The sequence below is a fragment of the Pantoea allii genome (genome assembly GCF_002307475.1).
Taxonomy (GTDB): domain Bacteria; phylum Pseudomonadota; class Gammaproteobacteria; order Enterobacterales; family Enterobacteriaceae; genus Pantoea; species Pantoea allii.
This window is the reverse complement of record NZ_NTMH01000035.1, coordinates 56966-113338: the sequence shown is the minus strand read 5'-3', so window position 1 is coordinate 113338 and position 56373 is coordinate 56966. Positions and strand designations below refer to the sequence as shown.

The window sequence follows — 56373 nt, the reverse complement described above, 5'->3', positions numbered from 1 at the left end:
CTATCGAATCCCTGGCATTGCTGCCACCTGAACAGGTCGCTGCACTGCGCGCTGCCTACCTGTTTCTACGCAGGCTGGAAAACCTGCTGCAAAGCCTGACAGATGAGCAAACGCAAACGCTGCCGGAAGAGGCATTACCGCGTGCCCGTCTGGCGTGGGCGATGCAGTGTGATGACTGGTCCATGCTGAGCGCACAGCTGGACACTCACATGGCCGCCGTGCGGGCCATTTTCGATGAGCTGATCGGGGAAGATACACCGGATGTTGGCGATCGGCCCGAACTGGCCGATTTCAATATGCTCTGGCAGGACAGCCTGGAGGACAGTGAGCTGGCGCCGCTGGTGCCGCAGCTGGATACCGCGCAGTGCCAGGCACTCAATCAGGCGCTGGAGGCGTTTCGCCAGGATATCAGCCGCCGTACCATCGGCCCGCGTGGTCGCCAGGCGCTGGATCAGCTCATGCCACGGCTGCTGAGTGAAGTGTGTTCGCGCAACGATGCCCCGGTGACCTTCAGCCGACTGGCACCGCTGCTGCTGAGCGTTCTGACCCGCAGCACCTATCTTGAACTGCTGACCGAGTACCCCGGTGCGTTACGTCACCTGATTCGCCTTTGTGCGGCCTCGCCGATGGTGGCAAGCCAGCTGGCGCGTTATCCCCTGCTACTGGATGAGCTTCTTGATCCCGCCACGCTGTATCAACCCACCGCCACCGATGCCTATCGTGATGAGCTACGTCAGTATCTGATGCGCATTCCCGCTGATGATGAAGAACAGCAGCTTGAAGCATTACGCCAGTTTAAACAGGCACAGCTGTTACGCATCGCGGCGGCAGACATTGCAGGCACGCTGCCGGTGATGAAAGTGAGCGATCACTTAACCTGGCTGGCCGAAGCCATCATTGAATCGGTGGTGCAACAGGCATGGAATATGATGGTACAGCGCTATGGCCGACCGTCACACCTTGTGCATGAACACGAACGGGGCTTCACGGTATTGGGCTACGGCAAGCTGGGTGGATGGGAACTGGGCTACAGCTCGGATCTCGATCTGGTTTTCCTGCATGACTGCCCGCTGGAAGCGGTTACGCAGGGAGAACGCAGCATCGACGGCCGTCAGTTTTATCTGCGGCTGGCGCAGCGCATCATGCATCTGTTCAGCACCCGCACCTCGTCCGGTATTTTGTACGAAGTAGATGCGCGACTGCGTCCGTCGGGGGCGGCTGGCATGTTGGTCAGCACCTTTGAAGCCTTCGACGACTACCAGCGCAATGAAGCCTGGACATGGGAGCATCAGGCGCTGGTTCGGGCCCGCGTGGTGTTCGGTGAACCCGCCTTGAGCGAGCGCTTTAGCGCTATTCGCCGTGCCATTCTCTGCCTGCCTCGCGACGCAACGGCGTTGCAAACCGACGTCAGAGAGATGCGTGACAAAATGCGCGCGCATCTGAGTAATAAGCATAAAGGCCGCTGGGAAATCAAAACCGACGAAGGCGGCATTACGGATATTGAGTTTATCGCGCAGTATCTGGTTCTGCGTTACGCGGCCGCGCAGCCCGCCTTAACGCGCTGGTCGGACAATGTGCGGATTTTTGAACTGATGGCCACCCATCAGAAAATGTCAGATGAGGAAGCGGCTGCGCTTACCCATGCTTATGTCACGCTGCGCGATGCGCTGCACCATCTGGCGCTTCAGGAGCAGCCGGGGCACGTTGAACCCGACGCATTCGCGCAGGAAAAACAGGCGGTGAACGGCAGCTGGCAGCGCTGGCTACAGTCACCACAATCTCTCACGGCGTGAGGCTGATAGCACCTGTCGCAACTGTGTTATCATCCGCGCACTATTTTGAATGCAGTCTGGAGTGTCTGGAATGAAAGTTACTCTGCCCGCGTTCGGCCAGGCCTCGGTGCTGGTCGTCGGCGATGTCATGTTGGATCGTTACTGGTACGGCCCCACCAGCCGTATTTCTCCTGAAGCCCCGGTTCCGGTGGTGAAAGTAGAAACCGTTGAAGAACGCCCAGGCGGCGCCGCTAACGTGGCAATGAACATTGCTGCGCTGGGTGCCGGTTCCCGCCTGATCGGACTCACCGGTGAAGACGATGCGGCTCAGGTACTGAGTAAAACGCTGAAAGATGTTCGTGTTGACTGCGATTTTGTCACGTTAAAAAGCCATCCCACTATTACCAAACTGCGTGTGCTTTCGCGCAATCAGCAGCTTATCCGCCTGGACTTTGAAGAAGGGTTTGAGCAGGTTGATGCCGCCCCGATGCACGAAAAAATGCGTCAGTCGCTGTCCCGCAGCGGTGCGGTGGTGCTGTCGGATTACGGCAAAGGCGCGCTGGACAGCGTTCAGCAAATGATCACGCTGGCACGCGAAGCGAATGTGCCCGTGCTGATCGACCCAAAAGGCACGGATTTTGCGCGCTACCGCGGTGCGACGCTGCTGACGCCCAACCTGTCTGAGTTTGAAGCCGTGGTCGGCAAGTGCAAAACAGAAAACGAGATTGTTGAGCGAGGTATGCAGCTCATCGCCGACTGCGACCTTTCCGCCCTGCTGGTCACCCGTTCTGAAAACGGTATGACGCTGCTCCAGCCCGGCAAGGCTCCGCTGCACCTGCCTACGCTGGCGCAGGAAGTTTTTGACGTTACCGGTGCCGGGGATACCGTGATTGGCGTGCTGGCCGCAGCATTAGCGGCCGGTGACTCGCTGGAAGAAGCCTGTTTCCTGGCTAACGCTGCCGCAGGCGTGGTAGTGGGCAAGCTCGGCACCTCGACCGTCAGTATCGTCGAACTGGAAAATGCGATTCGCGCGCGTCCTGAACGCGGCTTTGGCATCATGACCGAAGCTGAACTCAAAGACGCCGTTGCGATGGCACGTCAGCGCGGCGAAAAAGTGGTAATGACCAACGGTGTCTTCGACATCCTGCACGCCGGGCATGTTTCGTACCTTGCTAATGCGCGCAAACTGGGCGATCGCCTGATTGTCGCGGTAAACAGCGATGCGTCCACTAAGCGCCTGAAAGGCGACAGCCGTCCGGTGAACCCGCAGGAAAACCGCATGATTGTGCTGGGTGCGCTGGAAGCGGTGGATTGGGTGGTGCTGTTTGAAGAAGACACGCCTCAGCGTCTGATCGCCAGCGTGCTGCCCGATCTGTTAGTGAAGGGCGGAGATTACAAACCTGAAGATATCGCGGGCAGTAAAGAAGTCTGGGCAAATGGCGGTGACGTACGCGTGCTCAATTTTGAAGATGGTATCTCGACCACCAACATCATCAAAACCATTCGCGGCGACTGAATGATGATGGCGGGAGCCTGCGCGCCCGCCATCCCTTTATTTAGCGGTCTTGTCAGCAGGGTTGGCTGCCGGAACGATTGCCGGTGCCGGGCCGGGTGTGCTGGTGGCAGTGGGCGCGGCAGAAGCCGAACTCTTGCTTTCCAGCTGAGACAGACGTTGCTCCAGCGCCGCCAGTTTTTCCCGCGTACGCAGTAACACCTGAGTCTGTACATCAAACTCTTCACGGTTGACCAGATCCATGCGGGTCATTTGTGCCTGCAGCGTCTGCCGGATTTTCTTCTCGACATCATCGCCAAATTCACGAACTCCCTTCGGCAGCGCGTCATGAACCTGACGGGCCATTTGTTCAATTTTTTTCGTGTCGATCATGATGGTTTCCTGATTACGGGTTGCTATGGCAGCATTTTACCAACGCTATGGTGACTTAAGTGTAATGCCTGAATTGAAAAGGTTAAACCTGAAATCCTTAGCGCAAAAAATGCTAAAGCAATAATGGCTTTCTGCATTGCCGCCCCGAATGGGAAGCGTTATAGTTAAAACGCTTATTCTCAGGGCGGGGCGAAATTCCCCACCGGCGGTAAATCAGCCCAGGCTGACAGCCCGCGAGCGCTTCACTCTCATGGTGAAGGTCAGCAGATCCGGTGAAATTCCGGGGCCGACGGTTAAAGTCCGGATGGGAGAGGGTAACGACATTTGTCAGGCATTATGTCTGTTTTGCGTCATTGCTACGTCTTTAAGGCGTCACTCCTAAGCTTGCCCTGATTCTGGTAACCCAATACATTTATAAGGTTTTATTACCATGAATCAGACTCTACTTTCTGAATTTGGCACGCCGAAACAGCGTGTAGAACGTGCTATCGCAGCGCTACGCGAAGGTCGCGGTGTGATGGTGCTCGACGATGAAGATCGTGAAAACGAAGGCGATATGATTTTCGCCGCTGAAACCATGACCGTCGAGCAGATGGCGCTCACCATTCGCCACGGCAGCGGCATCGTTTGTCTTTGCCTGACCGAAGAACGCCGCCAGCAGCTGGCGTTGCCGATGATGGTGGAAAACAATACCAGCGCCTACGGCACGGGTTTTACCGTCACCATCGAAGCGGCGAAAGGCGTTACCACAGGTGTTTCCGCCCAGGATCGTCTCACTACTATTCGCACCGCGATTGCCGATAACGCTAAGCCAGAAGACTTAAACCGTCCTGGCCACGTTTTCCCGCTCCGTGCACACGATGGCGGCGTTCTGGCCCGTGGCGGTCATACGGAAGCGACCATTGATCTCGTTACGCTGGCGGGCTTTAAACCTGCAGGCGTGTTGTGTGAACTGACGAATGACGACGGCTCGATGGCCCATGCGCCTGAAGTCATCGTCTTCGCGAAACAACATGCTATGCCGGTGGTTACCATCGAAGACCTGGTCGCCTATCGTCGCGAGCATGAAACGCGTCAGGCCAGCTAAGCGTTTTCTCATCAGGCCAGATATTCTGGCCTGATTGTTTCACCTGGCACCGCCCGTTTTCCCCTCTGTTTTACCCCTCCATATTGTTCAAAATTCCTGAAAGACAACATCATGCTTATCCGCGTGATAACGTCTGCAAACAGCGTATCGTAGTGTTCATTGAGTGAACATATTAAGGATCGCTATGAACCAGGTACGTATGCCGGCACTGTTTTTGGGACACGGCAGCCCGATGAACGCACTTGAAGAAAACCGCTACACCGAAGCCTGGCGTCAAGCCGGTGCCACGCTGCCACGACCACGGGCGATCCTGGCCATTTCGGCTCACTGGTACACCCAGGGAACGGCGGTCACCGCGATGGAGAAGCCGCGCACCATCCATGATTTTGGCGGTTTTCCGCAGGCGCTTTTTGATACCCGCTATCCCGCGCCGGGTTCGCCTGAGCTGGCAAACGAAATCGCTGAGATTTTATCGCCTGTGCCGGTTTATCAGGACCATGCATGGGGATTCGATCACGGCTCGTGGGGCGTACTCATTAAAATGTATCCTGAGGCGGATATTCCGGTAGTCCAGCTTAGTATCGACAGCGGCAAGCCTGCGGCCTGGCATTTTGAGATGGGCAAAAAGCTGTCTGAACTGCGCGATCGCGGTGTCATGATCGTCGCCAGCGGCAATGTCGTGCACAACCTGCGTAAGGTTCTGTGGGGCGGCGGAAACGCTTATGACTGGGCGACCGGATTCAACGACTATGTGCGCGATAATCTGGCGGTTCAGGCCGAGGCGGATGCACATCCGCTGGTGAACTTTATGCAGCATCCGGATGCGACGTTATCCAACCCGACGCCGGAACACTTCCTGCCGCTGCTGTATGTGCTGGGATCTCGCCATGCAGACGAGGCCGTCACCGTCCCTGTCGAAGGCATGGAAATGGGCGCTATCAGTATGTTGTCGGTGCAGGTCGGCTAGTGTGAAAACAGGCCAGCGTGCTGGCCTGGATAAGAACAGTTAATCGATGAACGCGTGCGGATAAAAACGCGAAAGATCCTGGGTGATCAGGTCGCGATCTTCACGCAGGCCAATGCCTGCAGGCTGATCGTCTATCAACCAGCTGCCAATCAGGGTGTAGCTGTCACCAAATTTCGGCAGAGGGTGAAACTGCTGGACGATCATGCCTTCTTCGCCGTAAGGACCGTCCACACGGGCGATCTCTTTGCCGTTTTCCACAATACGAATATTGGCACCTTCGCGCGAGAACAGCGGTTTGACGACGTACTTGTCCATCGGTGGCACATCGTCTTCGGCAAACCAGGCGGGCAACAGGTTGGGGTGATTCGGGAACATCTCCCACAGCAGAGGCAGCAACGCTTTGTTTGACAGGATGCTTTTCCAGGCAGGTTCCAGCCAGCGTACGCCCGCATCGGCCAGTTTGGTAGAAAACATCTCGCGCAGCATAAATTCCCACGGATAAAGCTTGAACAGATTGCTGATGACCTGATCCTGGGCATCCGTAAACTGGCCTTTCTCCCCCAGCCCTATCTCATCGATGTAGAGAAACTCGCTCGGTAGTCCGGCTTCCGTGGCACAGTCCTGCAAGTATTGCACTGTGCCGCGATCTTCATCGGTATCACGGCAGCAGGCGAAATGCAGCCAGTTAAACCCCTGTTGCTGATGAAGCACCGTAAAGCGGTCGATGAGTTTCTCTTGCAGGCTGTTGAACTGATCGCTGCCTTGCGGCAGCTGTCCAGCGTTGAGCTGATCTTCCAGCCACAGCCACTGAAAAAACGCCGCTTCATACAGCGACGTGGGCGTGTCGGCATTGTTTTCCAGCAGTTTGGCATCGCTTTTGCCGTCCCAGGCAAGGTCAAGGCGCGAGTAAAGCGAAGGCTGACGCTGTTGCCATGAGTCGCGCACGAAGTCCCAGGTGTGCTTAGGGATGCGGAATTTGGTGAGCAGCGCTTCGCTGTTCACCACTTTTTCCACCACCTGCAGGCACATCTGATGAAGCTCGGCGGTGACGTCCTCAAGATAATCAATCTGCGCCAGCGTGAACTGATAGTAAGCATCTTCACACCAGTAAGGCTCACCGTGCATGGTGTGAAAACGAAAACCAAACTCCGTGGCTTTTTCCCGCCAGCCCGGGCGCTCTGAAATCGCGATGCGTTGCATAAACGGGGTTAGCCTCCCAGCGAACGATTAGAGGTGCCGGTGGCACTGCTACGCTGCATACTGTTTTGCTTCGCGACCGTTTCACCAAAGCCACCGCGCGTGATGGTTGAGGTCGTGGTCGGCTTAGGCGCCATGGCGGTTTTAGGAACCGTCATGGTTTTACCGGAAGTGGCGTTACCGTAGTTACGGCCGGAAGCATCGACAAACTGACCATTAGCCGGGCTGTTTGGCGTTTTAGGTGAGAACAGCGGCTGCTGCGCAAAACCTGCTCCGCCGCCCATCATGCGGCCCATCATATAGCCCGCCATCAATGGCATCCAGAAGCTGCCGCTTTGCTGCGACTCGGCGTTAGTGCTGCCCACGCCCGCCTGAGCAGGTGCCTGCTGACACTGGTTTTCACCAAATTCCGCCACACAGTCTTCACGCGTTGCGTATTTCGGTGCGGTGCGTTCAGCTTCTTTTTTCGCATTGTTAAACGCGGTGGTGCATTGCGCATTCTGGCCAGGGTTGGCTTTTGCGCAATCATCAGCGTTCTGATAAAGCGAGACGGTTTCGTCGTTTTGTTCACAACCTGCCAGCATAAATACCGCTGATACAGCGATAGCAACAGGCGTTAAGTGTCTTGCTTGCCAGCTCTTACGAAAGGCGGCATAGCGGATCGTTTTAGTCCGTTTCATTATAAATATCCTGTGCCCAAAGGTAGCGCATAGAATAGGGGATGAGTGGCGAGAAATGAAGCTAACGGCCAGGCAGGACGGGGATCTTTACTTAGTTATACGTTTTTAAGAGAAGCGGGCCGCAAAGCAGCCCGCAACCTGATTAGTGACCGAATGGATTACGGCTGCTCTTATGGGCCGCAGGGCGCACTGGCGCCGTGGCGGTTTCTGAAGAGGACGCGATATGATCGTCACCCAACACCTGCTGAACGTTTTGCGGCTGAACGGTTTCAGGTGACGTGGAGATCTCTTTGCCTAACTGGCTGTTGAGAATACCCAGACTCTGCTCGTTTAGCGTACCCAGCGCATAGCTGATGTTCAGCTGGTTAATCAGATAGCTGTAACGGGCATCTGACAACTGCTGTTTCGCGTTATACAGGGTTGAGGTGGCGTTCAGCACATCAACGATGGTACGCGTACCGACCTGATAACCGGCTTCCATTGCGTCTAATGAGCTTTGCGCAGAAACCACGGCTTGTTTGTAGGCCGCAATGCTGCTCGCTGACGCATTCACGTTGTTGTAAGAAGACCGCACCGTCTGGACAGCGGAACGGTGCGCCGCTTCCAACTGCTCGCTGGCGCTGACAAAGCTGTATTGCGCCTGTTTCACCTGCGAGGTCACGCTGCCGCCGCTGTAAAGCGGAAGCGTAAAGCTCAGGCCGACTTTACTGTTTCCGGTAATCGAGTCGGTTGAGTTTGCACTCTGTTCAGCGCGGCTTCCGCCGTACTTGCTGTTAGACAGGCCGGTTGAGGCAGTCAGATCGAGCGTTGGCAGGTGGCCTGACTCTGCAGAACGAATCTGCTCACGGGCTAAATCCTGATTCAGGCGAGCAGAAAGCAGATTAAGGTTACGGCTTTCTGCCTGCTTGAGCAGCGAGTTAACGTCATCAGGTTTGGTGGTTTTAAAGCGATCGATATTCAGCGAGGCCAGTGCCAGATAGTCCATGCCGGTGATCTGACGCAGGGACTCCACCGAGTTATCCAGGTTATTCCGCGCTGTCACTTCATTCGCCAGCACGCTGTCATACTGTGCGCGGGCGTTCTGCACGTCGGTAATCGCAACCAGGCCCACGTTGAAGCGCTGAGTGGTTTGATCCAGTTCGCGGTAGATGGACATCTTCTGCGCTTCGACGTAAGAAAGCGTATCAATGGCTTTCAACACGTTGAAATAGGCTGTAGCGGTATTCAGAATCAAATCCTGCTGAGCAACCTGATACGTGACGTCCTGAATACCGGCGGTTTTTTCCTGCAGAGTCAGCGCGCGCCATTTTGACATGTCAAAAATGGTTTGCGTCAATTGCAGTGTGCCACTGGTCGTGTTGGAATGAATACCGCTACTATCACGATAGCCATTTGCATAGCTATAGTCTGCACCCAAACCCAGCTGTGGTAATAAAGGGCTGCGCGCTTCGTTGATTTTCTCAAACGCAGCATCGCGAGTGGCAGCGGAACTCCGCAGATCCGGGTTGCTTAAACGCGCTTGTTGGTAAACCTGAAGCAGGTTTTCCGCCTGGCTGGCGACGCTGAAACCGCCCAGGCTCAGCCCAATAAATAATGGGAGCAGTTTTTTCATTTGCATTCCTTTTGTTGCAGCAAATCGCAATGATAGTGCCGCCGGTAAGCCAAAAATTATCGCAGATTCTAGCAGAGGGCAACTGTGAGATAAGGTGGCTGAACGTGCCATATTTGTGTGTTTCAGGTAAATAACTCAGTAATGACTGTTTGAATGGTGCCTGGGCTTGTGTTTTATCTGTGTCATCCCAATCTGCAAAAGGAACCCAATGATGAAGGACAATAAAACATCACCTGTGACTTTCACAAAAAATGATGTAGAAATTATTGCACGAGAAACAGCCTACGACGGTTTTTTTTCCATCGTTCGCTACCGCTTTCGTCACCGTCTGTTTAAGGGCGGGATGAGCGGGGAAGTGACCCGTGAAGTTTTTGAGCGCGGTCATGCTGCCGTACTGCTACCTTATGATCCCATCCGTGATGAAGTGGTGCTGATTGAACAGATCCGCATCCCGGCCTTTGACTGCAGCCCAACGCCGTGGCTACTGGAAATGATTGCGGGCATTATTGAGCAAGGTGAAACCCCGGAACAGGTAGGACGCCGTGAAGCCTTAGAAGAAGCCGGTCTGGACGTTGGCCGGGTGAAGCCCGTGTTGAACTATCTTGCCAGCCCCGGCGGCACCAGCGAACGTTTATCGGTGATGGTCGGTGAAGTGGATGCCAGTCTGGCAACAGGATGCCATGGTCTGGAGGAAGAGAATGAGGATATTCTCGTGCATGTGGTCAGCCGTGAACAGGCCTACCACTGGGTGGAACAGGGGATTATTGATAACGCGGCATCTGTCATCGCCTTGCAATGGCTGGCACTGCACCATAAAGAACTTCGAGAAGAGTGGACGCAAAAATGAAACAGCGCTATACCCCTGATTTCCCCGAGATGATGCGGCTGTGCGAGACCAATTTCGCCCAGTTACGCCGTCTGCTACCACGCGATGACGAGGCAGGCGCATCGGTGATCTATCAGGTAAGTGGCGCCCGCTATCAGTTAACGATTGAAGAATCCACCCGTTACACCACGCTGGTCGAAATTCGTCAGACGGTCCCGGCGGTGAGTTACTGGAGCCTGCCGTCGATGTCTGTCAGGCTGTATCATGACGCCATGGTCGCTGAAGTGTGTTCAACACAGCAGATCTATCGGTTTAAAGCGCGTTATGATTACCCGAATAAAAAGATGAATCAGCGTGATGAAAAACATCAAATCAATCAGTTCCTCGCTGACTGGTTACGCTACTGTCTGACGCATGGCGCGATGGCAGTACCGGTTTGCTGATACGTATAATGCATTGAATGGCGTAGAGACGAAGGAAACGCTTTGGATAGCCTGCTAACTCTTCCTGCGACAACGGGGTCCGAGTTTCGGATTCTGCAAGTGACGGACACACACTTGTTCGCAGGAAAACATGAATCGCTGCTGGGAGTGAATACCTGGTCGAGTTATGACGCGGTGCTGGATGCGATCATCGCGCAGCAGTGCGATTATGATCTCATTGTGGCCACCGGCGATCTCTCTCAGGATCACTCGGTCGAAGCCTATCAGCATTTTGTTGAGGGCATTTCGCGCTTGCCTAAACCCTGCGTCTGGCTGCCGGGTAATCATGATTTTCAGCCCGCGATGGTAGATACGCTGGCCAAGGCCGGGATTAACACCCATAAACATGTACTGATGGGGGAACACTGGCAGGTGGTACTGCTGGACAGCCAGGTCTTCGGCGTGCCGCATGGCATGTTAAGTGACTATCAACTTGACTGGCTCCATAACGCGCTCGCGCGCTTTCCCCTGCGTCATACGCTGGTGCTGCTGCACCATCATCCTCTCGCTTCAGGCTGCACCTGGCTTGATCAGCACAGCCTGCGCAATCCGCATCAGCTTGATGCCGTGCTACAGCACTATCCGCTGGCAAAGACGTTGGTATGCGGCCATATCCATCAGGAAATGGATGTGGACTGGCACGGCCGACGCGTTCTGGCAACGCCTTCCACCTGCGTGCAGTTCAAACCGCACTGCACCAGCTTCACTATTGATACCGTTGCGCCGGGCTGGCGCTGGTTTACGCTGCACGATGACGGTCAGCTAGAGACGGAAGTTAACCGGCTCACCACTCAGGCGTTTTGTCCCGATCTTGACGCTGAAGGATATTGACGGATGAAGGCACTGCTTTACCTGCACGGCTTTAACAGTTCACCGCTTTCAGCAAAAGCCACGTTGTTTAAACAGTGGCTGAGCCACAACCATCCTGATATTGAGATGATTGTGCCGCAGCTTCCCACGTTTCCGGCCGATGCCGCCGCGATGCTGGAAGATATTGTGCTGAGCAACAGCGGGCGCGATATGGGGCTGGTAGGCTCCTCCCTGGGCGGTTATTACGCGACCTGGCTGTCACAGTGCTTTATGTTGCCTGCGGTGGTCGTCAATCCCGCCGTGCGGCCATTTGAGTTGCTGGTGGATTTTTTAGGGGAAAATCAGAATCCCTACACCGGCCAGCAATATGTGTTAGAGTCTCGCCACATTTACGATCTGAAAGTGATGCAGATTGAACCGCTGGAAGCACCTGATTTATTGTGGTTGCTGCAACAAACCGGCGATGAAGTGCTCGATTACCGCCAGGCGCTCGACTACTACAGCGCGTGCCGTCATACGGTGGAAGAGGGCGGAAATCATGCATTTACTGGATTCGAGCGCCATTTCCCGCAAATTCTGGACTTTCTGGGCCTGAATCACTCTTGAGTAACGCGGAAATCGCAACCATTTTCTTCTTCTAATCAGACAGTTACCATGAGTCAATCAAGCTATAATGCGGGTGACATTGAGGTCCTGACTGGCCTTGAGCCGGTTCGCCGTCGCCCGGGAATGTATACCGATACGACGCGGCCTAACCACTTAGGTCAGGAAGTGATTGATAACAGTGTCGATGAGGCACTGGCGGGCCATGCCAGGCGCGTAGAAGTGATTTTACATGCCGATCAGTCGCTGGAAGTCATCGACGATGGACGTGGCATGCCGGTGGATATCCACCCGGAAGAAGGCGTCCCGGCCGTGGAGCTTATTCTGTGCCGGCTGCATGCAGGCGGCAAATTCTCGAATAAAAACTACCAGTTTTCCGGTGGCCTGCATGGCGTCGGCATTTCGGTGGTTAACGCCCTGTCCAAACGTGTTGAAGTCAACGTGCGCCGTAATGGCGAGATCTACTTTATCGCCTTCGAAAATGGCGACAAAGTGCAGGATCTTACCGTAACCGGCACCGTTGCCAAGCGTAACACCGGCACCAGCGTCCATTTCTGGCCGGATGAGCACTTCTTTGACAGCCCGCGTTTCTCGGTGTCCCGCTTATCCCATCTGCTTAAAGCCAAAGCCGTGCTGTGTCCGGGCGTGGAAATTGTCTTTAAAGACAAGCTAAACAATACCGAACAGCGCTGGTGCTATGACGATGGCCTGACCGATTACCTGTGTGAAGCCGTTAATGGCCTGCCGACGTTGCCGGAAAAACCCTTTGTCGGCACCTTTGCCGGTGATATTGAAGCGGTTGACTGGGCGTTACTGTGGCTGCCGGAAGGCGGTGAGCTGCTGACGGAAAGCTATGTAAACCTGATTCCCACCATGCAGGGCGGTACCCATGTGAATGGGCTGCGTCAGGGCTTGCTGGATGCCATGCGTGAATTTTGCGAGTACCGCAATATTCTGCCGCGCGGCGTTAAACTGTCTGCGGAAGATATTTGGGATCGCTGCGCCTATGTGCTGTCAGTGAAAATGCAGGACCCACAGTTTGCAGGGCAGACAAAAGAGCGTTTGTCCTCGCGCCAGTGCGCGGCCTTTGTGTCTGCCGTAGTAAAAGATGCTTTCAGCCTGTGGCTGAACCAGAACGTGCAGGCAGCGGAACAGCTGGCGGAGCTGGCGATTTCCAGCGCCCAGCGCCGTATGCGTGCGGCCAAGAAAGTGGTGCGTAAAAAACTGACCAGCGGCCCGGCCCTGCCAGGAAAACTGGCGGACTGTACCGCGCAGGATCTGAATAAAACCGAGCTGTTCCTGGTGGAAGGGGATTCGGCAGGCGGATCGGCGAAGCAGGCGCGCGATCGTGAGTATCAGGCGATCATGCCACTTAAAGGTAAGATCCTGAATACCTGGGAAGTCTCATCTGATGAAGTGCTGGCCTCGCAGGAGGTGCATGATATTTCGGTGGCGATCGGTATCGATCCCGACAGTGAAGACCTGTCTCAGCTGCGCTACGGTAAAGTCTGTATTCTTGCGGATGCCGACTCGGATGGACTGCACATTGCTACATTGCTCTGCGCTCTGTTTGTGAAGCACTTCCGCACGCTGGTAAAAAATGGCCACGTCTATGTGGCGATGCCGCCACTTTATCGTATCGATCTGGGCAAAGAAGTGTATTACGCGCTGGATGAAGACGAGAAAGAGGGCGTGCTGGAGCAACTGAAGCGCAAGAAGGGCAAGCCAAACGTGCAGCGTTTTAAAGGGCTGGGTGAAATGAACCCGCTGCAGCTGCGCGAAACCACGCTCGATCCCAATACGCGACGTCTGGTACAGCTCACCATCAGTGACGATGATATTGACCAGACCTTGCGGGTCATGGATATGCTGCTGGCGAAAAAGCGTTCCGAAGACCGCCGCAACTGGTTACAGGAAAAAGGCGATAAAGCGGACATTGAAGTGTAGTTCGCCGCCAGATGCAAAAAGCCCCGGCCATCGCCGGGGCTTTTTCATGTAAGCGCCGCAAAAAATTATTTACCCGGCTCAAGCACCAGAATTTTCACGTCAGTCACATAGTCTTTAATCGCAGTACGATGGGCTTCCATATGCGGCATCTGCTGATGTTGATCAAGATGGCGTAGCGTTTCCCACTGCTCCAGCATAAAAACCGAATCGGGTGAATTGTGCTTCCACGGCACCTGCGCCTGATGATCGACCAGAGGGCTGTACTGGTGACAGCCTTCTTCTTCCAGCACGGTAGGAATCACCTGGTGAAACGCATCCAGCACTTTCTGACGACAGCCTGGTTTTACACAAATTTCAGCAACGACGGTTAACATTCACTTTTCCTCTTTCTGGATGAAACGCTATTTAAGCAAAAATCTCGCTGAGGTGCGTGCGATAACGTGCAATATCGCGTGGGACATCAGGCTGTTTCATCACGTCGTTACAGATAAAGGTCGGCAATGCTTCCATACCCAGGAACTGATTCGCCTTGTGGAAATGCAGATAGAGTCCGTCTACACCAACGCCTTCAAAGAACTGCTCGGGGTCGGTAAAAGCCTCGAGGGGCGCGTTCCAGGTGAGGGACAGCATATATTTTTTGCCCTGAATCAGTCCGCCTGAACCGTATTTTTTGGCGTCGTCAGCACGTGTGCGTCCATCGCTGGCGTAAAGCTTACCGTGGCCTTCGGTGAAAACCTCATCAATATAACGTTTCACGGTCCAGGGCTCGCCCATCCACCAGCCCGGCATTTGGTAAATGACCACGTCACTGTCGACATATTTTTGCACTTCTTCGGCCACGACATAATCGCTGTCGGCAACGGTAATCGTCACTTCATGGCCCAGATCACGCAGTTGGCTGGCGGCCACATCGGTCAGTGTATGATTCAGCTCGCCTTTAGAATGGGCGAAGGTTTTACCGCCATCGATAATTAAAATTTTACTCATTCAGCTTCTCTCCCCTATACGTCAATGGGGATAGCTTAGGGGGAGACGTGCCGGAGAAAAATGCGAGAATGATCACAACACTTTTGCGAATAGCGCAATAACCAGCGGGGTTATGTCACCATAACGGCGCAAACCCATCTTCGAAAAAATATAATGATGAAAAAAACACTCGTAATCACGTTACTGCTGGCGGCGACCGGCGCTCAGGCTGAGTCTCGTCTGGACACCATCCTCAGCAGTAAAACCCTCAAAGTCTGCACCACCGGGGACTACAAGCCTTACAGCTTTCTGAAACCTGATGGCAGCTATGAGGGGCTGGATATCAGTATGGCCCAGTCGCTGGCGGCATCACTTGGGGCGAAGGTGCAGTGGGTTCCCACGACCTGGAAAACCCTGACGCAGGACTTTCTGGCTAAGCAGTGCGATATCGCACTGGGTGGTGTATCGGTCACGCTGAAGCGCCAGCAGACCGCCTGGTTTGCGCAGCCGTTAGGCGTGGACGGTAAAATTCCGCTGGTGCGTTGTGCGGATAAAACGAAGTACCAGACGGTCGACCAGATGAACCAGTCCAGCGTGCGTCTGGTTGAGCCAGCAGGGGGCACGAACGAGGCGTTTGTTCACAGCCACTTACCTCAGGCCTCGTTAACGCTGTTTCACGATAACGTGACCATCTTCCAGCAGCTGGTGGACAACAAAGCCGATGTGATGATCACCGATGCCTCCGAGGCGCTGTACCAGCAAAAACGCTTTCCGACGTTATGTGCGCTCAACCCGGATAAACCGCTCCAGTATGGCGAAAAGGCCTATATGATTCCGCGTGATGATATGAGCTGGAAGCAGTATGTCGATCAGTGGCTGCATCTGAGCACTGCGACCGGGGAATATGCGCAGATCGCCCAGCAGTGGATGGGTGTGATGAAGTAAGGAGAAAGCAGGGGGTTCCCCTGATGTGTTAACGCCGGGCTTCAAAACTGCAGATAGCCGTCCGAAACGGCGCACATGCGTCACTGTGCCCACCGCCACGGGAGCGGAACAGACAATTCGCAGCGCTGAGCAGAGCGAGGAAGCCAGAATTTGCCCGCAGGACGCGGGCAAAAAGCGGAGCCGGTACAGGAAGTACCGTCTCCGCTGGTTCGTCAGGCTGACGAACGCCGCGAAGGCACCGCGTTAGCGGCGCGAGGACGTCAGATCCGATACCGTGGCGGTGGGAACCGCACGGAACACCAACCACACATTTTTACCCTTCAGTACTCAATACAGCGACGCTTTTCCCAGTCCGCCAAACAAATTCATTTTGTAGCGGATCACCGCTTTAGCGGCTTCAATCGCTTCGGGATAGATAACGTTAGGGTCCCACCAGGTTTCACGGGTTAAGACTTCGCGGACTTTCTGGAAGTAGGCATATTTCATATCGCTGGAGATATTGATTTTACCCACGCCCAGCGTAACCGCTTCAGCCACTTCCGCATCCGGATTTGCCGAACCGCCGTGCAGCACCAGCGGAATGGACACGCGTTGCGAGATATCCCGCAGGATATGCATTTGCAGTTCCGGTTTCATATCTTTGGGATAAATACCGTGCGCCGTGCCTATTGCCACCGCTAAGGTATCCACGCCGGTGCGCTGCACAAAATCTTCCGCCTGCGCCGGCTCGGTATAAATCACCTTACTGACGCCACCTTCTACCGACGTACCGGTATCGCCAATGGTGCCCAGTTCGCCTTCCACGGAAACGCCCACCGCATGGGCCAGTTTCACCACTTCTTTGGTCAGCGCCACGTTTTCTTCATAGGGCAGCAGCGAGCCATCAATCATGACCGATGTAAAGCCACACTGAATGGCCCGCAACACATGGGCAACCGAAGCGCCATGATCCAGATGCAGGGTAAAAGGCACGCGGCTTTTCAGGGTGCGCTCCCGCACATAGCCAAAAAACGCATCCGTCACGAACTCCAGTTCGCTGGGATGAATAGAGATAATGGCCGGGGTGTCGGTGGCTTCGGCTTCTTCCACCACCGCGCGGATAAAACAGCTGTCAGCCACGTTAAATGCGCCTATAGCAAAGCGGTGTTGACGGGTGGGGCTTAACATCTCTTTCATTGAAATCAACATGTTAAATCTTCCTCAGCTTGTTTTACGACAAAGGGATGCCCTGCGCTGACGTTCAGCGACGCGCACCGGGTTACAGCAGAAAAAAATCAGATCTGATTCGCGGAGCCGGAGTCGCTCAGATAGTCATGTACGACTTCGCGACAGGCGGACGCCATCAGCGCCATCAGCTCAGGCAGTTCAGCAGAAGGATGCTGTTTAAGCGCCTGTTGGATCGCCTGCTTGCCGGCATCAAAAACGGCTGCACCGACATTAATCTTGGCGACGCCGTGCTGACTGACGCGACGAATCGCCTCCGCAGGCGTTCCGCTGCCGCCGTGAAGCGCAAGGGGGACCGGCGAGACGGCATGCAGTTCAGCCAGACGCTGAAAGTCGATTTGCGGTTTGACGCCAGCGGGATAGAGCCCGTGCGCGGTACCAACCGACACCGCTAACAGATCGATGCCCGTTTGTTCCAGAAAGGGCAGCACATCCGCCACCTGTGTCATTTTTACCGCGGCGTCCGCCAGCGCATAAGTTGGGGCATCGGCGATATGCCCCAGTTCGCCTTCCACACAAACGCCAGCGGTGTGGGCCATCTCGACCACCTTTGCCGTCTGGCGAATATTTTCTGCCAATGGCTCGGAAGAGGCATCGATCATCAGTCCGGTAAACCCCGCGCGAAAGGCCTGCCCAATCAGCGCAAAGTCTGTCCCATGGTCGAGCGCCAGGGCGACCGGCACACTGGCATCCGCCGCCAGCGCCTGAACCAGCGGCACGGCAACAGTGGGCGGAAAATGACGACTGTGTCCCTGATAAACATTCAGGATCAGGGGTGCACGTTGCTCCTCCGCCGCCTGCACGGCCGCACGGGCGCTTTCCAGGTTAAAACAGTTGATGGCCAGTACCGCGTATTGGTGACGGGCGGCCTGCGCTATCAGGTCATTCATTGCCGCGTACATACGCACTCCTTATTCCAGTGTGAATTTAATGTCGTCATCGCGAACGCTGTGGTCTTCCACGTCGTCAAACTCTTCGTCGGCTTCGGTGACCGGCTTTTTCAGCAGCGATAACATCACGCCACAGATCGTGCTGCCGATACCGAGCGCCAGACAGAACAGCCAGGGTTTGGTAAAGAGGGGAACCACGAACATACCGCCATGAGGCACAGGCGCTTCGACGCCCCAGACCATAATTAGCCCACCGGCGACGGCGGACGCCACCACACAGCTGCCGACGACACGAAACAGATCGCGGGCAGCTATCGGGATCACACCTTCGGTGATCATGCAGATCCCCATCGGAAAGGCCGCCTTCAGCGCTTCTTTTTCCGCGCGGGTGTACTTATGGCGGGTTAACAACCAGGAAAGGGTGATACCAAAGGGGGGGATCATCGATCCGACAAATTTGACCGCTTCCGGTCCATAAATGCCGTCGACCAGCATGCCATCCGCAAACAGCGACATGGTTTTATTCACCGGGCCGCCGAAGTCGAAGGTCGCCATCGCCCCAAGAATCGCCCCCATGACGAATTTAGAACCGCCTTGCATGGATTCCAGCAGCGCAATCAACGCCTTCTGTAGCCAGACGATGGGTTGGCCGATAAAGGTCATCATCAGAAGTCCGGCGATAATGGTGCTCAGCACGGGCAACACCATGATGGGCATCAGCCCCTGCATCGACTGTGGCAGCCGGATAGTGCGCCGCAGCAGAATCACCGTATAACCCACCAGGAAGCCACCCAGGATGCCGCCGATAAAGCCGGTGCCGATCTGACCGCAGATAAAGCCCACGATTAAACCGGGTGCAAAGCCAGGCCTGTCGGCAATCGAATAGGCGATGGCGGCGCTGATCAACGGCACGATCAATCCCATGCCCCAGCCGCCCATCTGGTTCAGCATCCAGGCTATCGTGCCGGGATGTTTGCCAACGTCCGGTCCGCCGATCACCTGGCCCAGGGCGATACAGATCCCGGCGGCGACAATCAGCGGGATCATCCAGGAGATCCCGGTCAACAGGTGGCCTTTGATCTCCTGCCCATACTGTCTTTTGTTATCGTTCATTGTGGATCTCCTCAGGCGCGCGCCAGTGAATCCGCCACTTTTTCCAGGAACTTGATCGGCGACTTGATCACCACTTCGGTTTTCACCCTGACGATCGGTTTGCCGCGAAAGCGTTCTTCACCGTTGATCTTCACATCTACCGCCAGAATGACCACATCGGCGGCGGCGATGGTGTCGGCATCCAGGGCATTTTCGGTACCAATGGTGCCCTGCGTTTCCACGTGGATGGTGTGACCAAGGGCATGTGCGCCCTTGATCAGTTTTTCGCGCGCAATGTAGGTATGCGCGATGCCCGCCGTACAGGCGGCAACACAGACGATGTTCATGGTCTACCTCGGACGTGTAGGATTAACAGAGGTCGGTTTCGGCGTACTGACTGAACAGCCGAATGATTTTGCTGGGGTCATTTTCCACCAGCAACTGCGCTATCACCTCATCATCGGCCAGCGCACTGGCCACCTGGGACAGCAGGCGAATATGGGGGGTATTTTGATCTTCAAGACGCACGGCAAACAGGATAATGCAGCGCACCTTACTGCCATCCAGCGTTTCCCACGGAATATCCTGTTGGCTACGCCCAATGGCTAATGTGGTTTGTTTAACGGCTGACGATTTACCGTGCGGAATGGCAATATGGTTTTCAAACCCTGTCGATCCTTCCGCTTCACGTAGCCAGACGTCCTTGATAAAAGCCGCTTTATCGCTGATGGCGTCGTCACTGAACAGCAAATCGGTCAGTTCAACAATCGCCTCCTCTTTACTGCTGGCTTGCAGGTTGAGATTGACGCGGCGCGGCGTAAGAATGCGAGAAATATCCATCTGTCAGACCTCATTCAGTTAATGTTCAGCCAGGACGCTGTTAACGGCCTGCGGCAGTTGGCTGCCAATCATGGCGTCAGTCACACGACGAATGTCGTCGTCATTGAAAAACGCGGTCACGTACACGGTTGGAAACGTCGCGATATCGAGATGAATGGTAGAAATCACCAGGTCCACCGGCTCTTGCTGGCAAAAATCGCCCAGGTTACTGGCAGAAATGACGCCCGCAATAATCCAGTCCGGGAACGCGCGCAGAATACGACTCTTAAGGAGATGCGAAGTGCCCACGCCGCTGGAACACACCAGCAGAATACGTTTGTGGGCGATTTGCCGTTCCAGCGCAGCCTGAAAATGAACACACAAATAACCCACTTCATCATCAGCGATGGACGCATAATGAAAACGTGTCGCGGTAATCTGCATGGCCCGCTGCGTCAGCGTAAAAATTTCACTCAGCTCGGTTTTAATATCATCCAGTAACGGATTGCGAATACGAATATGATATTTAAGCCGGTTAAGTAATGGCTTAATATGAAAAAGTAAACCTTCAAATAATAAAGGGTCGGTGGTGAGATCCTGTTGAATGAGATCTGAGAAACAGTGAATTAATTCAAGCGTTATATTGCGCGATTCTTTATTCGAAAAGTGATATTGCGGCAGCATATCGCTACCACGTTCCTCGACAACAATGCCGGAAGAAATAATGTACTGATAAATAAATCCGATCTCATCAGCCGGTACTGACTGTCCTAAACGTTGTTCAATCTGTACCACCATTTGGCGAGCAATCTTCAGGATACGGTTGTCCATTTCCTGGGCGCTCAGCGCCAGCGGCAGGGATAAGGCCTTACCCTGCGACATGCGGTGGATCATGATCAGGATGTGGGTCGACAGATTGATGTAGTAAGCATCGCTCAGGGGATAGCCAAGCTGCTGCTCCATGTGCTGCAGTAAGGTCTGCACAAAGGCCACATCTTCTTCGCCAAAATAGTGAATCAGCGCCTGGTAACTGCCCGGGTCCAGCCGCGGCAACGGCGTATTACTGCCAACGTTATGCTGCATAACATCGTTAATCAGCGATACCATTGCCTGGCGCAATGCCTGTTCGCTGCCTTCCACATGGGTGCCGCTCTGACTGCGCACAACCTGGAGTTCCAGCGGCTGCAGCCACTCTTCAATCACCTTTAAATCGTTGACGATAGAGGCATGGCTGATGAAATAACGTTCAGATAATTTACTGATTGAGGTTTCTCGCGGGGCATCCCTCAGCAGCTGCGACAGAATTTTCACCCGGCGTGCATTGTTGCTTAGCCCCTCAGACCAGTTTTCTTCACTGGCGAGGTGCTGCTGTAAAAGCAGGCGTTGCTCTCTGTCGTCGGTTTGCAGCATCACACTGCGTCCGGGCAGCTTGATCAACGGCACCTGCCAGTCACTCAGCCAGATTTCCAGGCGCTGTAAATCGCGATAAATACTTTTTTCAGACACGCTCAACTGCTGGGCTAATTGCGTTAAAGCCAGCGGCGTGCCGGCCTGTAGCAGTAATTTCAGTAAGCGATGTTGTCGTGAAGTCAGATTCTGCATTCAGTCACCTGTCTATTATTTCGTTAGCGGTGCTTAAGTGGCAATTCGTTTAATCCAACCTGGCATAAAAATAAAATAACCTGATGTCGATGAAAGGGAATGTAGGGCGACAAAGGCGAATCAACAATACTAAATGTTGTCCCGGAAGCAGGACAGGATTAATACGCGCTACGCTCACCAGTAATTAATTGCGAGCGCGGTCACAAACTATTAGAAATAAGACGCTGAGCATTTTGTCCAGAGCGTCGTTTTTGGCATGCAATAAACAGGGAAAAAACCCTGAGCTGACTGCGTCAGGACTGTGACTAACACCCGCGAATAAGGTACTATCCTCGCCAAACAACCGCCGGGTGATCCGCCGTTGCGGGTCACGATGTGAGGATGAGGACTTAATGAGCGAATTGACGCAGGATGGTGCAGAGCGTCTTGCCCTGCATACGTTTACTGAGAATGCGTACTTAAATTACTCCATGTACGTCATCATGGACCGCGCGCTGCCTTACATTGGCGACGGTTTAAAGCCCGTGCAGCGCCGCATTGTCTATGCGATGTCAGAGCTGGGACTGAACGCCACAGCCAAATTTAAAAAATCCGCCCGTACCGTGGGTGACGTGCTGGGTAAATACCATCCTCATGGCGACAGCGCCTGTTATGAAGCCATGGTGCTGATGGCGCAGCCGTTTTCCTACCGCTATCCGCTGGTCGATGGTCAGGGGAACTGGGGGGCACCGGACGATCCCAAATCCTTTGCCGCCATGCGTTACACCGAATCACGCCTGTCTAAATATGCCGAAGTGCTGCTGGGCGAGCTGGGTCAGGGCACGGCTGACTGGGTGCCAAACTTTGATGGCACCATGCAGGAGCCGAAGATGCTGCCGGCGCGGCTGCCGAATATTCTGCTGAACGGCACCACCGGCATCGCCGTGGGCATGGCAACCGATATTCCGCCGCACAATTTGCGTGAAGTCGCCCAGGCCGCTATTGCCCTGATTGACGATCCCAAAACCAGCCTGGATGCGCTGCTGGAGATCGTGCAGGGACCGGATTTCCCGACCGAAGCCGAGATCATTACGCCGCGTGAAGAGATCCGGAAAATCTACCAAAACGGACGCGGCTCGGTTCGCCAGCGTGCGGTGTGGAAGAAAGAAGAGGGTGAGGTGGTGATCACTGCGCTGCCGCATCAGGTGTCGGGCGCCCGCGTGCTGGAGCAGATCGCCAACCAGATGCGCAACAAAAAGCTGCCGATGGTAGAGGATCTGCGTGACGAATCCGATCACGAAAACCCCACCCGGCTGGTGATCGTACCGCGATCCAATCGCGTCGATCTGGATCAGGTCATGAACCACCTGTTCGCCACCACTGACCTGGAAAAAAGCTACCGTATTAACCTCAACATGATCGGGCTGGATAACCGTCCGGCGGTGAAAAACCTGCTGGAGATCCTGTCGGAATGGTTGGTGTTCCGCCGCGACACCGTGCGTCGCCGTCTGAACTACCGGTTAGATCGCGTGCTGCGTCGCCTGCATATTCTTGACGGTTTGCTGGTGGCCTTCCTCAATATCGACGAAGTGATTCACATCATCCGTACTGAGGATGAGCCGAAACCGGTACTGATGTCGCGCTTTGAGATCAGTGAAACCCAGGCCGAAGCGATCCTTGAGCTCAAGCTGCGCCATTTAGCGAAGCTGGAAGAGATGAAGATTCGCGGCGAGCAGAGCGAACTGGAAAAAGAGCGCGATCAGCTGCAGTCGATTCTGGCGTCCGAACGCAAAATGAATACGCTGCTGAAAAAAGAACTGCAGGCCGACAGCAACAGTTTTGGCGACGATCGCCGTTCACCATTGCGTGAGCGCGAAGAAGCCAAAGCACTCAGCGAAACTGAGCTGGTTCCCTCCGAGCCTGTCACCATTGTCCTGTCGCAGATGGGCTGGGTGCGCAGTGCCAAAGGGCATGATATCGATCCGGCAGGGCTGAGCTACAAAGCCGGCGACAGCTATCTGGCGGCGGCGCGCGGTAAGAGTAATCAACCCGTCGCCTTTATCGATTCAACCGGACGCAGCTATACGCTCGATCCCACCTCGCTGCCGTCGGCACGGGGTCAGGGCGAGCCGCTAACCGGTAAGCTGACGCCACCGCCGGGTGCTGTCGTTGAACAGGTGCTGATGGAGCCAGAAGAGCAGCGTTTGCTCATGGCTTCTGATGCCGGATATGGTTTTATCTGTACCTTCAACGATCTGATTTCGCGCAACCGTGCGGGCAAAGCGCTGCTGACCCTGCCTGAGAATGCGCGCGTGATGACGCCAATGGCCGTGCATCACGAAGACGACATGTTGCTGGCCATTACGCAGGCCGGCAGGATGTTAATGTTCCCGGTAGGCGAGCTGCCGCAAATGTCGAAGGGCAAAGGCAACAAGATTATCTCCATTCCGTCGGCGGATGCCGCAGCGGGAGTCGATAAACTGGCCTGGCTGATGATACTGCCACCGGGCAGTGCGATTACGCTGCACGTTGGCAAACGCAAGCTGCTGTTACGCAGTGAAGAGTTGCAGAAGTTCCGTGCCGATCGCGGCCGTCGTGGCACACTGCTGCCGCGTGGCCTGCAGAAAATTGATCGGGTCGAACTGGATGCACCGGCACGTCCTGACAGCGCGGACAGCGACGCGTAATTCACCCGGCTGGCTGATGGCCAGCCGTGTCACATTGAGGAAACTATGTTACTGATATTACGTACTATTATCGTCGTGATTTATTCAACCCTGTTAAGTATTTTCGGGTGCATCTGGTGTCTGTTCTCGCCACGTAACCCGCGCCACGTCGCGACCTTTGGTCACCTGTTTGGCAAATTATCGACCCTGTTTGGCCTTAAAGTAGAGCTTCGCCGCCCCGAAGGCGCGGAAAACTATGGCAACGCGATTTACATCGCTAACCATCAGAACAACTACGATATGGTGACGGCAGCCAAGATTGTGCAGCCCACGACGGTCACCGTGGGTAAAAAAAGCCTGTTATGGATACCCTTTTTTGGGCAGCTTTACTGGCTGGCCGGTAACCTGCTGATCGATCGTGACAACCGCGCCAAAGCACACGGTACGATTGGTGAGCTGGTGGATCAGTTTAATAAAAAGCGCATTTCATTCTGGATGTTTCCAGAGGGCACGCGCAGCCGCGGTCGCGGGTTATTACCGTTCAAAACCGGGGCATTTCATGCCGCCGTTGCGGCGGGCGTGCCGGTCATTCCGATTGTGGTCTCGAATACTCACGGCAAAATTAACCTCAACCGCCTGAAAAACGGACTGGTGATTGTGGAGATGTTGCCGCCGGTGGACGTCAAACAATTTGAGGCCACTTCAGTCCGTAAACTGGCGACGCACTGTCGTGAATTAATGGCGGCAAAGCTGGAAGAGCTGAACGCCGAAGTCGAAGAACGTGAAAAAAACGGTAAAATCTAACCGATAAGTCCTTTGTCGGACTATTCTGCATGGATGCCCCACGGCGGGTTTCGCTCGCCGTGTACGCAGCACAGCAATAAAAACAGAGTTGGCGTTTCAGCGCCACGCGTAAAAGGTCTGAAATTCAATGTCTTTCAGCAGACGTCAGTTTATCCAGCTTTCTGCCGGTGTGGCGCTCAGTGCCACGGTTATGCCTCATGCGGCGCGTGCCGCGTCTGCGCGTGGTGAAACGCCGCTTCCTGTTCCACCGCTACTGGAATCGCGCCGTGGTCAGCCGCTGTTTTTAACCCTGCAGCGCAGCCACTGGTCGTTTAACGGTGATAACAATAAAGTCCCGGTCTGGGGCATTAACGGCATGTATCTGGGCCCGACGGTGCGCGTGTACAGCGGTGATGATGTCAAACTGATCTACAGCAATCGCCTTAACGAACCGGTTTCAATGACGGTCAGCGGCCTGCAGGTGCCCGGTGCACTGATGGGCGGTGCGCCGCGTATGATGTCAGCCGGCGTTGACTGGGCACCGGTGCTACCGATTCGCCAGAATGCCGCCACCTGCTGGTATCACGCCAATACGCCAAATCGTATGGCCCCGCACGTGTATAACGGCCTGGCGGGCATGTGGCTGATTGAAGACGACATCAGCAAGCAGTTACCGCTGCCGAAACACTATGGCGTGGACGATTTCCCCCTGATCATTCAGGACAAACGGCTGGATAACTTTGCCACGCCGGTTTATGACCCGCCGGGCGAGGGCGGTTTCCTGGGCGACACGTTGCTGGTCAACGGTGTGCGCAATCCTTTTGTTGAGGTCTCGCGCGGTTGGGTACGTCTGCGGTTGCTGAACGCCTCCAATGCGCGACGTTATGAACTGAGCATCAGTGATAACCGCCCCTTTACGGTGATCGCCAGCGATCAGGGCTTCTTGCCGTCACCGGTTGCGGTACAGCGCTTAACCCTGGCACCGGGCGAGCGGCGCGAAGTCTTAGTGGATATGTCGCAGGGGGATGAAGTCTCCATCACGGCAGGCACGGCGGCGGGCATTATGGATCGCCTGCGGGGTTTCTTTGAACCCTCCACGATTCTGACCTCAACGCTGGTGCTGACGTTACGGCCTACCGGCCTGCTGCCGCTGGTCACCGATAACCTGCCGATGCGTTTACTGGCCGATCAGATTCTGGACGGTGCGTCGGTGCGCACGCGGGAGTTCCGCATTGGCGACAGTATGCCGGGCATCAACGGTGCCGTATGGGATATGAACCGCATCGACTCTACCGCCCAGCAGGGCACGTTCGAGCGCTGGATTATTCGTGCCGATCGTCCGCAATCCTTCCATATCCAGGGCGTGATGTTCCTGATTAAGAGCGTGAACGGTGCCCAGCCGATGGGCGAAGATCGCGGTTGGAAAGATACCGTCTGGGTGGACGGCGACGTCGAGCTGCTGGTGAGCTTTACGCAAAGTTCGTCAGAGCATTTTCCTTTTGTCTACCACAGTCAGACCCTGGAACTGGCGGATCGCGGCACGGCAGGCCAGTTACTGACGCAACCCACGCTGTCTTAAGGAAGACGGAGAACACTTGCTTCGCCAGGGCAGGACAGTGCCTCCTGCCCGTCCCATCCGGAGATTACGTTCGAAGAAGCTGCAGCATCAGCTGGGGCATCTGGTTGGCCTGAGCCAGCATCGCCACACCGGCCTGCTGTAAAATCTGCGCCTGTGACAGCGCCGACACTTCTGTCGCGTAATCAACATCCTCTATCCGGCTCCGCGCGGCAGTGAGGTTGGTCACCATGCTCCCCAGGTTGGCGATAACAGACTGAAAGCGATTCTGGTCGGCCCCCATCAGGCTGCGTTGCGTGTCAACGGACTGAATCGCCCGGTCAATATCAGCCAGAGGCGATTTCCCCGTCGCCGTCCCGTTCGCACCGCCGGTCACTGCGCCTTTCAGGACGTCGAAACCTTCCGCAGCAACCGTACGTGCAACCCCGTTGACGGTGTCACCTGACGTCATCTGCCGGACGTTGAGCGTCGTGCCGGTTGTTCCCGCTTTCAGTAGGTTATACCGGTCACTCGAGTCGATATCGATGCTAATAGTTTCACCGTCTTCCGCACCGACCTGAAAGCGATACTCTGACGCACCCGAGCCGGTATTTAGCACCTTAATGCCATTGAAATCCGTTTGCGCCGTAATGCGGTTAATTTCCTCCATTCGCTGATTCACTTCGGTCTGAATCGAGTCGATATCCGCAGCGGAGTTGCTTCCATTTTGTGCCTGTACTGTCAGGTCACGTATACGTTGCAGGTTGTTGTTAATTTCATCGAGCGCGCCCTCTGCAGTTTGCGACAGAGAAATGCCATCACCGGCGTTTCGGGTGGCAACCGTCATTCCGTTGATCCTTGAGGTCAGACGGTTAGCAATCGCCATCCCGGCAGCATCATCTTTAGCGCTGTTAATGCGTAGTCCGGAAGAGAGGCGTTCAATGGCCGTCGACATTGCGTTTTGCGAAATGAAAAGGTCATTCTGAACGATCAATGACAGGATATTGGTATTGATAACCGACATGACAGACTCCCCGGTTGAAGACGTTACGCTTAACTTCACTGCGCCATAACGCCGCGTTCCCTTTAACGGGTTGCGGGCAGGCAGCAGAGCCAGGCTAAAAGGTCATAACGTTAATCATTATCACCCGGGTTATCAGACAGGCACAGTCAGTCATTCCGGCGGTGTGTTGCAAAGATTGTCGCGCTCATAGTAAACGGGGCCGCCAACAAGGTAAGCCCATTTTTACACGGCACAGATAACGTTAATGCTGCCGGATAAGGCAAGGTTTTAGAGGGGGGATTTGACTTAACGAGGCGCAGGATGTGGCGATGCGCAGGAGAGCCGCTCATCTTGTGCCGGGAAAGACGAATGCGCCGGACGCACGCTGATCATCAATGATGTCCTTTGACACAGATTTTAAGAAATCTTAAAACTCTCCGTTCCCGCGCAGCCATAAAAAAACCTCTCCCGGCCGGGAGAGGCGATGCGTACAAACCATCCTGTCAAATCAAGGGCGGCGACGGTCAGCCGTTGAACGTGTCCGGGTCTGGCCCCAGTCGATTGCCGCTGTCGAGCCTGGCAATCTCGCTCATTTCTGTCTTATCCAGGCGGAAATCAAACACCTTGAAGTTCTCTTCAATGCGCGCAGGCGTTACCGATTTTGGAATCACGACCAGACCACTGTCCAGGTGCCAGCGGATAACGATTTGCGCCGGGGTTTTACCGTATTTTTTCGCCAGCGATTTGATGATGTCCTGATCAAATACACCTTCGCCACCCTGAGCCAGGGGGCTCCAGGATTCTGTCTGAATCTGATGCATGGCGTTCCATGCATGCAGGGTGCGCTGTTGCAGCATCGGATGCAGCTCAATCTGGTTGATCACCGGCGTCACGCCCGTTTCTTCCAGCAGTCGCTTCAGGTGCGGCTGATTAAAGTTACACACGCCGATGCTTTTAACCAGGCCCTGTTGCTGGAGCGCGATCATGTTCTTCCAGGCGTCAACATAGTGATCGTTTTCCGGGCACGGCCAGTGCATCAGATACAGATCAACCTGATCCAGCTTGAGCTTTTCAAGGCTGGTTTCCAGCGCCTGCTGGACATTTTGCTGGTCGTTATTCCACAGCTTGGTCGTGACAAAGATATCGTCACGGGCGACGTCAGTTTCCTGTAACGCCTGACCAATCGCCTCTTCGTTTTTGTACGCGGCGGCGGTATCAATGGAACGATAGCCGACCTCCAGCGCTTTCAGCACGGCGTGACGCGCATCTTCGACGCTGGCTTGCCACACGCCAAGTCCCAGTTGCGGCATCATGTTACCATCGTGCAGTTTGATAATAGGTTGGTCTGCCATGACATGCTCCTTACATTTGCAGTAAACCAGTGAATCTTCGCTGTGCTTAAGTCTAGCTAACAATTTGCAGGCTGCTTGTGAACCGCACAGGATAACCCTGCCTGATCCTGTCAACTTCTTGCCTGATTCTCCATTTTGCTGGCGAATTAACCAGGTGCGCGGCAAACTGCTATTTTATTTTCTGGAGTGATTATGCCCCATGACGCATTGTGCCAACGTCTGGCTCAACAGGTGGTCACGTTGATGACCCACGGGCGCGAACAGCTGTGCCCGGTAGAAAACGTCTCGCTGATCTATGCCGGTCAGTATCGCCCGCGTACGCCGATCATGTATCAGCCCGGCATCGTTATCCTGTTTCAGGGAAGTAAAACCGGCTATCTCGGCAGTACGGTTTTTCAGTACGATGCCACAAAGTATTTGATGCTGACCGTACCGCTGCCGGTCGAGTGCGAAACCTGGGCGTCACCCGAACAGCCCTTAGCCGGGATGTGTCTGAACGTGGATACCGCCAGTTTGCAGGACCTGCTGATGGCGATTGGTGATGATGAAGGTTTCCAGCCGCAGCCGCTTACCTCCGGTATTCACGCCGGCTGGCTAACCGAGCCGATGTTATGCGCCGCAGAGCGCCTGCTGGATGTGATGACACAACCACGGGATGCCCGCGTGCTGGGACCGGACATTGTGCGGGAAATTATCTATTACGTGCTGACCGGGCCGATCGGCGGGGCGCTGCTGTCGCTGGTCAGTCGTCAAACACAGTTCAGCCAGATTGCCCGGGCGGTGCGGCGCATTGAACATCACTATGCTGACAATCTCAGCGTGGAGGCACTGGCGGCAGAGGTGAATATGAGCGTGTCGGCGTTTCACCATAACTTTAAGGCGGTGACGCAGACGTCGCCGTTGCAGTACCTTAAACGTTATCGCCTGCATCAGGCGCGGCTACTGATGTTGCATGATGGCCTGAAAGCCAGCGTGGCGGCGGTGCGCGTCGGCTATGAAAGCCCCTCGCAGTTTTCACGGGAGTTTAAGCGCTATTTTGGCGTGACGCCGGGAGAAGAAGTGAATCGGGTGCGTCAGACGGTAGCCGAATCCGCCGGCTGACGCAGCCCATGCTCAGGCGTGTTTTTGACGACGCTTTTTCCAGATAACGATGATGCTGCCGACCAGTCCTACCACCAGTAGCACCATCGGTAATATCATCAGGATCGCCATCACCTGATCTTCGTGACGTTTAATAAAGGGCACCTGGCTGATACCGTAACCCATGGTCACTACGATGCCGACCCACAGCAGGCCGCTCAGCCAGTTAAATAACTGGAAACGGCCATTGGACAGCCCGGATATACCTGCCATGGTCGGTAACAGGGTGCGAATAAAAGCCAGAAAGCGGCCAACCAACAGCGCCATCAGGCCATGACGGTTAAACATATTCCATGCGCGTTGATGATATTGCGCCGGGAGCTGCATCAGCCAGCTCTTGACCAGTTTCGTGTTGCCTAGCCAGCGTCCTTGCAGATAACTCAGCCAGCAGCCCAGACTGGCGGCAGTCGTCAGAATCAACAGCGTCGGGAAAAAATCCATCACCCCTTTGGCGACCATGGCACCTGCCAGCAGTAGCAGGCTGTCACCGGGCAAAAAAGAGGCAGGCAACAAACCATTTTCCAGAAACAGCGTCATAAACATGACGCTGTAGACGATCCAAACCACATCTGGATTGGCCAGCGCGGCGAAGTCTTGATGCCAAAGCGCGTGCACAATCTCGTGTAAAACACCCATTAGCTATCCCATTACGTCACAATAAGACTTACTCGTTCTGTTCAGACCTGCCTGACCTCTTACTTCCACCACCGCAACAGCGTGCGGTGGAAGGGTAAAATGCTGCGGTTCTTCTGCTGGCTGAACACTTTTTTTATAAACTGAATGTTAACAGCTAACCAGCCATGACCGGGTGTTATATCACGACGGTCGGCGCCTGGTTTATATCATGTTTACTATTTTAGCGCGTCAGGCGATCAAAGCCTGCCTCAAGATCGACCCGTAAATCATCCACATGTTCCAGGCCGATATGGAGCCGTATCAGCGTGCCCTCGACGTCCACGCCACCGGCCGGGCGAATGGCCGACAGCTCCTCAGGCTGATTGGCTAAAATCAGCGACTCATAACCGCCCCATGAATAGGCCATGCTGAAATGATGAAAATGGTCGAGGTAATTCGCCAGCTGTTCACGGCTGAGTTTTTGCTGCAGGACAAATGAAAATAAACCGCTGCTGCCGTTAAAGTCACGCTGCCAGAATTCATGTCCCCGGCAGGAAGGCAGTGCCGGATGGTTAACACGCGCCACTTCAGGTCGCGCAGCAAGCCATTCTGCCACCTGTAACGCGCTCTCTTCGTGCTGGCGCAGGCGCACGCCGAGCGTACGCAGGCCACGACTTGCCATGTAAGCCGTATCGGCGTCCACCATCTGACCCATCAGGTAGCTGTTTTCGCGCAGTTGATCCCAGCAGCGGGCGTTGGCGACAGCGGTGCCAATCATGGCGTCACTGTGACCAATCAAGTATTTCGTACCGGCCTGAATAGAAATATCCACGCCAAGGGCCAGCGGGCTGAACAGCACGCCAGCCGCCCAGGTGTTATCGATCATAATGATGGCGTCGGGCGCTTTAGCGCGCACCGCCGCGACGATAGCGGGAACGTCCTGCACTTCCATCGTGATGGAGGCGGGGGATTCCAGGAAAACCACGCGGGTATTCGGTTGAATCAGTGCGGCGATGTCACCACCGATACAGTGATCAAACCAGGTGGTGGATACCTGGAGTTTGCTCAGTATTTTCGTGCAGAAGTCCTGAGTCGGTTCGTAAACCGCCCCACTCATTAAAATGTGGTCGCCCGCTTCAACGAACGCGAGGATGGCATTGGAGACGGCTGCCGCGCCGCAAGGGTAGAGAACACAGCCCGCGCCGCCTTCCAGCTCCGTCATGGCATCCTGCAAGGCGAAATGTGTCAGGGTGCCGCGACGACCATAAAACAGCTCGCCCTTCGCACGCCCGGCGGTGGCACGTTTTTTCTCAGCCACGGTATCAAAAACCAGCGAAGAGGCGCGCTGAATCACCGCGTTCACCGAACCCTGGGTATAACGCTTGTTGCGTCCAGCACTGACGAGTGTGGTATCAATTTTTTTCGTGGTCATAGCTCTCTACTTTGCCGCTTGCAACTCAGACTTCACGTTACCACGAATTCGGCAACGGCGTTGAGCGGCTAAACAGATTATTGCCGCAGCAACAGCGAGATTTCGCGGGCTGCCTCCTGCAACAGCGGTAAATGGTGCTGGCGCAGCATATCGGCGGAAACCTGTCCGGCATGCACGCCCACATTCAGGGCAGCCACGATCCGGCCATCCGGCGCGCTGAGCGGCACGGCCAGCGATCGTAGTCCGATTTCCAGTTCCTGATCGTTGATGGCGTAACCCTGCTGCCTGACGCGCGCCAGCTCCTCGCGCAGCGCGCTACTGCTGACCAGCGTGTGGCTGGTGTAACGCAGTTGGGTTAAACGCGCCAGATAATCATTTAGCGGTTCGCTGGCAAGCCCACTTAACAGCACTCTTCCCATGGAGGTGGTGCTGGCCGGTAAGCGGCTGCCGATATGCAGGTCGATCGTCATGATGCGCGATGCTGACGCACGGGCGATATAGAGAATGTCATCCCCGTCCAGTACCGCCATCGAACAGGATTCGTTCAGCGTCTGGCTGAGCTGGCGCAAAACCGGCTGTGAGGCGCTCGCCAGCGGCGTAGCCCCTAACCAGTTGTGACCCAGAGAGAGCACACGCGGACGCAGTTCAAAGTTTTTGCCATCCTCCGCATACACAAACCCCAGCTTGCTCAATGTATAGAGACAGCGCCGCACGGCCGCACGGGGAATGCCGGTACGCTGGCTGATTTGCGACACGGACATCAGGCGCCGCTGTGGCGTAAATGCCTGTAGCACCTCCAGTCCCCGCGCCAGTGAGGCCATAAAGTTGGGATCGCCTTTCCAGGGATCGCTGTTAGCGCGCAGTGGTTGTTGTTCATCCGTCATGATGTTCTCCCGTGAGTGGCTGGAGCCGTGCGCGCCTGTGTGCGCGATCACAATGCCCCGTTTCAGTCTGTCATTGACCGATAATCGCACACTATTTCGATTATCGGTATTGTTTGCTGTCACAGAGCGATCTACTTTTTGACTATTCAACACAAACCGGCCTTAGCCGGGCTAAAGGAACAGCAGATGATCGATAAAAGTGTGGCAACGCTGGCAGAAGCCGTTGCGGTGATACCGGACGGGGCCAGCATCATGATTGGCGGGTTCGGGCCCGCAGGCCAGCCCCTGGAACTGATTGATGCGCTGATCCACAGTGGCGTCCGTGGGCTGACGGTGATCAGCAATAACGCCGGTAACGGCGAAAGCGGCCTGGCCGCACTGCTGAAAGCGGGCTGCGTCGATAAGATGATTTGTTCCTTTCCACGTCAGGTCGATTCGTGGGTGTTCGACGAACGCTATCGGCGTGGGGAAATCGCCCTTGAGCTGGTGCCGCAGGGCAACCTTGCAGCCAGAATGCAGGCAGCCGGGAGCGGCTTAGGCGGGATTTTCACGCCGACCGCCTTTGGTACGCCGCTGGCGGAGGGCAAAGAAACGCGCGAGATCGACGGTCGCCATTACGTGTTTGAAAAACCGCTTAAGGCCGATTTTGCCCTGATAAAAGCGCACCAGGGCGATCGCTGGGGCAATCTCGTTTACCGCAAAGCAGCACGAAACTTTGGGCCGGTGATGGCCATGGCCGCCACCACCACGATTGCCCAGGTCGCAGAACTGGTGCCGCTTGGGCATCTCGATCCTGAAAACGTCGTCACACCGGGCATTTTTGTGCAGCGGCTGGTGGCCGTCGCGCATCCCGTCACCCTGACCGTTTCCGCCTGAGGAACAGACTATGCAAAAACTCACCCGAGACCAACTGGCCCAGCGCGTGGCGCGTGATATTCCTGAAGGTGCTTACGTTAATCTGGGCATCGGCCTGCCCACCCGCATTGCCAACTATCTGCCTGCGGACAAAGAGATCTTTCTGCACAGTGAGAATGGCCTGCTCGGCATGGGGCCCGCACCCGCAGCGGGAGAGGAAGATCCGGAGCTGATCAACGCCGGGAAAGAGCGGGTGACGCTGCTGCCTGGCGGCTGTTTTTTCCACCACGGCGACTCGTTTGCCATGATGCGCGGCGGGCATCTGGATATCTGCGTGATGGGGGCGTACCAGGTGTCGGTTAGCGGCGATTTGGCTAACTGGAGTACCGGCGCGCAGGACGCGATTCCTGCCGTGGGCGGGGCGATGGATCTCGCCATTGGCGCGCGCAAAGTCTATGTGATGATGGATTACCTGACCAAAAAAGGCGAGTGCAAGCTGGTGAATCAGTGCAGCTATCCGCTCACCGGTCTGGGCTGCGTCAGTCGTCTGTATACCGATATGGCGGTGATTGATATTACTCCGCAGGGACCGCTGGTGGTGGAGTGCTGCCCCGGACTGAGTTTCGACGCGCTGCAGGCCTTAACACCGGTGCGCTTATTGCAACCTGAACTGGCGACCGCCTGAGGAGAGACTGATGCAACAGGCATTTATCTGTGATGCGCTACGTACCCCTTTTGGCCGTTACGCGGGCGCGCTTGCCAGCCTGCGCGCTGACGATCTGGCGGCCTTACCCTTAGCCGCGCTGTTAGCCCGTCAGCCTTCTTCGCTGGCACAGGCCATCGATGATGTGATCTACGGTTGCGCCAACCAGGCCGGAGAAGATAACCGTAACGTCGCGCGTATGGCCCTGTTACTGGCTGGCCTGCCGTCCAGCGTGCCGGGCACTACGCTCAATCGCCTGTGCGGCTCGGGGCTGGATGCCATCGGCACGGCGGCCAGGGCGATCAAATGCGGTGAGGCCAACGTAATGATTGCGGGCGGCGTGGAAAGTATGTCGCGCGCGCCCTTTGTGACCGGCAAAGCAGAAAGCGCGTTTAGCCGTTCCCTGAAAATGGAAGACACGACGATGGGATGGCGCTTCATTAACCCGCAGATGCGCGCCCGCTTTGGGGTCGATACCATGCCGGAAACCGCAGAAAACGTTGCGCGCGAGTTCGCTGTCAGCCGCGCCGATCAGGATGCCTTCGCCCTGCGTAGTCAATTACGTACCGCCCGGGCGCAGGAAATGGGGCTGTTCAGTGACGAACTGATGGCGGTGAGCATCCCGCAGCGCAAAGGCGACGCCCTGAACGTCACCTGTGACGAGCATCCGCGCAGCACCTCGCTGGCGGCGCTGGCAGGCCTGAAAGGCGTGGTCAGCCCGGAAGGCAGCGTGACGGCGGGTAACGCGTCGGGCATTAACGACGGCGCCTGCGCCTTGCTGCTGGCAAGCGAGCGCGCGGCGGCAGAACATGGACTGACACCGCTGGTGCGGGTGGTGGCGATGGCGGCCTGTGGCATCGAGCCGCGCATTATGGGCTATGGCCCGGTGCCTGCCGTGCGTAAAGTGCTGGCCCAGAGTGGCCTGACGCTGGCACAAATGGACGTGATCGAATTAAATGAAGCTTTCGCTGCTCAGGCGCTGGCGGTGACGCGCGAACTGGGGTTAGCCGACGATGCGGCCCATGTGAATCCCAACGGTGGCGCGATTGCGCTGGGGCATCCGCTGGGCGCATCAGGTGGCAGGCTGGCCATGACGGCAGCTTACCAGCTGCGGCGCACCGGCGGCCGGTACGCGCTCTGCACCATGTGTGTAGGCGTTGGGCAGGGAATCGCACTCATTCTGGAACGGGTATAACCAATGTCTCTTTACCGCGCCATGTTTATGGCTTCTCCGCTTAGCGACAGCTTCAGCGATACGGCCCTGCTCCAGGGAATGCTGGATTTTGAAGCCGGGCTGGCACAAGCGCTGGCAGTAGCCGGGGTGATCGATCACGCATCCGCCCGCTGTATTCAGTCCTGTTGCCGGGCGCAGGCGATCGATCGGGCGGCGCTGACGCAGGCTGCGGGGCTGGCTGGCAACCTGGCGATTCCGCTGGTGAAACAGCTCACGGCCGTGGTGGCGGCGACGTCGCCCGACGCCGCGCGCTATGTGCACTGGGGCGCAACCAGTCAGGATGCGATTGACAGTGGTCTGATGCTGCAACTGCGCGCCGCGCTTAACGACACGGCGGTGCTGCTGGACCGGCTGATTGCCGCACTGGTTCTTCAGTGCGAGCGGCACAGCACGACGCTGATGGTTGGCCGGACCTGGCTGCAGCACGCTTTACCGGTGACGTTGGGCCTGAAGCTGGCGGGCACGCTGGATGCGCTGGTGCGCTTCCGCGCGCGGCTGGTGGCCATGCGGCCCCGGGTGCTGGCGCTTCAGTTCGGCGGGGCGGCAGGCACGCTGGCGTCGCTGGGGGAAAAGGGCGAGCGCGTAGAGCAGGCACTGTCCGAGGCGTTGGATCTGCCGCGTAGCGCCACGCCCTGGCACGCCCAACGCGACAGGATCACCGAGCTGGCTGGCTGGTATGCCGGTCTTACCGGTACGCTGGGTAAACTGGCCCGGGACATGTCGCTCCTGATGCAGAGCGAAGTCGGTGAAGTCAGTGAACCCCAGGCACCGGGGCGCGGCGGCTCTTCTACCATGCCGCACAAACGTAATCCGGTGCTCTGTGCCGCGATTCTCAGCGCCGCCAACCGGGTTCCGGCCCTGATGTCGGGCCTGTATGCTGGCCAGGTTCAGGAGCACGAGCGTGCGCTGGGCGGCTGGCAGGCAGAGTGGCAGAGCCTGCCGCAGCTGACAGAACTCAGTGGCGCGGCGCTGGTGCACAGCACGGAACTGATCGACGGCCTTGAAGTGCATGAAGAAGCCATGCAACGTAATCTCGGTCTGACGCAGGGATTAATTATGGCCGAAGCGGTCACGCTGGCGCTGGGAGAGTCGCTGGGACGACAACAGGCACACCATCATATTGAGCAGTGCTGCCGCCGGGCGCTGGAGACGCAGCAGAGTTTGCTGACCATTCTGTGTGCAGATGACACCGTTGTCTCGCACCTGAGCCGGCCTGCACTGGAGACGCTGCTCGATCCGGCCACCGCCACGGGCAGCGCATCGCGCTTTATTCACCAGGTTTTAGCGGCTGCGAGGGAATCATGACGCTGCATTACGTACTTGAGGGGCCAGACGATGCCCCGGTTATTCTGTTCAGCAACTCCTTAGGCACCACATCAGAGATGTGGCAGCCGCAACGCGATGCGCTGATCAACCAGTATCGCATTCTGCGTTACGACGTTCCCGGCCACGGTGCCTCGGCACCGGACGGACAAACCCGTTCGCTGGAACAACTGGGAAGCAAGGTTCTGTCGCTGCTGGATACGCTGGGCATCGACAGGGTGCACTTTTGCGGCATCTCGATGGGCGGGCTGACCGGACTCTGGCTGGCACGTTTTCATCCTCAACGCCTGATGACATTAACGGTCGCCAACAGTGCGGCAAAGATCGGCGAGCCTGCGGCCTGGCAGCAGCGGGCGGCACTTGTCCGTCAGCACGGCATGACCGCTATCACGGAGAGCGCGGCTGCGCGCTGGTTTACGCCGGCATTCTGTGAACGCGCGCCCGCGACGGTACAAAGCCTGCTATCGCAGCTCAGCGCCTGCGATGCCGAAAGCTATGCCGACTGCTGTGAAGCTCTGGCGACAGCCGATTTGCGCTATGAACTGGCGGCGATTTCGCTACCTGTGCTGGTGATTGCCGGACGGGACGACAAGGTCACCACAGTGGCCGATGCGGATGCGATGGTTGCACAGATTCCGGGCGCGCAACGTGTCGTGCTGCCCGCCTCGCATCTGTCCAGCGTGGAGGTGTGGCTGGCGTTTAACCGCGCGCTACAGCCTTTTATTGACGCTCAGCTGACGCAGGATCAACGCTATCAGCAGGGCATGAGGGTGCGGAGGGCCGTGCTTGGCGAAGCCCATGTTGACCGTACGTTGGAAAACCTGTCGCCGCTGAATGACGAGTTCCAGAACTTTATCAGCCGCTACGCCTGGGGCGAGATCTGGACCCGTCCTGGCCTGACTCGCCACACGCGCAGCCTGATCACCATCGGCATGCTGATTGCGCTCAACCGGGAAGCAGAGCTGAAGATGCACCTGCGGGCCGCGTTCAATAACGGCGTCAGCCGGGATGAAATTAAAGAACTGCTGATGCATGCTGCGCTCTATTGCGGCCTGCCGGCTTCCAACGCCGCATTCCATCTGGCGCAGACGGTATTCGATGAGCAGGATAGCGCGCGGTAAACGGCGATGTCAGACAGGCACGTCCAGCACCCGTTGCCGCAAGGCCGCTACCAGTTGCAGTTGCTCAGGTGGCGGCGTTTGCTGCTGGCGGGTCAGGATGCCGACCGCTTCAGCCATGCCCTGGCTGGGAAGCGGCAAGGTGCGTAGCTGGTTGCTGGTCAGGTCGTCGCGCACCGCGCCGTAGGGCACCAGCCAGACGTAACCGTGACCCAGCGTCAGGCGGCGGGCCAGCGTGGTGGACAGGGTTTCCACTGCGCCATCCGGTAAGGTCAGGCCATGGCTGGTCATCAGTGATTCGGCGTTCTGGCGCGGCACTGTCCCGCGAGGAGACAGGATCAGCGGCCAGCTGAGAGCTTCGGCCAGCGTCACGCCGGCGTGCAACAGTGGATGATGCGGGGCCACCACCAGACGCAGGGTTTCCAGATACAGCAGCTCGAAATTCAGCCCCTCCATCAACACCGGTTCGGCCATGCGGCCAATCCCCAGCGCCATCTGTCCCGATTTTATCCCCATCAGCAGGGCATCGTTCGCCAGCGTGCTGACCTGGATGCGCCAGCCGGGGTAGTGCTGCTGCAGGCTGGCTAACACTGGCGCAACGACGCTGATTATGGCGGTAGGCAGCGCGCCAAGGTGCAGCGGCGCGGGCTGAGGCGTGCAGCCGGGTCGCATGACCTGGTCAGCAATATTCAGGGCATCCAGAATACGAATGGCGTCGTGCAGGAAACGCGCGCCGCTGGCGGTAAGCTCGGTTCCCTGGCGGCTTCGCAGCAACAGTTGCTCACCGGTAAGGAATTCGAGTTCGTTAAGGGTTTTGGACAGGGCGGGCTGGGTAATGCCCAGATGGAGGGCGGCACGACCCAGCGTCCCCTGCTGCGCGGTGGCAACAAAAGCGTGAAGATGACGCAGGCGCACGCGCTGACTAAACCGGGAAACCCTATCCATGGCTCATGTTATGAATTTGCCGCCGAAGCGGCAAGAACAATGTTGCAAGGAAGTTAAGAATCAGATGTCAAAGAACACGGTTTCTTTTTCACCCTGCAGCCAGATATCGAAGCGGTAGATCGTCTCATCGCCGCGCTGTTCACGCTGTGCCAGTAAGGTGCTGCGTCGCGTTTCCCATTCAATTAAATTCAGCACCGGATCGCTGGCATTTGCCGCCTGTTCATCGGCGAAGTAGAGCCGGGTATTCAGGCCGATGTTAATGCCCCGAGCCACAATCCACAGGTTAAGGTGCGGAGCCATGGGGCGGCCATCGCGCCCGGTCACGCTACCGGGTTTAATGGTGTCGATACGCCAGATACCGCTGTCAAAATCCGAGCAGGTCCGCCCCCAGCCACGAAACGCCGGGTCCAGCGGTTTATCGTGCTGCTGGTCAGCGGGGTGCTGATAGCGTCCCTCGGCATTGGCCTGCCACACTTCAATCAGCACATCGCGAACCGGCGTGCCGGAACCGTCGTAAACGCAGCCTTCAACCACAATGCGCTCGCCGCGCGTTTCCGGCTGGGTAAGCACCTCACTAAAGTTATTTTCAAAAATATCAAAGCCTGCCGCATGGGGCGCCAGGCCAATGTGCACATAAGGCCCGGCGGTTTGCGACGCCGTTTCGGCAAGATAGCGTTTCATGATGCGGCTCCCTGGGTCCGGTTTTCGAACCAGGTCGCACGATGACCGCGCAGGACCAGGTCAAAGCGATAGGCCAGGCAATCCAGCGGCACAGCGGAATGCGTATCCAGTTCAGCAATCAGCGTTCGCACGGCGTCCTCGCTGCCTACCGACTGAACAATCGGACAGCGGCCTACCAGCGGGTCGCCCTCAAAATACATCTGGGTAATCAGTCGCTGGGCAAAGGCTTCGCCAGACAGGGAAAAATGAATATGCGCCGGCCGCCAGTCGCTGACCTGATTGCGCCAGGGATAAGGGCCGGGCTTGATGGTGCGAAAACAGTAGTAACCGTTGTCGTCTGTCAGCATACGACCGCAACCGCCAAAGTTAGGATCGATAGGCGCAAGATACTGATCTTTTTTATGACGATAGCGTCCTCCGGCATTGGCCTGCCACACCTCAACCAGGGCATTTTTTACGGGCTGACCAAACGCATCACGCACGTAGCCATGCACGATAATGCGTTCGCCGATGGGCAAACCCTCTTTCGCGTAATTGAGGATCAGGTCACTGTCTCGTGGCCCAAGCTCCTGGCGGGTAAACACCGGCGCGGTGATTTCTGATAATGAGTTTTGCAACGAAATCAGCGCATTGCGCGGGGATCGCAACAGGCTTGTTTTATACAAGGGCGCGAGGGCCGGTGGGTGATCACGGTAATCACGATGGACCAGTTCGCGGGCGGGCCAGTCATTTTTCATCCAGGCATCCTTTATTATTTTTCGGCTACAGAGCAGGAAGTGTAGGAAGCGCAACTTGTAAAAGAAAAGTGAAAAATTGTCGGCTTTGTCATAACCAAAAATCATGACCAGTTACACATTGACGAAATGTTCCAACTGGTTCATAACAATTGCCAATCTCCGTCAGTGGAACGCCTCGCTGCTGACTGGCTGCTTTAAGGTCACCCGGTGACCGTTTATCTGGAGGCAACAATGAAACGTTCTATCGCAACGGTCTCGGTATCGGGCACGCTGCCGGACAAACTGCGGGCCATCGCCGCCGCAGGCTTTGATGGCGTTGAAATTTTCGATAACGATCTGGTCTATTATCCCGGCTCACCCGTGGAAATCCGCCAGCTGTGTGAACAGCTCGGGCTGGAGATTTTGCTGTTTCAACCCTTCCGTGACTTCGAGGGCGGCCCGCGTGACAGGCTGGCGCACAACCTTGCGCGCGCGGCGCGGAAGTTTGAAGTCATGCAACAGCTGGGCTGTCAGCGGATGCTGCTCTGCAGCAACGTCTCACCCGACTGCAGTGACGATTTCGCCACTCAGGTCAGCGATCTTAAGGCACTGGCAGAGCTGGCTGAGCAACACGGTATTACTCTCGGTTATGAGGCGCTGGCCTGGGGACGCCATGTCAGCCTGTGGCGCGATGCCTGGGCCAGAGTCGAGGCCGTCAACCATCCAGCGCTGGGCATCGTGCTCGACAGTTTTCACATTTTGTCGCGCGGCGACAGCCTTGACGGGCTGGACGTGGTGCCGCCAGAGAAGATTGTGTTTGTACAACTGGCGGATGCGCCGCTGCTGAAAATGGACGTGCTGTCATGGAGTCGCCACTTCCGCTGCTTTCCCGGCCAGGGCGAATTCAATCTGACCCAGTTTATGACGCAGCTGTCTGCCCATGGTTACCGGGATGCCTGGTCGCTGGAGATTTTTAACGACGGGTTCCGTGCTTCGCCGGTAGTGCCGACCGCCCAGGACGGTTATCGATCGCTGCTGTGGCTTGAGGAGCAAACGCGCGACTGGCTGATCAAACAGCCGCTGCTGCCCAGTGCGCTGGCTTCCCTGGCCGGAGACGGGCTGTTTCACTCTGCGCCCCAGCCGCCGCTGCTGTCACTGGAGTTCATCGAATTTGCCGTCAGCCACAACGACGCACTGGCCCTGGGGCAATGGCTGACGCAGCTTGGCCTGGTTCATGCGGGGGATCATCGCTCCAAGCAGGTGGCGCTGTATCGCAACGGCAAGGTGCATGTGATCCTGAATGCCCAGCCGGAGAGCCAGGCCAGCGGGTATTATCATCAACACGGCATTTCGCTGTGTGCGGTGGCATGGCGGGTTCGCGGAGTCGATAAGCTGATTAAACGCGCGCAGGACTATGGTTACGCCATCTGGCAGGGAGAGACCGGCCCGAACGAACGCCAGATACCGGCGTTATGTGCCCCCGACGGCAGCCTGATTTATCTGGTGGAAGATGAGCCAGCAGGCCAGGACGGTTACCACAGCGATTTTCATTTAACGCACCGCACTGCGCCGCAGCCCGCGATGCAGACGCTCGATCATTTGGCGATTGCCCTGCCCGATGACACACGCGATAACTGGATTATGTTCCTGCGCAGCGTGCCGGGTTTTGTGCAGGATACCGAGTGGGAACTGCCCGATCCGCTGGGTCTGGTGCGCAGTCGGGTGCTGCGGAGTCCCAACGATGCGATTCGCCTGCCGCTGAATATGTCGGTCAGCCGGGAAACCCAAATTGCCCGTGCCTTAACGACCTATCAGGGCGCAGGATTACAGCACGTCGCCTTTGGCTGTGACGACCTGTTTAGCGCGGTAAAAGCCGCGCGCGAACGCGGTCTAAAAACCTTACCGATTCCCGATAACTATTATCAGGACCTGATGGCGCGCTTCGATCTCGATGCCGATTTTCTGGCGCAGCTGCAACGCTACGATGTGTTGTATGACCGTGATGAACAGGGCGGGGAACTGCTGCATGTCTATACCGTTCCCTATGAAAAAGGCCGCTTTTTCTTCGAATTGCTGGAACGGCGTGGCGGCTATCGCGGCTTTGGCGCGGCCAATGCGCCCGTGCGGCTGACCGCCATGCGGTAATCCTTCGACGGGCCAGTTTCGCTGGCCCGTTATCCTGCACCTGTCTCCTCTGTAGCGCATCCCTCCGCCTGAAAACACGCCCGATCCCGCTCACAATCCTTAGCGGATAACGGGAGCCATGCTGTCAGAAAAATTGCCTTATATAACAATCTGGTAACGCGATAATGAACTTTATTTAACGCATTGTTGCGCGATAAACGCACAAAATTTCGATTATCGCCGTTTATCGCCCTACAGCGCCTGCATATAGTAACCCCACATAACGTATTTCACCGGAGAGTCACCGTGGCGGAAAGCAAAACAATTGATGTTCGGGCGTTAATCGACAGCCGCCCGCTGGGGATGTGGCAAAAGATGGTGGTGCTGTTTGGCTTCTGCATCATCGCCCTTGATGGATTTGATATTGCCATCATGGGATTTATTGCACCTGAATTAAAAGCCGACTGGGGGATCACCAACCGCGAGCTGGGGCTGATTATCAGCGCAGCGCTGGTGGGACTGGCGCTGGGCGCGATGCTCTCTGGTCCCCTGTCTGACAGGCTGGGCCGCAAAGTGGTCATTATTAACAGCGTGTTCTTTTTTGGTGCCTGGACGCTGATCACCGCCTTTTCGCAAAACATGGAGCAGATGATCCTGTTTCGCTTCCTGACCGGTCTGGGATTGGGTGCGGCGATGCCCAATGTGGGTACGCTGGTGGCCGAATTTGCGCCTGCCAGACGGCGGGCATTTCTCATCACCGTGGTGTTTTGCGGCTTCACCTTTGGTGCCGCGCTGGGGGGCTTTGCCGCTTCATGGCTGATGCCGCACTTTGGCTGGCACGCCGTACTGATGCTGGGCGGCATCCTGCCGATGCTGTTCGTGCCGTTGCTGCTCTGGGCGCTGCCGGAGTCGGTGTGCTTTTTAGTGGTCAGGCGTGCCGCCAGCAAAAAAATTCACCGTATTCTGGCTAAGCTGGCGCCGGATCTGGACCTGCAACAGTGCAGCGTCGAGCTGCCGCCCGTCAGCAAAGCGAACGCGCAGCCAGTAAAAGTGGTACTCAATGACCAATACCGGTTTGGCAGCCTGATGCTGTGGGGCGCCTATTTTACCGCCCTGTTTTTGTTCTACACCCTGGGCAGCTGGCTACCCATGCTGATTAAAGATAACGGTTTTGACGTGGTACAGGCGGCGATTATTACTGCGCTGTTCCAGGCAGGCGGCACCTGTGGTTCGCTGTTTTCGGGTTGGTTAATGGACAGGATTGAGTCGCACCGGGCGCTGTCGCTGATTTACGGTGCGGGCGCGCTGTTCACGGTCGGTATGGGATTTTCGCTCGCGCACCCGGTGTTGCTGGGCGGTTGTGCCATGATGATCGGCTTTTGCATCGGTGGCGCTAACACCGGAATGAATGCGCTCTCGGCCAGCTTTTATCCGACCGAGGCCCGCGCGACCGGCTCCAGCTGGATGCACGGCGTGGGACGCGTCGGCGCGATTCTGAGCGCGTTGGTCGGGGCGGAGATGCTGGCGCTGGGCTGGGGATTTGCCACCATTTTTGCCGTACTGGCTATTCCGGCGTTGTTAACGGTGGCGATGATTACGGCAAAAGGACGTTATCAGCAGCGCCAGGCCGCCAGCAGAAGCACGCCTTCCCGCTGGGGAATTAGCCCAGGGGATATCCGCTAATCAGGGCTATGTTACGCCCAGATGCTGTCCGCTCAGGGCACACAGCCGGTTGAGGTGGTCGGCGTGTTCAGCGGCGGGCTCACCCCGGATGGCATTTCTTGATATTGCCGTCCTGTGCAGGGCGACGACGGTGGCAGCGGGTGCTGTCTGAGCAATGCGTCAGGCGAGAACAAAGAGGGTTCTGCCGGGCTGGCACGGACAGGCTGCTCTGGCTCGGGATCGGCCCGGAAGGGCGGACGTACCTGGCTTCTTTTCTTCTTACCTGAGTGATGGTCGTGACGAAAACGCTTTAACCTGCCCGGCGGGGCCGCGCTGCGTGAGGCATGGATAAAACGAATCAGTGCCACGCTGCGCAACTGGCGACTAAAACATTTAACCATCCCGGATGAGGGTTTACCGGATTCATAACAGCGCCTGAAAAAGTGCAAAGTGATCAGGGTATTGGTGGCGGCATAGCAGGCTCCCGAACAGTGTGAAGCCATGTTTGAACCGGGTAGCAGCAGTGATACAAACAAAAAACAGCGAGACAGCCAGAGCTGCATCGTCCGGTCTGGCGGCGGGCAGGGATCGGATGACGTCTCGCTTGCCTGGGTTAAGGCGTTACTGGCGTGAGAAAGGGTGCCGTCAGGCCCGGCGAAAACGGAAGCGGGAGACAGGCGTGATGGGCGATCTCCCTCACGAGTAAGGTCAGCGTGGTCATGCGGTAAACGGCGGCCTCGTAATGAAAGCCACGGTATTGTCCGACGTAAAAGCGAAAGTAGGCTGGTTATGATTGCATTGCTCATAGGCTGTTTATCATTCTGTTTGCGCAACAATCGTTCGCGGGGATTCCCCTGCTCACGAAAGCGATTTTTCACTGACTCGCTTCTCTGACAATGGAAATGCCGATTTATGCTGACTCTCGTGTAATTAATTGGCCCGATAATAAAATACGCTGCGTTTGCCGTTCGGGTTCTTTCACCTGACGCAGGATAAGTTCCGCCGCCTGCCGCCCGGATTCTTCACTGGCGGAAGAAACATAGGTGAAAGAGGGCGAGGTCAGGTTCACGTGCAGCATGTCTTCAAAGCCCACCAGCGCGACCTGTTGGGTCAGGAACACATCTTTACCCACGGTGCGCCCCGTATGATGAATCCCTGAAATCGCGCCAATGATCGCATCCGGCGAGTGACAGAGCAGGGCGGTAATGGTGTTGTTCTGCTCCAGTAACTGGCGAGTGGCATAAGCGGCCGCCTGGGTATCGGCCCGACAGGACGGCGTAAACCCTTCCCGTAGTGCCAGCCCGTGCTGGGTCAGGGCACTGCGAAACCCGAGTAAGCGCTGTTGCCGGATCAGATCCCCTTCAATCCCGCCAATGTAAGCAATATTGCGATGACCGCGTTCTATCAGATAGCGCGTCGCCAGGTGCGCGGCCTGGCGGTTATCACGCATCACCAGATTGCACTTCTCTGCCAGCAGCGACTGCGATACCACCACCAGCGGCAAAGGGCAGTGCAGGAGTTGCTCGGGCAGGCTGGCGTTTCGCGTGTTTGACGCCAGATAGACGACCCCGGCGACGCCCTGCTGTTTAAACGAAAGCAGGCAGCGTGCCAGCGATTCGTCGTCGTCAGTGGGCTGGCCCAGAAATACCAGGTAGCCCTGCTTTTCAAGCTGCTGAACAATGCTTGCCATCACCTTGACAGAGAAACTGTCGCTGAAATCGCGCAGAATCAAACCGATAAGGTTAGAGGTACTGGCGCGCAGATTCGCCGCGGCCACATTCTGCACATAGTCGAGCGCATCAATGGCGGCGTGAACTTTCCTGATGGTGGCATCGGATATTTTTCCTTTCTGACGCAGCACCAGTGAAACGGTCGAAACCGAAACACCGGCATGTTTAGCAACGTCAGTAATGCTGACTCTCTTCAAACCTGCTCCCTGACATTCACGTCATCCGCCTGATACCGCTTTGCCCGTCGCCTGCAGAAACGCAGGCTAGGATTTGCCCACCATCCCGGACAGCGTCTGGGCAATAAATTGCGCTCTGGCACCAAAAATAATTTGTATTCCGTTATCGCCGACAAAAACCACGCCGCGCGCGCCAAGGTTATTAAGCCCTTCACGGTCGACCTCATTGCTGTTGGCCACTTCAAGCCGAAGGCGCGTAATGCAGGCGCCCACCGCGCTGATATTCTGCTCGCCGCCCAGCAGAACCATAATGTCGCTTGCCAGCTCTGCATCGGTTTTATCATCGGTCGTGGCCGTCACATCGGTTCGTCCCGGCGTTTTTACATTAAACCGGCGTATCACGAAGCGGAAGGTGAAATAATAAATCAATGCCATTGGCACGCCTACGATAACGGCACTGAGATAGTGAGTCTGATAACCGTTAAGAGAGGGCACAATGCCAAAGGTAATGTAGTCAATCATTCCGGCTGAAAAGGACTTCGCGATATGAGCATGCAGCAGGTACATGGTCATATACGCCAGGCCAGCCATGATGGCATTAAAGACATACAGCAGGGGCGCGACAAAGATAAAGGTGAATTCTACCGGCTCGGTGATCCCGGTTAAAAAGCAGGTCAGCGCCGCCGAAAACAGGATACCGAAGGCGATCTTTTTGTTTTTCGTATGGGCTTCGTGATACATCGCCAGACAGGCGGCGGGCAGCGCGAACAGCATCAGCGGGTACTCACCTTGCATAAACTTGCCCGCATTTTGGTAGGTGTTGCTGCTAAAGGATTTCACGCCCTCTTCCAGCATCTTGAACCAGATAGTTTGATCACCATGGATCACCTGGCCGCTTTTGGTCACGTAATCGCCGAAGGAGTACCAGAACGAAGGATACCAGATATGGTGCAGGCCAAGCGGTATCAGGGCGCGTTCGACCAGCCCGAAAATAAAGGTTGAGGCCGCCTGATTATCACCGTTAACGATAACCGACAGCGCATCAATCCCTGCCTGAATATGTTGCCAGACATACGGCATCAGCAGGCCAAGCAGGAAGGATAAAAACGCGGTGGCAATGGCGACAAAACGCTTACCGGAAAAGAAACCGAGAAATTCCGGGAGCTGCAGGGTATGGAAGCGGTTATAGCACCAGGCGGCCAGAATGCCGCAGATAAGCCCGCCAAACACACCCATCTGCAACGTCGGAATGCCGACGACCATGGCATATTTTCCGCCCTGAGCCGCCATTTCCGGTGTGATATGCAACATAGTGCCGATGGTAATATTGGTCACAAAGACGGAAACCGCGGCAGAGAGCGCGGCGATACCGGATTCGGAGGCCAGCCCTACCGCAGAGCCGATAGCAAACAGCATCGGCAGGTTATCGAAAATCACCCCGCCGGCATTCATCATCAGCGGCAACTCAAACTTATTACCAAATGCCAGTAGCAAGCCAGCGGCAGGCAGCAACGAAATGGGCAGCATGAGCGCCCGGCCAATCATTGATAGTTTTGATAACGACTTAACAAATCCTGAGAGCAGTCTCATGCCAGGTTTCCCCAATGTTGCGCTGTTATTAGCGTTTTTAAAGCAGGTAGAACGTTTTAGTAGAACGTTCTACTCATCCTGCTGCAGGGGGATTTTGGCCGCAACATAATTTTTACATTCACCGAAACGAAAAACTTATTTTATAAGATTGATCGCTAATTAGCCGTTTTGGCGCATCTGGATGCGGTAAAAATGCTGGGTTAACTGAGCAACCTCTGCTCAGGGTGTCAGCCAAAAGCCAAAAGCCAAAAGCCCCGTGGTCTCGACAGCCACGCCATCTGTGTGCAACGCGGCACGAAGCATATTGTCTGGGCCTGGTGGCCTGGTAAAATTAACTCGCCGCCGCAGCCCAAAGCCCTGCGTTATTTCCTTGCAGGCCGTTATGTCGCCTGGGTGTGCGCGGATGGCTATAACGAGGGAACCTCCACTTCAGACCATCAATGGCAGAGCTGCTACCACGTATTCCAGCAGAGCGATGCGGCGAGGTCGGGCACCGGCACACTCACGTTGACCGTTGACCGTTGAAACAGGGTTTGATGAAACCGGCGGCAATAAGGCGAAGTGGACAGGGGCTATCGTTCCTGTGCTAAAAACGCAGTGGCCTGCGGTGAAAGCTGACGTGTGGGGCGAGATGGAAAAGAGCGCCGCGGGCCTGTGAACCGCTCGCCTGAAGCACTGGCGGCTCAGGCGTAATGCAGGCCATCCCAATACGAGCGTAATAAAGCCAGCGCGTACAGGCCCTGAGACTAAGCGTCCTTTTTCCAGTGCTGGCTCCATAGCCTGGAGGCACGGCAGATTGTAAATACTAATGAGAACCACTATCAATTCGATTGATTTTTGCTATCATCTGCACTTATTCCGCATCCTGAATATGAAGTTGGAGAAGCCGCGTGGTAGCCAGTGATTTAATGCAAGCAGACCTTTCCGTATGGGGCATGTACCAGCATGCTGATATCGTGGTGAAGGTCGTCATGATTGGTCTGTTATTGGCCTCTGTTGTGACCTGGGCCATTTTCTTCGGTAAGTATGCTGAGCTGAGCGCGGCCAAACGTCGCCTGAAACGTGAACAGCTGGCATTGGGTGAAGCCCGCAACCTGAATGATGCCGCGCGCGCCGCCCAGCAGTTTAAAACCACCAGCCACAGTGCGGTGCTCCTTAACGACGCGCAAAACGAGTTGGAACTCTCTGCAGGCGTTGAAGACACGGCCGGGATCAAAGATCGTACCGCTTTCCGACTCGAACGTCGCGTCGCTGCTTTCTGCCGACACGCTGGTCGCGGCAATGGTTTCCTGGCAACGATTGGTTCCGTCGCGCCGTTTATCGGTCTGTTCGGCACGGTCTGGGGCATCATGAACAGCTTTATTGGTATCGCCAAAACCCAAACGACCAATCTTGCCGTGGTTGCCCCCGGCATCGCTGAAGCCTTGCTGGCGACCGCGATCGGTCTGGTGGCGGCGATTCCGGCGGTGGTGATATACAACGTGTTTGCCCGCATGATCGCCAACTACAAAGCCTCGTTAGGGGATGTTGCTGCGCAAATTATGCTGCTGCAGAGCCGCGATATCGACCTGGGAAACCTGGCACAGCCTGAAGCCAACCGTCCTGCCGCCGCGCAAAAACTGCGTGTAGGGTAAGCGTTATGGCAATGCGATTAAACGACCACTCCGAAACCGAGGGTGAAATGCACGAAATCAACGTCACGCCGTTTATTGACGTGATGCTGGTGCTACTCATCATCTTCATGGTCGCGGCGCCGCTGGCGACCGTTGATGTCCGTGTGAATCTCCCGGCGTCCACCAGTGCGCCCCAGCCGCGCCCGGAAAAACCGGTTTACCTCTCTATCAAAGCCGACAAGCAGCTCTATGTCGGCAACGAGGCGGTAAATAATGCGTCGCTGATTAACGTGCTGACGCAGCAGACGCAAGGCAAGAAAGACACCACGATTTTCTTCCAGGCCGACAAGTCTGTGGATTATGAAACGCTGATGAGCGTTATGGATGAACTGCGCACGGCCGGTTATTTAAAAATCGGTTTAATGGGAATGGAAACGGTCAAGAAGTGATGAACCCGGCGGGGTAAACCCGGTTAGCCGCCCGCTGTGAGCCGCAAGCCTTGACCCTTTTTCACTTCTCAGATGCAGTTAATACGCTTACCTGTCCCCACATCTTAAGCCCTCCTCAAAAAGCGCTCACTCTGTAGCGCTTTTTTTGTCTCTGCTTTTTTGCAGAATCTTCGATAGCCTTTTGTCAGCCAACGCAGGCAGATATGCTGCTGTAGCTCTTCTGTTAATTTCTTGTTACGGAAACTCACGAATTTGTAAAGTGCAATGGTGATCAATGTCACATTAATCTGGCCTCTGGCAGGCTAAAACGGATAAAAAACCAAGGAAGCCGTGATGAGCCATAGTGAAACTTTACAAAAGCCGCCCAAGAGCGCGGCCAGAACCATTTTCAACGTTACCAGTGGTAACTTCCTTGAAATGTACGACTTCATGGTATTTGGCTATTACGCGACCGCGATAGCCAAAACCTTCTTCCCCGGTGACGATCCCTTCTCTTCATTAATGCTGACGTTGATGACCTTCGGCGCAGGTTTCCTGATGCGCCCGCTGGGGGCGATTATTCTGGGGGCTTACATTGACCACCATGGTCGTCGCAAAGGGTTGCTGTTAACGCTCGGCCTGATGGCAGTGGGTACGCTCACCATTGCGCTGGTACCGGGTTATGCCACGCTTGGCGCGGCGGCACCGGTCCTGATTCTGCTGGGGCGTCTGCTGCAGGGCTTTTCAGCCGGCGTGGAGTTAGGCGGTGTGTCCGTGTATCTGGCCGAAGTGGCCCCAAAAGGACGCAAAGGGTTCTTTGTGAGCTGGCAATCGGGCAGTCAGCAGATCGCTGTGATTTTTGCTGCGCTGCTGGGTCTGGCGCTGAACCATCTGCTTTCCCATGATGAAGTGACCGAGTGGGGCTGGCGTATTCCCTTTGTGGTGGGCTGCCTGATAGTGCCATTCCTGTTCTATATCCGCCGTATGCTGGAAGAAACCGACGCCTTCAGCCAACGTAAACATCACCCGGCGATGACAGAAATTATGCGTTCGGTTGCCAGCAACTGGGCACTGGTACTGGCGGGCATGCTGATGGTCGTCACCACGACCGTGATGTTCTATATGATTACCGCCTTTACGCCAACCTTTGGCAAAACGGTGTTGATGATGAGCGACAAGCAGGCGTTTATGGTGACGCTGTTCGTGGGCATTTCCAACCTGTTCTGGCTACCGGTGATGGGCGCGCTGTCCGATCGCGTCGGTCGTCGCCCCCTGTTGCTGACGTTTACCGTGCTGATGATTGCCACGGCCTGGCCCGTACTGCACTGGATGGTGGGGTCGCCGAGCTTTGCCCATCTGCTGGAGGCGGAATTATGGCTCTCCTTCCTGTACGCCAGCTACAACGGTGCCATGGTGGTTTATCTGGCAGAAATTATGCCGGCAGAAGTGCGCGCCGCCGGTTTCTCCATGGCCTACAGCCTGGCAACCGCGCTGTTTGGCGGCTTCACGCCAGCGGTGTCGAGTTATCTGATTCACGCCACGGGTGATAAGGCGATGCCGGGCGCATGGCTGACCTTTGCGGCCATATGTGGACTGATTGGCACCTTGCTGATTGGTCGAATGGTCAAACAGTACCGCGCGCGCCACGGCGGCACGCCGGTCAGCGCCGCACTTTAAAAGGCAATATCGACCACCACGCTGTCGCTGTAGTTGCCCGCAGGCGGCGTGTTTTGGGTGGTGAGGACGCGCGCAGTGTAGTTAAAGCTGCGCGTCAGTCCATCGGTGCTGACGGTATTCGCCGCCGCACTGCCAACGCGTTCTGTCCCGCTCGGTCCCCAACGATCGCTACTGGTTCCTTTGTAGATTTCGTAACTCAGAAGGTTTGTGCCGCTCGTCATATTGCGTACGCTGCCGGAAGCGTTGTTGCCATTGCTTAAGCCCACCGTGTAGGTACTGCCTTTACTGCATAATACATTGATGGTTTGCGAAACCGCCCCAAAACTGGCGACCAGCGGTGCACTCCCAAAGCTGATATTCGGTGCGGTAATCGCGGTGCAGTCGTTAGTCAGGACAACCGTCACGGTAATGGGAATGACCCCGTTGCCGGTCTGCGGGGTCAGGCAAGCGCCCAGGGCGGAAAGGCTGGTGCAAACGTTATAGGTGACGGCCATGTTCAGCGTCAGCGTATAGCTGCCCGCCGCCACGGTTTGCCCGGCGACGGTGCGTAAATAGACGGGAATCGCAAAGTTCAGGCTGCCCAGTAACCCCGCCAGATTAATCAACGTCGCCGAGCTATAGACAAAAGCCGACCCGCCAATCGTGAGTTCATTGGCGCAGGCGCTGTCGGTACATAGCCGTACCGGAATATTGTCGCTGCCGGTATCGCCGCTTCGTTTGAGCGTACCGCGTGTACCGTTGGTGTTGCTGGCGCTGGTCAACTGAAAGGTAATCTGGTTATTACTCAGCAGGGTCAGGGCCGTGCCTGAACCACAGTTGACGTTAGCGTTGGTGGAGGTGGAACTGACGCTGGTATTTGCAACAAAGGTCGTTTCTGTGCCAAAGCTGGCGCTGGAGGCAGGCAGGGCACAGGCTGCATAACCCAGCGAGGGCAACAACAGCAGGCAAAGGAGTAGCATCAGGTTTTTCATGGCGTAATTCCGGCGGTAGCGTTATCAGGATCAGGCACCGGTGCACCTTTGGGCAGCGGCGGTAGCGGGCAGGTCAGCGGCCCGTAGGTTTTTAATGCCTGCGGCTGCCCACCAGGCAGTGTCAGATCGGTTTCACAGGTTCGGCCATCGGGGGCGATGACCTTGATAGGGTTGTGCTCGCTGAGGTCGTCCAGCCAGGCGATGCCGTCCCAGCCAACGTAGCCGGTTGCCTGTCCCGGACGGATCACCTGGCTGGATACCGGCAGCGGCTGGTTATTGCCGTCAAACAGAATCACGCTGGCGGCGCGTAAACGTTCAACCGGAAAATCCAGTAAAAACCCACTCTGGCGCTTCACGGCAAAACGCTGCTCCACTTTGGGCGTGGTCATATCGGCAGGCAGATCGAGCGTATCAATGTCGTATTTGGCCGCGTAGTAGCTGCTGATTGACGGCACCAGCAGGTAGCCCTTGCTGTCGGTGCGTCCCATCGACTGATTTTCATAGCGGACATTCACGTCCGGGTAATTAGTTTTGACCACCACAAACGCATCGTTAATGGTGTTGGCGGCAAACACCTGATTATCCATCAACACCAACGAGCCGGATAAATCTGCCCACTGCGTCGTGTTGTCATCATCCCCATAAAAGCCGGCGGAGGTATCGATCTTATTGTTGCGGTAGCGCAGGCTGCCCTGACGATAATCGCCGCTGTTGCCGCCCTGATTCGCCCAGGATGCATCCCAGGCAAAGCCCCCATCGCTGGGCATGGCGCGGGACAAATAGGCCCGCTGATTATTTTGGCCTTGCTGATCGCGCTCAAGGCTCAGGGAGGCATTACTGTTTTCACCAAACGGAATCACCAGCGAGACGGCACCGCTCCATTCGCCCTGTTGCCTGTCACGGCTGGCGGAAATGTACAGGCTGGCATTGCCCCACAGATTTTTACTCCACGACAGGTTCCACAGGCTGGTACGCTGGTTATCGCCGCTGGAGATATCGATATAGGCTGCGCCCAGACTGCCATAACGATTGAGCGATATGCTGGCGCTGTACTGCCCGGTCCGTCGCGCCAGGCTGTAACGGTTGTCAGCATAGGCACTGTTGCGCTGGTTGCTCAGCAGGGCCAGATTACCAAAGCCGGCGTTGCGGACGGTGTGCTGGGTGCCCAGGCTGAAACGGCTGTTGTTGTACTGATAGCCCCAGCTGTACTGCGCACCCGACTGACCCTCCAGACGACTCTGCGCCGCTGCGCCGTTAATCACGCCCCAACTGCCCACTTTGAACTGCGCGCCCGCGCCGCCCATTCCCAGCTCATTACTGCCTTCCGCGTGGGTTTCCAGCGTGAGCCAGTCCGTCATGCCATAGCGCCACGAGCCGCTCAGGGCTGCCGCACCGTAATCGGCATTTTTGATGCCATAATTTTGACGTATCGCGCCCGCTGAAAAGGCGTAATCGGACAGGCCGGGCTTGAGCAGATTACTGGAAACATAAAACGGCAGCGTGGTGACGACCTGGCGACCGACGGCATCCGTGGTGGTAATGACGGCGTTCCCTGCGCCATTCACAAAGGGCACGTTGGTCAGCGACCAGGGACCGGGCTGGACGTTGGCCTGAGTGGATCGATAGCCGTTAACAAACAGGTCAACCGTCGAGGGCACCGCCGCCTGACCGGAAAAGGCAGGCAGGGGATAGGTAACCAGATCCGGTCGTACGCTGAAATCGCGCGCAACCTGTATGCCGCCAAGCCGGACGCTGCTGGTCCATGCCAGCGCATCGGTAGTGAGGTCGCCAACCCGCCAGCTCAGTATGGCGTTTTCATTCTCATTGCTCCACCAGGTGTCATAGCGGATATAGCCCTCATCCTGGTAGCGATTTTGCCCTTCCAACTGCTGTTGCCAGACGCCATTACTGGAGAAATGCCCTGCCTCACCAAACAGACGCAGTTCATTCCAGGCCGCCAGCCGTGTGCCCGCCACGTCGGTGCGCGTGACGTAGAGATCGTAATTGATCAGGGCACCGTTACTGACGCGTCCAGGAAAGCGCGGCCCGTTGTTGCTCTCACCCAACGTCTGGGCTGGCAGCCAACCGGGCGGAACGGTCAGCAGCAAGCGCTGACGGCGATCGTCATAATCCACTTTCACCTCCGCCAGTTGATTGACATCAACCTGCTGCTGCCCCTGATATTTTTCGGCAGGGATTCCGGCACGCTGGAGATCGCCCGCCCGCACCAGAAAATGGCCGTTTTGCTGCTCGACCGGCACGATATCGCCCCGCGCCTGCTGGTTCACTACCAGCTCTAACATGTAACGCTGGCCGGTAGGACGGTTATCCACCGACGGAGGGGGCGGTAGCGACGTAAAGGTTTCAGCCCAGAGATAACCGGGCGTCAGACAACACAGTCCCGCGATAGCCAGCGCGACGGGATGCGGCGAAAACTGCATCATTGCAACTTACTGAGCCGCAGCGCTGCGCCACTGCCCGTTATTGGTCTCTGCGCTCAGTTCACCGCTTACGGAGGACGTTAACGGAAAGCGCTGCGTGCTGTTGGCCAGCACATAGCCATAAAGTCCGTTTCCAAGTCGCTGACCGCCAACGGTGACATTACTGAGTCGTGCATGGCCGTTGCCGCGATTCGTCAGTTCCAGATAGCGTTGGCCGCTCGCGTTGACCTGACGCCAGCTGAGTGCCGACTTCGCGTCATCGCGGCTCAGACCGGAGCCATAGACAAAGAGCGGAACCGAATAACGCATCTGAAAATTCAGCCCGGCCTGGTTGTCGCTGACCGATCGCGGGGTAGGGATTTCATCCAGCACCACGCGGTAGGCCACCTCTTTACCCGCGGCAGGCGGTAGCTGTTTAATCAGGCGGACGAGCTGCTTCTGACCGGGTTCGATGCGCACCAGTGGCGGGCTGGCGACGACCTGCTGCTGAGTTTGATACTGCTCCTGGCTGTTGGTCTGCTGCCAGGCGAAGATGCGCACCTGCATAAGCGTCGTGCTGCTGCCACGGTTTTCCAGCCACAGTTCGCTGGCTTTCTCCTCCGGGTTTATCGCCGGGTCGATGGGCCAAATCATGACAGAGTTAGCGCCCTGCGCCTGTGGCAACAACACGAGTGTGAACAGAAAAAACAGGGCGCGCAGGGATGGCATGGTAAAGCTCCTTTGTACTTTTTATCACCAGGTCAGCGTGACGCTGAGCGTGTCGGAATAAACCCCGGCGCGCGTCGGGCCGGGTAACTGCAGCACGCCGTAAATCGGTAACGTGATGTTATTGGCATTGCTGTAGCTCAGCGGCACTGCCGTATTCACCGGAATCGGGGTAGTGCGTGCTGCATTGCTAAAGAGGTAATAGGGAATCGTGTTGGTATTGTTCGCCAGCTTCAGGTTGCGGGTCGCGGTGTAGTTACTGCCACCGTTGATGGTCATGCTCAGGGTGATGCCGGGTGTACAGGCGAGGTTAATCGTTGAACTTTGCACATAGCTGGCGCTGACACTGCTGTTTGCCAGCCCGGACTGGGTGCCAAAATTAAGCGTGCCAAAGATCCCCGTATTGGTTCCGGAGATCACACAACCTGCAACGATTGACGCTGAAACCTGAAATGTCGTGGAGCTGGTCGTAATGCTCCACCCATTCACACTCACCAGGAACAGTAACCCGCCAGCGGTGATCGAACCAGGTGACCAGGTTGCTGTCATCTGCCGCTACTCAAACACGGGCGCTTAGTAGTTCACGGCAACGTTAATGGTATCGGTGTAAGTGCCAGCCGGAATCACAGGGTTAAAGCCGCCGCCCACCACGCGTCCGTAAATTGCGTAATTGGTACCAAGCGTGGGATCGGTCGTGCCGCTTGGCGCAATATTGGTGTTATTCGCAATGGCGGTGCTAAAGGAGGCGTCGCTGTAGAGGGTATAAGCGATGCCCTGGGTGTTATCCGCGCCCAGTACCAGATAGCGCGGTGCAGATGATACGGTGCCGTAGACGGTTCCCGGTGCCGCATTACTGCTGGTCACCT

Annotated in this window: 53 protein-coding genes and 1 riboswitch (2 of these 54 only partly in view); of the genes, 25 read left to right on the top strand and 28 right to left on the bottom strand. The window is 56.3% G+C overall.

All coding sequences use genetic code 11. From position 1 onward, the window contains the following. Positions 1 to 1793: the 3' portion of a bifunctional [glutamate--ammonia ligase]-adenylyl-L-tyrosine phosphorylase/[glutamate--ammonia-ligase] adenylyltransferase gene (gene glnE / locus CMR03_RS14790; RefSeq protein WP_096011880.1), read on the top strand. The gene continues 1060 nt to the left of window position 1, outside the view; only the last 1793 of its 2853 coding nucleotides appear in the window; its start codon lies off the left edge, out of view; its stop codon occupies positions 1791 to 1793. A gap of 70 nt (positions 1794 to 1863) precedes the next feature. Further along, a complete protein-coding gene (gene hldE, locus CMR03_RS14785) occupies positions 1864 to 3288 on the top strand; it encodes a bifunctional D-glycero-beta-D-manno-heptose-7-phosphate kinase/D-glycero-beta-D-manno-heptose 1-phosphate adenylyltransferase HldE (RefSeq protein WP_063880969.1) in 1425 nt (474 codons plus the stop codon). 36 nt (positions 3289 to 3324) lie between these two features. Here hldE and ubiK read toward each other — a convergent pair whose 3' ends face one another. Further along, entirely contained in the window at positions 3325 to 3657 is a 333-nt protein-coding gene (ubiK, locus tag CMR03_RS14780) for a ubiquinone biosynthesis accessory factor UbiK (RefSeq protein ID WP_096011879.1), read from the bottom strand. Between the two features lie 171 nt (positions 3658 to 3828). Continuing rightward, positions 3829 to 3977, top strand: a riboswitch (FMN riboswitch). Positions 3978 to 4087: 110 nt separating this feature from the next. On the opposite strand from ubiK, the gene ribB reads away from it, so the two are divergent. Then, positions 4088 to 4744: a 3,4-dihydroxy-2-butanone-4-phosphate synthase gene (ribB, locus tag CMR03_RS14775; RefSeq protein ID WP_063880967.1), complete on the top strand. Its 657-nt coding sequence runs from the start codon at positions 4088 to 4090 to the stop codon at positions 4742 to 4744. Positions 4745 to 4928: 184 nt separating this feature from the next. Continuing rightward, entirely contained in the window at positions 4929 to 5711 is a 783-nt protein-coding gene (ygiD, locus tag CMR03_RS14770; RefSeq protein ID WP_096011878.1) for a 4,5-DOPA-extradiol-dioxygenase, read from the top strand. 39 nt (positions 5712 to 5750) lie between these two features. Here the strand turns inward: ygiD and CMR03_RS14765 are convergent, their stop codons facing one another. The 3 genes from CMR03_RS14765 to tolC all read right to left on the bottom strand — a co-directional run bounded on the left by CMR03_RS14765 (position 5751) and on the right by tolC (position 9200). After that, entirely contained in the window at positions 5751 to 6911 is a 1161-nt protein-coding gene (locus CMR03_RS14765; RefSeq protein ID WP_063880966.1) for a glutathionylspermidine synthase family protein, read from the bottom strand. A gap of 8 nt (positions 6912 to 6919) precedes the next feature. Further along, positions 6920 to 7588 carry a DUF1190 family protein gene (locus CMR03_RS14760; protein WP_063880965.1) on the bottom strand — a complete coding sequence of 223 codons (669 nt, stop codon included), beginning with the start codon at positions 7586 to 7588 and terminating at the stop codon, positions 6920 to 6922. A gap of 142 nt (positions 7589 to 7730) precedes the next feature. Further along, positions 7731 to 9200, bottom strand: coding sequence for an outer membrane channel protein TolC (tolC, locus tag CMR03_RS14755; protein WP_063880964.1), 1470 nt, complete (start codon positions 9198 to 9200; stop codon positions 7731 to 7733). 211 nt (positions 9201 to 9411) lie between these two features. On the opposite strand from tolC, the gene nudF reads away from it, so the two are divergent. The 5 genes from nudF to parE are packed head-to-tail and all read left to right on the top strand — an operon-like array spanning position 9412 to position 13868. After that, positions 9412 to 10047, top strand: a complete 636-nt coding sequence (nudF, locus tag CMR03_RS14750; protein ID WP_096011877.1) for an ADP-ribose diphosphatase — start codon at positions 9412 to 9414, stop codon at positions 10045 to 10047. Next, positions 10044 to 10469, top strand: a complete 426-nt coding sequence (locus CMR03_RS14745) for a DUF1249 family protein (protein WP_063880962.1) — start codon at positions 10044 to 10046, stop codon at positions 10467 to 10469. Before nudF ends, CMR03_RS14745 begins: the two co-directional genes overlap by 4 nt. Positions 10470 to 10511: 42 nt before the next feature. Next, positions 10512 to 11339: a 3',5'-cyclic-AMP phosphodiesterase gene (cpdA, locus tag CMR03_RS14740; protein ID WP_063880961.1), complete on the top strand. Its 828-nt coding sequence runs from the start codon at positions 10512 to 10514 to the stop codon at positions 11337 to 11339. Between the two features lie 3 nt (positions 11340 to 11342). Further along, a complete protein-coding gene (gene yqiA / locus CMR03_RS14735) occupies positions 11343 to 11924 on the top strand; it encodes an esterase YqiA (protein ID WP_063880960.1) in 582 nt (193 codons plus the stop codon). A 48-nt stretch (positions 11925 to 11972) separates the two neighbouring features. Next, a complete protein-coding gene (parE, locus tag CMR03_RS14730) occupies positions 11973 to 13868 on the top strand; it encodes a DNA topoisomerase IV subunit B (protein ID WP_063880959.1) in 1896 nt (631 codons plus the stop codon). 65 nt (positions 13869 to 13933) lie between these two features. Here the strand turns inward: parE and CMR03_RS14725 are convergent, their stop codons facing one another. Next, positions 13934 to 14242: a putative quinol monooxygenase gene (locus CMR03_RS14725; RefSeq protein WP_063880958.1), complete on the bottom strand. Its 309-nt coding sequence runs from the start codon at positions 14240 to 14242 to the stop codon at positions 13934 to 13936. A gap of 31 nt (positions 14243 to 14273) precedes the next feature. Beyond that, positions 14274 to 14855 (bottom strand): NAD(P)H-dependent oxidoreductase, encoded by a 582-nt coding sequence (locus CMR03_RS14720; RefSeq protein WP_063880957.1) that lies wholly within the window; start codon positions 14853 to 14855, stop codon positions 14274 to 14276. 153 nt (positions 14856 to 15008) lie between these two features. Between CMR03_RS14720 and CMR03_RS14715 the strand changes: the two genes are divergently transcribed. After that, complete coding sequence (locus CMR03_RS14715) at positions 15009 to 15779, top strand: transporter substrate-binding domain-containing protein (RefSeq protein WP_371873598.1); 771 nt, start codon at positions 15009 to 15011, stop codon at positions 15777 to 15779. 327 nt (positions 15780 to 16106) lie between these two features. Here CMR03_RS14715 and CMR03_RS14710 read toward each other — a convergent pair whose 3' ends face one another. The 6 genes from CMR03_RS14710 to CMR03_RS14685 all read right to left on the bottom strand — a co-directional run bounded on the left by CMR03_RS14710 (position 16107) and on the right by CMR03_RS14685 (position 21406). Next, positions 16107 to 16967 (bottom strand): ketose-bisphosphate aldolase, encoded by an 861-nt coding sequence (locus tag CMR03_RS14710; RefSeq protein ID WP_063880956.1) that lies wholly within the window; start codon positions 16965 to 16967, stop codon positions 16107 to 16109. Positions 16968 to 17053: 86 nt separating this feature from the next. Continuing rightward, a complete protein-coding gene (locus CMR03_RS14705) occupies positions 17054 to 17905 on the bottom strand; it encodes a class II fructose-bisphosphate aldolase (protein WP_096011876.1) in 852 nt (283 codons plus the stop codon). A 9-nt stretch (positions 17906 to 17914) separates the two neighbouring features. Continuing rightward, positions 17915 to 19006, bottom strand: coding sequence for a PTS fructose transporter subunit IIC (locus tag CMR03_RS14700; protein WP_063880954.1), 1092 nt, complete (start codon positions 19004 to 19006; stop codon positions 17915 to 17917). An 11-nt stretch (positions 19007 to 19017) separates the two neighbouring features. After that, entirely contained in the window at positions 19018 to 19332 is a 315-nt protein-coding gene (locus CMR03_RS14695) for a PTS fructose transporter subunit IIB (protein WP_096011875.1), read from the bottom strand. 22 nt (positions 19333 to 19354) lie between these two features. Beyond that, positions 19355 to 19825 carry a PTS sugar transporter subunit IIA gene (locus tag CMR03_RS14690; protein ID WP_096011874.1) on the bottom strand — a complete coding sequence of 157 codons (471 nt, stop codon included), beginning with the start codon at positions 19823 to 19825 and terminating at the stop codon, positions 19355 to 19357. An 18-nt stretch (positions 19826 to 19843) separates the two neighbouring features. Further along, a complete protein-coding gene (locus CMR03_RS14685; protein WP_096011873.1) occupies positions 19844 to 21406 on the bottom strand; it encodes a BglG family transcription antiterminator in 1563 nt (520 codons plus the stop codon). Between the two features lie 392 nt (positions 21407 to 21798). Between CMR03_RS14685 and parC the strand changes: the two genes are divergently transcribed. From parC to ftsP, 3 genes are all read left to right on the top strand, one after another. Next, positions 21799 to 24072, top strand: coding sequence for a DNA topoisomerase IV subunit A (gene parC, locus CMR03_RS14680; protein WP_096011872.1), 2274 nt, complete (start codon positions 21799 to 21801; stop codon positions 24070 to 24072). 45 nt (positions 24073 to 24117) lie between these two features. Then, on the top strand, positions 24118 to 24855 hold the full coding sequence (locus CMR03_RS14675; protein ID WP_063880949.1) for a 1-acylglycerol-3-phosphate O-acyltransferase: 738 nt from the start codon (positions 24118 to 24120) through the stop codon (positions 24853 to 24855). Positions 24856 to 24982: 127 nt separating this feature from the next. Further along, positions 24983 to 26413, top strand: coding sequence for a cell division protein FtsP (gene ftsP / locus CMR03_RS14670; protein ID WP_096011871.1), 1431 nt, complete (start codon positions 24983 to 24985; stop codon positions 26411 to 26413). A gap of 64 nt (positions 26414 to 26477) precedes the next feature. Here ftsP and CMR03_RS14665 read toward each other — a convergent pair whose 3' ends face one another. Beyond that, positions 26478 to 27413 (bottom strand): flagellin N-terminal helical domain-containing protein, encoded by a 936-nt coding sequence (locus tag CMR03_RS14665; RefSeq protein ID WP_096011870.1) that lies wholly within the window; start codon positions 27411 to 27413, stop codon positions 26478 to 26480. A gap of 503 nt (positions 27414 to 27916) precedes the next feature. After that, complete coding sequence (dkgA, locus tag CMR03_RS14660) at positions 27917 to 28744, bottom strand: 2,5-didehydrogluconate reductase DkgA (protein ID WP_096011869.1); 828 nt, start codon at positions 28742 to 28744, stop codon at positions 27917 to 27919. A gap of 192 nt (positions 28745 to 28936) precedes the next feature. Here dkgA and CMR03_RS14655 point away from each other — a divergent pair, with 192 nt between their 5' ends. Continuing rightward, the gene (locus CMR03_RS14655) at positions 28937 to 29845 is read left to right on the top strand and encodes an AraC family transcriptional regulator (RefSeq protein ID WP_063880946.1); all 909 of its coding nucleotides are present in this window, start codon (positions 28937 to 28939) and stop codon (positions 29843 to 29845) included. Between the two features lie 12 nt (positions 29846 to 29857). Here CMR03_RS14655 and CMR03_RS14650 read toward each other — a convergent pair whose 3' ends face one another. From CMR03_RS14650 to CMR03_RS14640, 3 genes are all read right to left on the bottom strand, one after another. Beyond that, positions 29858 to 30520 (bottom strand): DedA family protein, encoded by a 663-nt coding sequence (locus CMR03_RS14650; RefSeq protein ID WP_063880945.1) that lies wholly within the window; start codon positions 30518 to 30520, stop codon positions 29858 to 29860. 220 nt (positions 30521 to 30740) lie between these two features. Continuing rightward, positions 30741 to 31931, bottom strand: coding sequence for a cystathionine beta-lyase (gene metC, locus CMR03_RS14645; protein WP_096011868.1), 1191 nt, complete (start codon positions 31929 to 31931; stop codon positions 30741 to 30743). 77 nt (positions 31932 to 32008) lie between these two features. Beyond that, positions 32009 to 32815, bottom strand: coding sequence for an IclR family transcriptional regulator domain-containing protein (locus CMR03_RS14640; RefSeq protein WP_063880943.1), 807 nt, complete (start codon positions 32813 to 32815; stop codon positions 32009 to 32011). 186 nt (positions 32816 to 33001) lie between these two features. Between CMR03_RS14640 and CMR03_RS14635 the strand changes: the two genes are divergently transcribed. The 5 genes from CMR03_RS14635 to pcaDC are packed head-to-tail and all read left to right on the top strand — an operon-like array spanning position 33002 to position 38051. Beyond that, a complete protein-coding gene (locus tag CMR03_RS14635; protein WP_096011867.1) occupies positions 33002 to 33691 on the top strand; it encodes a 3-oxoacid CoA-transferase subunit A in 690 nt (229 codons plus the stop codon). Positions 33692 to 33701: 10 nt separating this feature from the next. Continuing rightward, positions 33702 to 34355, top strand: a complete 654-nt coding sequence (locus CMR03_RS14630) for a 3-oxoacid CoA-transferase subunit B (RefSeq protein WP_096011866.1) — start codon at positions 33702 to 33704, stop codon at positions 34353 to 34355. Positions 34356 to 34365: 10 nt separating this feature from the next. Continuing rightward, positions 34366 to 35568 carry a 3-oxoadipyl-CoA thiolase gene (pcaF, locus tag CMR03_RS14625; protein ID WP_096011865.1) on the top strand — a complete coding sequence of 401 codons (1203 nt, stop codon included), beginning with the start codon at positions 34366 to 34368 and terminating at the stop codon, positions 35566 to 35568. 3 nt (positions 35569 to 35571) lie between these two features. Next, positions 35572 to 36912 (top strand): 3-carboxy-cis,cis-muconate cycloisomerase, encoded by a 1341-nt coding sequence (locus CMR03_RS14620; RefSeq protein ID WP_096011864.1) that lies wholly within the window; start codon positions 35572 to 35574, stop codon positions 36910 to 36912. Further along, entirely contained in the window at positions 36909 to 38051 is a 1143-nt protein-coding gene (gene pcaDC / locus CMR03_RS25605; protein ID WP_063880938.1) for a bifunctional 3-oxoadipate enol-lactonase/4-carboxymuconolactone decarboxylase PcaDC, read from the top strand. The genes CMR03_RS14620 and pcaDC overlap by 4 nt, the downstream gene beginning before the upstream one ends. 9 nt (positions 38052 to 38060) lie before the next feature. On the opposite strand, the gene CMR03_RS14610 is transcribed toward pcaDC, so the two are convergent. The 3 genes from CMR03_RS14610 to pcaH are packed head-to-tail and all read right to left on the bottom strand — an operon-like array spanning position 38061 to position 40411. Next, on the bottom strand, positions 38061 to 38993 hold the full coding sequence (locus tag CMR03_RS14610) for a LysR substrate-binding domain-containing protein (RefSeq protein ID WP_096011863.1): 933 nt from the start codon (positions 38991 to 38993) through the stop codon (positions 38061 to 38063). A 60-nt stretch (positions 38994 to 39053) separates the two neighbouring features. After that, positions 39054 to 39674 (bottom strand): protocatechuate 3,4-dioxygenase subunit alpha, encoded by a 621-nt coding sequence (gene pcaG / locus CMR03_RS14605; RefSeq protein ID WP_063880936.1) that lies wholly within the window; start codon positions 39672 to 39674, stop codon positions 39054 to 39056. Next, positions 39671 to 40411, bottom strand: coding sequence for a protocatechuate 3,4-dioxygenase subunit beta (gene pcaH, locus CMR03_RS14600; RefSeq protein WP_063880935.1), 741 nt, complete (start codon positions 40409 to 40411; stop codon positions 39671 to 39673). The genes pcaG and pcaH overlap by 4 nt, the downstream gene beginning before the upstream one ends. Before the next feature lie 231 nt (positions 40412 to 40642). Here pcaH and CMR03_RS14595 point away from each other — a divergent pair, with 231 nt between their 5' ends. Beyond that, a complete protein-coding gene (locus CMR03_RS14595) occupies positions 40643 to 42535 on the top strand; it encodes a bifunctional sugar phosphate isomerase/epimerase/4-hydroxyphenylpyruvate dioxygenase family protein (RefSeq protein ID WP_063880934.1) in 1893 nt (630 codons plus the stop codon). Between the two features lie 285 nt (positions 42536 to 42820). Next, positions 42821 to 44197, top strand: a complete 1377-nt coding sequence (locus CMR03_RS14590) for an MFS transporter (RefSeq protein WP_063880933.1) — start codon at positions 42821 to 42823, stop codon at positions 44195 to 44197. A gap of 32 nt (positions 44198 to 44229) precedes the next feature. Here the strand turns inward: CMR03_RS14590 and CMR03_RS14585 are convergent, their stop codons facing one another. The 3 genes from CMR03_RS14585 to CMR03_RS14575 all read right to left on the bottom strand — a co-directional run bounded on the left by CMR03_RS14585 (position 44230) and on the right by CMR03_RS14575 (position 47672). After that, positions 44230 to 45054 (bottom strand): hypothetical protein, encoded by an 825-nt coding sequence (locus CMR03_RS14585; protein WP_244181382.1) that lies wholly within the window; start codon positions 45052 to 45054, stop codon positions 44230 to 44232. Between the two features lie 32 nt (positions 45055 to 45086). After that, positions 45087 to 46103 carry a Mal regulon transcriptional regulator MalI gene (malI, locus tag CMR03_RS14580; protein WP_063880932.1) on the bottom strand — a complete coding sequence of 339 codons (1017 nt, stop codon included), beginning with the start codon at positions 46101 to 46103 and terminating at the stop codon, positions 45087 to 45089. 66 nt (positions 46104 to 46169) lie between these two features. Continuing rightward, the gene (locus CMR03_RS14575) at positions 46170 to 47672 is read right to left on the bottom strand and encodes a PTS transporter subunit EIIC (RefSeq protein ID WP_063880931.1); all 1503 of its coding nucleotides are present in this window, start codon (positions 47670 to 47672) and stop codon (positions 46170 to 46172) included. Positions 47673 to 47954: 282 nt separating this feature from the next. Between CMR03_RS14575 and CMR03_RS14570 the strand changes: the two genes are divergently transcribed. The 4 genes from CMR03_RS14570 to tcuC all read left to right on the top strand — a co-directional run bounded on the left by CMR03_RS14570 (position 47955) and on the right by tcuC (position 51390). After that, positions 47955 to 48197, top strand: coding sequence for a hypothetical protein (locus tag CMR03_RS14570; protein ID WP_096011862.1), 243 nt, complete (start codon positions 47955 to 47957; stop codon positions 48195 to 48197). A 383-nt stretch (positions 48198 to 48580) separates the two neighbouring features. After that, the gene (exbB, locus tag CMR03_RS14565; protein ID WP_172823913.1) at positions 48581 to 49306 is read left to right on the top strand and encodes a tol-pal system-associated acyl-CoA thioesterase; all 726 of its coding nucleotides are present in this window, start codon (positions 48581 to 48583) and stop codon (positions 49304 to 49306) included. A gap of 5 nt (positions 49307 to 49311) precedes the next feature. Next, positions 49312 to 49734: a TonB system transport protein ExbD gene (gene exbD / locus CMR03_RS14560; RefSeq protein WP_063880928.1), complete on the top strand. Its 423-nt coding sequence runs from the start codon at positions 49312 to 49314 to the stop codon at positions 49732 to 49734. Positions 49735 to 50067: 333 nt separating this feature from the next. Further along, on the top strand, positions 50068 to 51390 hold the full coding sequence (gene tcuC / locus CMR03_RS14555) for an MFS transporter (RefSeq protein ID WP_096011861.1): 1323 nt from the start codon (positions 50068 to 50070) through the stop codon (positions 51388 to 51390). Here tcuC and CMR03_RS14550 read toward each other — a convergent pair. The 5 genes in view from CMR03_RS14550 to CMR03_RS14530 are tightly spaced (at most 24 nt apart) and all read right to left on the bottom strand, a layout consistent with a single transcriptional unit that may run on beyond the window. Beyond that, the gene (locus CMR03_RS14550; protein ID WP_063880926.1) at positions 51387 to 52361 is read right to left on the bottom strand and encodes a Csu type fimbrial protein; all 975 of its coding nucleotides are present in this window, start codon (positions 52359 to 52361) and stop codon (positions 51387 to 51389) included. The genes tcuC and CMR03_RS14550 overlap by 4 nt on opposite strands. Next, on the bottom strand, positions 52358 to 54805 hold the full coding sequence (locus CMR03_RS14545) for a fimbria/pilus outer membrane usher protein (protein WP_096011860.1): 2448 nt from the start codon (positions 54803 to 54805) through the stop codon (positions 52358 to 52360). The genes CMR03_RS14550 and CMR03_RS14545 overlap by 4 nt, the downstream gene beginning before the upstream one ends. A 6-nt stretch (positions 54806 to 54811) precedes the next feature. Further along, positions 54812 to 55510: a fimbrial biogenesis chaperone gene (locus tag CMR03_RS14540; protein ID WP_063880925.1), complete on the bottom strand. Its 699-nt coding sequence runs from the start codon at positions 55508 to 55510 to the stop codon at positions 54812 to 54814. Between the two features lie 24 nt (positions 55511 to 55534). Further along, positions 55535 to 56056, bottom strand: a complete 522-nt coding sequence (locus CMR03_RS14535; protein ID WP_096011859.1) for a Csu type fimbrial protein — start codon at positions 56054 to 56056, stop codon at positions 55535 to 55537. Between the two features lie 24 nt (positions 56057 to 56080). Then, a protein-coding gene (locus tag CMR03_RS14530) for a spore coat protein U domain-containing protein (RefSeq protein WP_063880923.1) crosses the window boundary here: on the bottom strand, positions 56081 to 56373 show its 3' portion. The gene runs 274 nt beyond the window's last position; the window shows 293 of its 567 coding nt (coding positions 275–567); its start codon lies beyond the right edge, outside the window — the gene reads right to left on this strand; it ends in the stop codon at positions 56081 to 56083.

What these genes read in the sequence shown, in the direction of transcription:
- hldE (WP_063880969.1), top strand. Translation starts at nt 1,864, where the DNA reads ATGAAAGTTACTCTGCCCGCGTTCGGCCAGGCCTCGGTGCTGGTCGTC.
- ubiK (WP_096011879.1), bottom strand. Translation starts at nt 3,657, where the DNA reads ATGATCGACACGAAAAAAATTGAACAAATGGCCCGTCAGGTTCATGAC.
- ribB (WP_063880967.1), top strand. Translation starts at nt 4,088, where the DNA reads ATGAATCAGACTCTACTTTCTGAATTTGGCACGCCGAAACAGCGTGTA.
- ygiD (WP_096011878.1), top strand. Translation starts at nt 4,929, where the DNA reads ATGAACCAGGTACGTATGCCGGCACTGTTTTTGGGACACGGCAGCCCG.
- CMR03_RS14765 (WP_063880966.1), bottom strand. Translation starts at nt 6,911, where the DNA reads ATGCAACGCATCGCGATTTCAGAGCGCCCGGGCTGGCGGGAAAAAGCC.
- CMR03_RS14760 (WP_063880965.1), bottom strand. Translation starts at nt 7,588, where the DNA reads ATGAAACGGACTAAAACGATCCGCTATGCCGCCTTTCGTAAGAGCTGG.
- tolC (WP_063880964.1), bottom strand. Translation starts at nt 9,200, where the DNA reads ATGAAAAAACTGCTCCCATTATTTATTGGGCTGAGCCTGGGCGGTTTC.
- nudF (WP_096011877.1), top strand. Translation starts at nt 9,412, where the DNA reads ATGAAGGACAATAAAACATCACCTGTGACTTTCACAAAAAATGATGTA.
- CMR03_RS14745 (WP_063880962.1), top strand. Translation starts at nt 10,044, where the DNA reads ATGAAACAGCGCTATACCCCTGATTTCCCCGAGATGATGCGGCTGTGC.
- yqiA (WP_063880960.1), top strand. Translation starts at nt 11,343, where the DNA reads ATGAAGGCACTGCTTTACCTGCACGGCTTTAACAGTTCACCGCTTTCA.
- parE (WP_063880959.1), top strand. Translation starts at nt 11,973, where the DNA reads ATGAGTCAATCAAGCTATAATGCGGGTGACATTGAGGTCCTGACTGGC.
- CMR03_RS14725 (WP_063880958.1), bottom strand. Translation starts at nt 14,242, where the DNA reads ATGTTAACCGTCGTTGCTGAAATTTGTGTAAAACCAGGCTGTCGTCAG.
- CMR03_RS14720 (WP_063880957.1), bottom strand. Translation starts at nt 14,855, where the DNA reads ATGAGTAAAATTTTAATTATCGATGGCGGTAAAACCTTCGCCCATTCT.
- CMR03_RS14715 (WP_371873598.1), top strand. Translation starts at nt 15,009, where the DNA reads ATGATGAAAAAAACACTCGTAATCACGTTACTGCTGGCGGCGACCGGC.
- CMR03_RS14710 (WP_063880956.1), bottom strand. Translation starts at nt 16,967, where the DNA reads ATGTTGATTTCAATGAAAGAGATGTTAAGCCCCACCCGTCAACACCGC.
- CMR03_RS14705 (WP_096011876.1), bottom strand. Translation starts at nt 17,905, where the DNA reads ATGTACGCGGCAATGAATGACCTGATAGCGCAGGCCGCCCGTCACCAA.
- CMR03_RS14700 (WP_063880954.1), bottom strand. Translation starts at nt 19,006, where the DNA reads ATGAACGATAACAAAAGACAGTATGGGCAGGAGATCAAAGGCCACCTG.
- CMR03_RS14695 (WP_096011875.1), bottom strand. Translation starts at nt 19,332, where the DNA reads ATGAACATCGTCTGTGTTGCCGCCTGTACGGCGGGCATCGCGCATACC.
- CMR03_RS14690 (WP_096011874.1), bottom strand. Translation starts at nt 19,825, where the DNA reads ATGGATATTTCTCGCATTCTTACGCCGCGCCGCGTCAATCTCAACCTG.
- CMR03_RS14685 (WP_096011873.1), bottom strand. Translation starts at nt 21,406, where the DNA reads ATGCAGAATCTGACTTCACGACAACATCGCTTACTGAAATTACTGCTA.
- parC (WP_096011872.1), top strand. Translation starts at nt 21,799, where the DNA reads ATGAGCGAATTGACGCAGGATGGTGCAGAGCGTCTTGCCCTGCATACG.
- CMR03_RS14675 (WP_063880949.1), top strand. Translation starts at nt 24,118, where the DNA reads ATGTTACTGATATTACGTACTATTATCGTCGTGATTTATTCAACCCTG.
- ftsP (WP_096011871.1), top strand. Translation starts at nt 24,983, where the DNA reads ATGTCTTTCAGCAGACGTCAGTTTATCCAGCTTTCTGCCGGTGTGGCG.
- CMR03_RS14665 (WP_096011870.1), bottom strand. Translation starts at nt 27,413, where the DNA reads ATGTCGGTTATCAATACCAATATCCTGTCATTGATCGTTCAGAATGAC.
- dkgA (WP_096011869.1), bottom strand. Translation starts at nt 28,744, where the DNA reads ATGGCAGACCAACCTATTATCAAACTGCACGATGGTAACATGATGCCG.
- CMR03_RS14655 (WP_063880946.1), top strand. Translation starts at nt 28,937, where the DNA reads ATGCCCCATGACGCATTGTGCCAACGTCTGGCTCAACAGGTGGTCACG.
- CMR03_RS14650 (WP_063880945.1), bottom strand. Translation starts at nt 30,520, where the DNA reads ATGGGTGTTTTACACGAGATTGTGCACGCGCTTTGGCATCAAGACTTC.
- metC (WP_096011868.1), bottom strand. Translation starts at nt 31,931, where the DNA reads ATGACCACGAAAAAAATTGATACCACACTCGTCAGTGCTGGACGCAAC.
- CMR03_RS14640 (WP_063880943.1), bottom strand. Translation starts at nt 32,815, where the DNA reads ATGACGGATGAACAACAACCACTGCGCGCTAACAGCGATCCCTGGAAA.
- CMR03_RS14635 (WP_096011867.1), top strand. Translation starts at nt 33,002, where the DNA reads ATGATCGATAAAAGTGTGGCAACGCTGGCAGAAGCCGTTGCGGTGATA.
- CMR03_RS14630 (WP_096011866.1), top strand. Translation starts at nt 33,702, where the DNA reads ATGCAAAAACTCACCCGAGACCAACTGGCCCAGCGCGTGGCGCGTGAT.
- pcaF (WP_096011865.1), top strand. Translation starts at nt 34,366, where the DNA reads ATGCAACAGGCATTTATCTGTGATGCGCTACGTACCCCTTTTGGCCGT.
- CMR03_RS14620 (WP_096011864.1), top strand. Translation starts at nt 35,572, where the DNA reads ATGTCTCTTTACCGCGCCATGTTTATGGCTTCTCCGCTTAGCGACAGC.
- pcaDC (WP_063880938.1), top strand. Translation starts at nt 36,909, where the DNA reads ATGACGCTGCATTACGTACTTGAGGGGCCAGACGATGCCCCGGTTATT.
- CMR03_RS14610 (WP_096011863.1), bottom strand. Translation starts at nt 38,993, where the DNA reads ATGGATAGGGTTTCCCGGTTTAGTCAGCGCGTGCGCCTGCGTCATCTT.
- pcaG (WP_063880936.1), bottom strand. Translation starts at nt 39,674, where the DNA reads ATGAAACGCTATCTTGCCGAAACGGCGTCGCAAACCGCCGGGCCTTAT.
- pcaH (WP_063880935.1), bottom strand. Translation starts at nt 40,411, where the DNA reads ATGAAAAATGACTGGCCCGCCCGCGAACTGGTCCATCGTGATTACCGT.
- CMR03_RS14595 (WP_063880934.1), top strand. Translation starts at nt 40,643, where the DNA reads ATGAAACGTTCTATCGCAACGGTCTCGGTATCGGGCACGCTGCCGGAC.
- CMR03_RS14575 (WP_063880931.1), bottom strand. Translation starts at nt 47,672, where the DNA reads ATGAGACTGCTCTCAGGATTTGTTAAGTCGTTATCAAAACTATCAATG.
- exbB (WP_172823913.1), top strand. Translation starts at nt 48,581, where the DNA reads ATGCAAGCAGACCTTTCCGTATGGGGCATGTACCAGCATGCTGATATC.
- exbD (WP_063880928.1), top strand. Translation starts at nt 49,312, where the DNA reads ATGGCAATGCGATTAAACGACCACTCCGAAACCGAGGGTGAAATGCAC.
- tcuC (WP_096011861.1), top strand. Translation starts at nt 50,068, where the DNA reads ATGAGCCATAGTGAAACTTTACAAAAGCCGCCCAAGAGCGCGGCCAGA.
- CMR03_RS14550 (WP_063880926.1), bottom strand. Translation starts at nt 52,361, where the DNA reads ATGAAAAACCTGATGCTACTCCTTTGCCTGCTGTTGTTGCCCTCGCTG.
- CMR03_RS14545 (WP_096011860.1), bottom strand. Translation starts at nt 54,805, where the DNA reads ATGATGCAGTTTTCGCCGCATCCCGTCGCGCTGGCTATCGCGGGACTG.
- CMR03_RS14540 (WP_063880925.1), bottom strand. Translation starts at nt 55,510, where the DNA reads ATGCCATCCCTGCGCGCCCTGTTTTTTCTGTTCACACTCGTGTTGTTG.
- CMR03_RS14535 (WP_096011859.1), bottom strand. Translation starts at nt 56,056, where the DNA reads ATGACAGCAACCTGGTCACCTGGTTCGATCACCGCTGGCGGGTTACTG.